This is a genomic window from Kribbella sp. NPDC000426, assembly GCF_040300265.1.
Classification (GTDB): domain Bacteria; phylum Actinomycetota; class Actinomycetes; order Propionibacteriales; family Kribbellaceae; genus Kribbella.
The window spans coordinates 228,725-272,566 of sequence record NZ_JBEPDK010000004.1 but is presented as its reverse complement, the minus strand read 5'-3'; the positions used below and the strand labels follow the sequence as shown (position 1 = coordinate 272,566).

Here is a 43,842-nt window from a genome sequence, read left to right as displayed (position 1 = left end):
GGGCCTCTGCCGTAAAAACCGTGGCTATTCTTTTATTTCTCAAAACTCTTCCTATAACCTGTCCCGGGCCACAAAAAAATGAGGAGGCCGGCCCCTCCGCCGTTCCCCACGTACTAACGCAGCCGGGGAATGATCTCGGTCGCGATCTGTGCCAGGACGTCCTCGGAGCCGCCGTACACGCCTTCGGCGCGGGGCCAGTGGGTGATGAGGTCGGTGAAGCCGAGGGCGGCTGCGTGGGCAGTGATCTCTTCGAAGGCGGCCGGGCTCGAGAGTGTGTACTGCGCGTTGTCCATCGACAGGTAGCGGTCGAGGTGCCGGCCTTCGAGGTGGTCGTCGAGGCGCCGGCTGAGGTCGGCGAGGGAGGCGAACCAGGTGTCGAGGTTCGTCTTGTCGCCGCCGGTCGTCATCCAGCCGTCGCCGTGTTTCGCGGCGAAGCGGACCGAGCGGGGGCCGTTGCCGGCCAGGATCAGCGGGACCCGCGGTTGCTGGACGCAGCCGGGCAGCGTGCGGCCGTTGCGGGTCTCGTAGTACTCGCCCTTGAAGTCGACGCCGTCGGTCGTCAGCAGGGTGTCGAGGAGCTGGACGAACTCCTCGTACCGGTCCTGCCGTTGCCGCGGGGTGAGGTCCGCGCCGCCCTGGATGGTCGCGTCCAGGCTGCCGCCGGCGCCGATCCCGCACAGGAAGCGGCCGTCGGAGACGTCGTCGACCGCCAGGATGTCGCGGGTCAACGCCAACGGGTGCCGGAAGTTCGGCGACGTGACGAACGTGCCGAGCTTGATCCTCGAGGTGACCGTCGCCGCCGCCGTGAGCGTCGGCGTCGTCCCGAACCACGGTGAGTCCTGCAGACCGCTCCAGGTCAGGTGGTCGTAGGTCCACGCATGATCGAAGCCGAACTCTTCCGCCTGCCGCCACCGCCGTGCGGCGTCCTGCCACCGGTACTCCGGCAGGATCGCAATCCCGAAACGCATAGCGGCGAGCCTACGGCGTCGGGAACGTGGCCAGTGAACTGGTGCCGATGCTGCCCAGCCAGACCTTCCCGTCGCGCTCGCGGACGCCGGTCGGCATGTGGAAGCCGGGGTGCTTCGCGCGCAGGTCGTGGACCAGTCCCCCGTTCTCGTCGTACGCCTGAACCTCGATGACGTCCGCGGCCTTGGGCTTCAGTGCGTCCGGCAGCGCCCAGACGATCTTGCGGAAGACCGGCGGCTTCGGCAGCAGGAAATCGAGTACGGCGTTGCGCGGCGAGCCGACCGCGACCCAGATCAGCCCGTCCGATCCGCGCGCGATGTTGTCGGGCAGCCCCGGGATCGCCGCGATCTGCACGGGCTCGGCGCACTCGGTCGTCAGATCGAGCTTGTACAGCCCGTAGGTCGCCGTCTCGGCCCAGAAGAGCGTCTGGCGGTCGCTGCTGAGTGCGACACCGTTCGGGAAGGCGCGGCCGGTGGCCAGCCGGGTGACCTCACCGTCCGGCGTACGGCGGTAGACGCTGCCGGTCGCCGAGTGCTCGAGCAGGTCGGCCATCCACTCGTCGATGCCGAACCGGGTCGACGAGTCGGTGAAGTAGATCGTGCCGTCCTCGGTGACGTCGGCGTTGTTGCAGAACCGCATCGGGCGGCCGTCGATCTCGGCCAGCAGCGTCGCGATCCGGTTGTCCTTGTCCATCGTCAGCAGGCCGCGGTTCGCGTCGCAGATCAGGACCTTGCCGTCGGGCAGCCACTCCAGGCCGAGCGGCCGGCCGCCGGTGTCGGCGAGCGTGCTGATCGTCCGGCCGTCCGCGCTGACCCGGAGGATGCGGCCGTCGTACAGACCGGTGAGGACGCTGCCGTCGTCGTCGATCAGCGTGTCCTCGGGGCCGGCGCCCGGCAGGGCGACGATGTCCACATCGACGTTCTTCGGGTGCCGGACCGGCGGAGCGGGCGGCGGGGTCCAGCGCAGCGGCGCGATCGACGTCATGCCGCACCCTAGCGCGCTGCACCGGAGCGAACACAAAACGCCAACACAAATGCTTCAGCCCGGACCAGGTCGCTGGTCCGGGCTGAACGCAGTACTGCTTAGAAGATGACCTCGCCGCGGGCACGACGGGCGCGCAGCTTCTCCAGCGCCTCGTCGAGGATCTCCTGGGCCTCCTGCTCGGAGCGGCGCTCCTTCACGTAGGCCAGGTGCGTCTTGTACGGCTCGATCTTCGGCGGCGGGGGCGGGTTGTTCACATCGGTGCTGGTCGGAAGACCGCACCGCGGACAGTCCCACTCCTCCGGGATCGACGCCTCGACCGCGAACCAGGTCGCGGTCTCATGCCCGTTCGCACAGAAGAACACGATGCGCTGCCGGGGCGCGGTGTCGCCGCGCTCCGCCTCGCCCATCGGCCCGGCACCGACCCGGCTGCCACGAATCGCACTGCCACCACCAGCCACGGGAACCGACCCCTCAGCCGAGCTTGTAGAGCAGGCCGACCGCGACGATGCTGGCGAACCAGATCAGACCGACACCGATCGTGATCCGGTCCAGGTTCCGCTCCGCGACCGACGAGCCGCCCAGGCTGGACGACACACCGCCACCGAACAGGTCCGAGAGGCCGCCACCGCGGCCTTTGTGCAGCAGTACGAGCAGCGTGAGGAACAGGCTGCAGACGATCACGACGATCGAGAAAGCGAGAATCACGAGGAGTAGCCTAACTGAAGGTCCAGGTAACGGCAGATGCCGGCGAACTCGTCCACCTGAAGGCTCGCACCTCCGACCAGGCAGCCGTCGACATCCGGTTGGGCCATGATGCCACCTGCACTGGCCATCTTCACCGATCCACCGTAAAGAATCCGTACCGAGTCGGCGACCGAGGGTGAGATCGACTCCTCGATCCGGCCCCGGATCGCCGAGATGACCTCCTGGGCGTCCTCCGGGGTCGCGACCTCGCCGGTGCCGATCGCCCAGACCGGCTCGTAGGCGATGACGAGCTTGCGGACGTCGTCCTGCTTGAGCCCGGCGAGCGCGGCGTCGATCTGGCCCACGCAGTGGTCGACGTGACCGTCGGCCTTGCGGACCTCCAGGCCCTCGCCGACGCACACGATCGGGATCAACCCCGCCTCGAGCGCCTTCGCGGTCTTGGCGTTGACCAGTTCGTCGGTCTCGTGGTGGTACTGCCGGCGCTCGGAGTGGCCGGTCAGCACGTAGGTGCAGCCGAGCTTGGTGAGCATCGCCGCCGAGATCTCGCCGGTGTACGCGCCGGAGTCGTGGGTGGACACGTCCTGGGCGCCGTACTTGATCTTCATCCGGTCGCCGTCGACCAGCGTCTGCACGCTGCGGATGTCGGTGAACGGCGGCAGCACGGCCACCTCGACCCGCTCGAAGTCGTGCTTCTTGTCCTGCAGCGTCCACGACAGCTTCTGCAGCAGGTGCACGGCCTCAACGTGGTTGAGGTTCATCTTCCAGTTGCCCGCCATCAACGGCGTACGGGCGTCTGTGGATCCAGGGGCAGCCATGGTGCTCAGTCCTCTTCCAGTACGGCGAGACCCGGGAGCTCCTTGCCCTCCAGGTATTCGAGCGACGCCCCACCGCCGGTGGAGATGTGCCCGAACGCGTCGTCGGCGAAGCCTAGCTGCCGGACGGCGGCCGCGGAGTCACCGCCGCCGACGACACTCAGGCCGTCCACCTCGGTCAACGCCTGCGCGACGGCCTTCGTTCCGCCGGCGAACGCCGCCATCTCGAAGACGCCCATCGGGCCGTTCCAGAACACGGTCTTCGCGCCGGCGACCTCGGCCGCGAACGCCTTGCCGGAGTCCGGGCCGATGTCCAGACCGAGCTGGTCGGCCGGGATCGCGTCGGCCGCGACCACGGTGGCCGGCGAGTCGGCCTTGAACTCGGGCGCGACCACGATGTCGGTCGGCAGCACGATCTTGTCGCCGGCGTCCTTGAGGTAACCGCGGACGACGTCCAGCTGGTCCTCCTCGAGCAGGCTCTTGCCGACCTCGTGGCCCTGCGCCTTCAGGAACGTGAAGACCATGCCGCCGCCGATCAGCAGCTTGTCGGCCTTGGCCAGCAGGTTGTCGATCACCGCGAGCTTGTCCGACACCTTCGCGCCGCCGAGCACGACGACGTACGGGCGGGCCGGGTCCTCGGTGAGCTTCTTCAGCACCTCGACCTCGGCAAGCACCAGGCCGCCGGCCGCGTGCGGGAGCTTGCGGGCCACGTCGTACACGCTGGCCTGCTTGCGGTGCACGACACCGAAGCCGTCGCTGACGAAGACGTCGGCCAGCGCCGCCAGCTCGTCGGCCAGCGCGCCGCGCTCGGCCTCGTCCTTGCTCTCCTCGCGCGGGTCGTACCGCACGTTCTCGAGCAGCAGGACCTCGCCCTCGTCCAGCTCCTGGACCGCCTCCTGGGCGCTCTCGCCGGTGACGTCGGTCGCGAAGTGCACGGTGATGCCCTCGGGCTGCAGCAGCTCACCGAGCCGCTTGGCCACCGGCGCCAGCGTGTACGCCGGGTTCGGCTCGCCCTTGGGACGGCCGAGGTGCGCGGTGACGATCACCTTCGCGCCGGCCTTGGCGAGCTTGATCAGCGTCGGCAGCGAGGCGCGGATGCGGCCGTCGTCGCCGATCACCTCGGCCTTGATCGGCACGTTCAGGTCGGACCGGACCAGCACCCGCTGGCCCGCCAGGTCGCCGAGATCTTCGATGGTCTTCACAGTTCAGCTTTCCTCAACTCAAGCGTGAAGCCTGTGCCCGGCGCGGCGAGCGCCAGGCACAGGCCGGGACTAAGGAACCGTCAGAGCGAGGCGCCGACGTGCTTGACCAGGTCGACGAGGCGGTTGGAGTAGCCCCACTCGTTGTCGTACCAGCCGACGACCTTGACCTGGTTGCCGATCACCTTGGTCAGGCCGGCGTCGAAGATGCAGGAGGCCGGGTCGGTGACGATGTCGGTCGAGACGATCTCGTCCTCGGTGTAGGTCAGGTAGCCCTTCAGCGAGCCCTCGGCCGCGGCGGCCTTGTAGGCCTCCTTGACCTCGTCGACGGTGACCTCACGGCCGACGGTGACGGTCAGGTCGGTGGCCGAGCCGGTCGGCACCGGAACCCGCAGCGCGTAGCCGTCCAGCTTGCCCTTGAGCTCCGGCAGCACCAGGCCGATCGCCTTCGCGGCGCCGGTCGAGGTCGGCACGATGTTCAGCGCGGCGGCGCGGGCGCGGCGCAGGTCCTTGTGCGGGCCGTCCTGCAGGTTCTGGTCCTGGGTGTACGCGTGGATCGTGGTCATCAGACCCTTCTCGATCGTGAACGCGTCGTTGAGGACCTTGGCCAGTGGGGCGATGCAGTTCGTGGTGCAGGACGCGTTCGAGATCACGGTGTGCTTCTCGGCGTCGTACAGCTCGTGGTTCACGCCCATCACCACGGTCAGGTCCTCGTTCTTCGCCGGGGCGGAGATGATGACCTTCTTGGCGCCGTTGTCGGCGTGGGTCTTGGCCTTGGTGGCGTCGGTGAAGAAGCCGGTCGACTCGATCACCACGTCGGCGCCGACGTCGGACCACTTCAGGTTGGCCGGGTCGCGCTCGGCGAACGCCTTGAAGCTCTTGCCGCTGACGGTGATGTCGTCGTCGGTCGCGGAGACCTCACCCGGGAAGCGGCCCAGGATCGAGTCGTACTTCAGCAGGTGGGCGAGGGTCTGGTTGTCGGTCAAGTCGTTGACGGCGACGACCTCGATGTCGGCACCGGACGCCTGCACGGCGCGGAAGAAGTTACGGCCGATCCGGCCGAAGCCGTTGATACCTACGCGTACGGTCACTGGACTACGTCTCCTCGAAACTAGCTCTTCAAGACTGTCGCTACAGCCCGAAGACTAGCCCAACAGCCCACCTGGCCAACTGGTAGCGTCCACATCAGACCACCATGACCCGCGGGTAGCCTTCCGAGCAGACCACCCGGACGTGCAACTGCCCCGGAAACCTTCCGGGGCAGTTGGTTGAATACCAGTTGTCCAGCTGGTGACCTCAGTAGCCGAGGGCAGGACCTGTCGCCCGCGCCGGTGCTGCACCGCCGACCGACTCTTTCGCACCGTCAGCACTCGCCGACGGCGCCGCACTCCCGGCCGGAGCGTGCCCGGTGTTCAGCAGCTTGGCCGCCAACGCCGCATCACCAGGTGCACCGATCGCCAGTGCCGCCTTCACACCGTGGAGGCGGCCGGGCGCAGCCGCCTGGAACCCGTCGTCCGGCCAGTTCGGCGCGGCCTGCTCCGGGTCGGCGACCATCTTGTTGTTCTGTTGCTCTTGCTGCTTGCGGTACTCCTCCAGAGCCCGCTGCCGTTCCATCTCCCGGATGGCGTTCTCGGTCCGGACGCGCTCCAGCTCGTCGCGCGCCCTTGCCTCGTCCTCTGCCGTACCCATCGGTCTCCGATCGTCGTGGTGCGACGATGCAACCAGAGGTGCAGACGCTGGATGGGTCGTTTCAGATAACGATCCGGTCAGGCCGGGTCGAGCATCTCCGGGGTCAGGTTGGCCTCGGTGTTGGGTACGCCGAGGTCGGCGGCGCGCTTGTCGGCCATCGCCAGCAGGCGGCGGATCCGGCCGGCCACCGCATCCTTGGTGAGAGCCGGCTCGTGCAGCTGGCCGAGCTCTTCGAGGCTGGCCTGCTTGTGCTCGAGGCGAAGCTTTCCCGCGACCTGCAGGTGATCGGGTACGTCGTCGCCGAGGATCTCCAGCGCCCGCTCGACGCGCGCACCGGCCGCCACCGCGGCGCGGGCGGAGCGTCGCAGGTTCGCGTCGTCGAAGTTCGCCAGCCGGTTCGCGGTCGCGCGGACCTCGCGCCGCATCCGCCGCTCCTCCCACGCCAGCACCGACTCGTGTGCACCCAGCCGGGTGAGCAGCGCGCCGATGGCGTCACCGTCGCGGATCACGACGCGGTCGACGTTGCGCACCTCGCGGGCCTTCGAACCGATGCCGAGCCGCCGCGCCGCACCGACCAGCGCCAGCGCGGCTTCCGGACCGGGGCACGTCACCTCGAGCGACGACGAGCGGCCGGGCTCGGTCAGCGAGCCGTGCGCGAGGAACGCACCCCGCCAAGCCGCCACTGCATCGCACGACGCACCGGACACGACCGCCGGCGGAAGACCCCGCACCGGCCGGCCGCGGTTGTCCACCAGCCCGGTCTGCCGCGCCAGCGCGTCACCGTCGCGGACCACGCGGACGACGTACTTCGTCTGCTTGCGAATGCCGGACGGGGAGATGACCACCACGTCCGACGGGTGCCCGAAGATCTCCGCGATGTCCTTGCGCAGCCGCCGCGCCGCGGCGCCGCTGTCCAGCTCGGCCTCCACCACGATCCGTCCGGACACCAGGTGCAGCCCGCCCGCGAACCGCAGGATCGACGAGACCTCGGCCTTGCGGCAACACGGTTTCGTCACCTGAATACTGGTCAGCTCGGACTTCACCTGTGCTGTCATCGCCATGAAGGCAATCCTCCCACCCATGTCAAAGACCCTTGGACCACCAACGGCCCCGGACGCCCGCGGTTACGGGGTCTGCAACCTTCCGGCCCGGTGACCGCGTTACCCCGGCGACATTGTGAGAGGAGGCGCATGAAGGCATCGGATGAAGCCGAGTTCACCGAGTTCGCCGCCGCCATGATCCGGCGGCTGCGGCGGACGGCGTACCTGATGTGCGGCGACTGGCACCGCGCCGAGGACGCCGCGCAGGACGCGTTGGTCAAGGTCTACCGCCGCTGGAACCGGATCGACCGCACGCACGGGCTGAACAGCTACGCCCACCAGTGCCTGGTCACCTCGGTCTTCGACCAGTCCCGCCGGCCGTGGCGGCGGGAGCGGCTCGTCGACGCCGACGACCGGGCCGGCGTTCTCGACGACCCGGCCGGCTCGGTCGACGACCGGATGTTCGTCGTCGAGGCCTTGGCCGCGCTGCCGCCGAGCCAGCGTGCCTGCGTCGTACTGCGGCACTACGGCGATCTCAGCATCGAACAGACCGCCGCCGTCCTCGGTATCGGGGTCGGCGGCGTGAAGAGCCAGACCTCCCGGGCCCTGACCCGCCTCCGCGAGCTTCTCGACCAGACCGAAAGGAGCGCCCCGTGAACAACGACATCGAACACCTGCTGGCAACGGCCGCCGACGACACCGACCGGCCGCTGACCACCGACGTCGACCACCTGCTGGTCCGGGCCCGGCGATCGGTCCGCCGGACCCGCATCGCGACCGCATCGACCGCGGTCCTGACCACGGCGGCGATCATCGGCGGCCTCGCCACCTGGTCCGCGACCCGCGACGAGGGCGCCGGCCCGGCCGGTACGCCGGGCCAGACCATCACGATCGACGTGAAGACCGGCCGCATCATCGACAACGAGACCGGCAAGACGGTCGTGCCGGCGCCGCCGCTGAGTCCGCTGCCGGATGCCGAGGTGCTGAACCGCTGCTCGCGGTACGACGGCGCCTACCAGCGCCGCGCCCACCTCGAGCACAAGACCGCCGACAAGGCGGGTCCGATCAACGACCGGTGGAAGGTCATGGTGAAGAGCGGCGACCAGTCCGCGCTGAACGCGCTGCTCCTGTCACCGGACCAGTCGATCGTTGCGACGTGCACCATGAGCGGTCCGACCAAGCCGGAAAGCCTCGGACGCACCAGCACCGCGAACTTCACGGCAAAGAGCCAGTACCGCAACGCGCTCACCCTGCAGGACGGGTTCCGGGTTCCGGTGCCTGGCGTGACCCAGGTGCTGATGGACCTCGCCGGGGAGAGCAGTCCGCGCGCGGCCCTGGTCGGAACCGACGGTTTCGTCACCCTCGGCCGTGGCAAGGACGACAAGCTCATCACGCTGGAGCGCATCCGGGGCTACGACGCGAGTGGCAAGAAGGTGTACGACCACGCACCCCAGCCGTTCGTCGCCCCGCCGCGGACCGTCGACCCGTCGGTGACGGTGAAGACCGCGACGCCGATCACGCCGGTCGTCGTGCTCACCAAGGAGCCCGGGAGCGGGAAGCCGCTCGCCGCTGCGCCACCCGTCAGTCCGCTGACCGACGAACAGGTCACCACTCGGTGCGAAGGCGTCGACGAGATCTACTTCAAGGATCTGGACAAGGGCGGTGTGAACGCCGATGACGCGGTGATCAAGGCCGCCGGACCGATCTCGCGGGCGTGGCAGGTGGCGCTCAAGACCGGCACCGGGGACAAGCTGACGGCGGTGCTGATCTCGCCGGACAAGCGGGTGTACGCGTGGTGTCACATGCTGACGCCGACGGCGAAGGGCGCCTACGACTACACCCGGGGCGCGGTCCAGGCCGACGGGAAGTTCGCGAAGTCGCCCGACTTCGCGATGGTTCCCGACGGGGTCGCGCAGATCGTCGTCGACCTGCCGACCGCCCCGACCCGGGCGCTGATCTCGAACGGCTTCTTCATCTGGGGCCGGACCGGCGGAAACTCGGACATCAAGAGCGTCCGGGTCCACGGGTACGACGCCCACGGCAAGCAGATCTACAACCAGCCGATGGACCTGGACGTCGACTTCGACTGACTAGCTGAAGATCTCGCGGTAGACCTTCGCCAGCTTGTCGGGGGCGTGGTGGAGGTCCCGCTCGTCGTCGGCGATATCGGCGATCACCAGCTCGGCCCCGAGGGACTCCGCAGTACGGCGGAGCGACTCGGGGTCGGGCACGTGGCCAGTGTCGGCGAGGACGACGTCGATGCGCAGGTCCGGCGCGTGCGCGGCCAGCACCTCGAGGTGGGTCTCGGGCGAGAAGCCGTCGGTCTCGCCCTTCTGCTCCCCCAGGTTGAGCGTGAGGAGCCGGCGGGCGCTGGTCAGCTCGAGTCCGCGGCACAGCTCCGGGACCAGCAGATTCGGGATGACGGACGTGAACCACGACCCCGGGCCGACGACCACCCAGTCGGCCTCCGCTATGGCGACCAGCGCCTCCGGGCACGCGGGCGGGTCGGCCGGGTCGAGCGCGACGTCGACCACGTGCCCCTCGGTCGTGGCCACCTCGGCCTGACCGCGGATCTCGGTGATCGCCTCGGGATGCGCCGGATCGAGCCCGAGCACCCGCGCGGTGATGTCCAGCGGTACAGCGGACATCGGCAGCACCCGCCCTTGCGCACCGAGCAGGCGCGCGACCCAGTCGAGTCCGTCGACCGCCTCGCCGAGCAGCTCCCACAACGCGACGATCAGCAGGTTGCCGACCGCGTGGTCGTGCAGCTCACCGTTGCTGCGGAAGCGATGCTGCAGTACGTCGGCCCACGTGCGGCCCCACTCGTCGTCACGGCACAGCGCGGCCAGCGCCATCCGGAGATCACCCGGCGGCAGGACACCGAGCTCCTGGCGCAGCCGCCCGGACGAGCCGCCGTTGTCGGCGACCGTGACGACGGCTGTCAGCTGGTCGGTGACGTGGCGAAGTGCCGAGAGAGAGGCGGCCAAGCCGTGTCCCCCACCCAGTGCGACGACCTTAGTAGCTCGCGTCACTCCCGCCCCAGATCACGATGGACTACCAAGGTCGGTGACCCCTTCTCGCGCAGCCTGCGGGCGATCTCCTCGGCCATCGCGACGCTGCGGTGTTTACCCCCGGTGCAGCCGATCGCGACGGTGACGAAGCGCTTGCCCTCGTTCAGGTAGCCGCTCCGCAAGGTGTCCAGCACGTCCACGTAGTTCTGCAGGAACTGCTGGGCCAGCGGATGGCCGAGGACGAAGTCTGACACAGGCTTGTCCTGCCCGGTCATCGGGCGCAGGTCGGGCTGCCAGTACGGGTTCGGGATGAAGCGCATGTCCGCGACCACGTCGGCGTCGACCGGGATGCCGTACTTGAACCCGAACGACACCACGGTCGCGCGCAGCTCGGCGTTCTCCTCGTCGCCGAACGCGTTCACGATCTTCGCGGCGAGCTGGTGGATGTTCAGGCTCGAGGTGTCGATGACCAGATCCGCGCCGGCCCGGATGTCGCCGAGCAGCTCACGCTCGCGCTGGATGCCGTCGAGCAGCCGGCCCTCACCCTGCAGCGGGTGCGGCCGGCGGACACTCTCCTGCCGGCGCACGATCACGTCGTCGGACGCCTCCAGGAACAGCGTCAGCGGGCGGTATCCCTTCAGCCGCAGGTCGTGGATCGCCGAGCTCAGCTCCTCGAAGAACAGGCCGGTCCGGACGTCGACCACGACCGCGAGCCGCGGCGCCGCGCCGGTGCCGATGACCTGCTCGACGAGCGTGGTGAGGAACATCGGCGGCAGGTTGTCCACGACGAACCAGCCGAGGTCTTCCAGTACGTCGGCGACGGAGCTCCGTCCCGCGCCGGACATGCCGGACACGATGATGAGGTTGCCGCCCGTGTCGTCCATCAGTTCTCAGTTCTCCCTGGGTCCCCGTCAGGCGCCCCGGCCGGCGCCGGCACGTCGTCGCCCAGTATCTCGCCCGTGGCCGTGTTGACCGACGGTGCCCGGCCGGTTTCCGCCTTCGTTGCGGCAGCGTTAACCGCCAGTACGACGGACTCCGCCAGCCGCGGCCCGAATCCGGGGAGATTCGCCACCTCGTCGACGGTGGCCTGACGCAACTTCTTCAGCGAGCCGAAATGGCGCAGCAGCGTCTTGCGCCGCACCTCGCCCAGCCCCGGGACCTCGTCGAGCGTGCTCTCGACCATCGACTTCGACCGGCGGTTGCGGTGGTGTGTGATCGCGAACCGGTGCGCCTCGTCGCGGAGGCGCTGCAGCAGGTACAAGCCTTCCGACGTCCGGGAGAAGATGACCGGGTCCTCCTCGTCCGGCAGCCAGACCTCCTCGAGCCGCTTCGCCAGGCCGCAGACCGGGATGTCGCCGAGGCCGAGCTCGTCCATCGCCTGCCGGGCGGCCGCCACCTGCGGCGGACCGCCGTCGACGACGACGAGGCTCGGCGCGTAGGAGAACTTCTTCGCCCGGCCGGTCTCCGGGTCGATCAGCGCCGCCGACGGATCCTCGTCCTCCGACATCGCGGCCCGGTCGTCGAGAAGGCGCTTGAAGCGGCGGGTCAGGACCTCGGCGATCGAGGCGACGTCGTTCTGGCCGTCGACGCCCTTGATCACGAACCGTCGGTACTCGCTCTTGCGGGGCAGGCCGTCCTCGAAGACGACCATCGACGCGACCACCTCGGTGCCCTGCAGGTTCGAGATGTCGTAGCACTCCAGCCGCAGCGGGGCCTCGGGCAGGTCGAGCCCGGCCTGGATCTCCTCGAGCGCCTGGTTGCGAGTGGTCAGGTCGCTGGCCCGCTTGGTCTTGTGCATGGTCAGCGTCTGCAGCGCGTTCCGCTCGACGGTCTCCATCAGCGCCTTCTTGTCGCCGCGCTGCGGGACCCGGATCGAGACCCGGGAGCCGCGCATCCCCTCGAGCCACTCGGTCAGCGCTTCGGCGTCCTCGGGCATCGTCGGGACCAGGATCTCCCGCGGGATCGCGTCGGTGGAGTCATCGGCGTACAGCTGCTGGATGAACCGCGAGACCAGGTCGCCGGTCGTCGCCGTACCGTCCGCCTTGTCGGCGATCCAGCCACGCTCACCGCGGATCCGGCCGCCGCGGACGTAGAAGATCTGGACGGCGACCTCGAGCGGGTCCTCGCTCAATGCGATCACGTCGGTGTCCGTGCCGTCGCCGAGAACAACCGCGTTCTTCGCCAGTGCCTTCTCCAGCGCGGCCAGGTCGTCGCGGATCTTCGCGGCCCGCTCGTACTCCAGCTCGGCCGCCGCGGCCTTCATCTCCTTCTCCAGCCGGCGCACGTACGTCGCGGTCTGGCCGGAGAGGAACGCGGCGAAGTCGTCGACGATCTGGCGGTGCTCCTCCTGCGTCACCTGACCGGTGCAGGGCGCGGCGCATTTGCCGATGTATCCGAGCAGGCAGGGCCGGCCGATCTGGCGGTGCCGGTTGAAGACTCCCTTGCTGCACGAGCGCATCGGGAACACCCGCAGCAGCAGGTCGACAGTCTCGCGGATCGCCCAGGCGTGGCTGTACGGACCGAAGTACTTCACGCCCTTCTTCTTCTGGCCGCGGCCGACCATCACCCGCGGGTAGTCCTCGTTGAGGGTGATGGCGAGCCACGGGTACGACTTGTCGTCGCGGTACTTCACGTTGAAGCGCGGGTCGTACTCCTTGATCCAGGAGTACTCCAGCTGCAGCGACTCGACCTCGCTGGCGACCACGGTCCACTCGACCTTCGAGGCCGTCGTCACCATCGCCTGCGTCCGCGGGTGCAGGTTCACCAGGTCCTGGAAGTACGACGACAACCGGGCCCGCAGGTTCTTCGCCTTGCCGACGTAGATGACCCGCCCGGCGGAGTCGCTGAAACGGTAGACGCCGGGAGAGTCGGGGATCGATCCCGGAGCGGGACGGTACGAGGACGGATCAGCCACCCAACCACCCTAGTTCGGGTCGCCGACAAATCCGGAATTCGGGCAAAGTTTCTACTTCTACTTCAATGACAGACTTGAAGGTATGACGATCGACGAACTGGATCCGGTGATTCGCGCGTACGACGGTGTCCGGGTGCTCGAGGCCCAGGACGACCTGTTCTACCTCTACGACCCCGCTGCCGACCTCCCGCCGGAGCGGCAGCAGCCGTTCGCCACCATTGTCACCGGCGACCACTACGAGAAGGTGTCCCGGCTCGACGAGCCCGGCGCGTGGCGGCTGAACCTCGGCCTCACGAAGTCGACGTACACCTCGCTGTTCGGACCGGTGCCGACGGATCGGGACGCCGACTGGGTGCTCGACTCGGGGCACGACTACACGGCACGGAACACTTTGATGCCGCATCCGTTCTACGCCGCGCAGTACTGGGTCGCGATCGTGAACCCGGTCGAGGCGGCGGCACTGGTGCCGTTGCTGCAGGAGGCGTACGAGTTCGCGGCGCGTAAGTACGCCAACCACCAGTCCCGCCAAACGCAGTGAACCTTGCAGTCGTGTTGCGGCTTGCCCCATAAGGCCGGTTTGACCCCCGGTTGGGATGAGCGACGTCTCTAGCGTGTGACCCAGGGTAGATGTGCAGGACCTTTGCGTGAGGCAACAAGGCCTTGCGCTGACTCGAGGGAGTTCCGCCCATGTCCCCATCCCTGAGCAGGCCGCGCGCCGTCTTCGGCGCTCTCGCGGCTTCAGCGCTCGCGGTCACCGGCATCGTCGCGTCGGCAGCCGGCAGCAGCGCGGCCCAGCCGGCCGGTGCACCGGCTACTGCGTCCATCCGTGGCGCCGGCAGTTCGAACGCGATCCCCGGCAGCTACATCGTCGTACTGAACGGCCAGCGTTCGCAGGCCCAGACCCGGGTCACGACGCAGAGCCTGGCGGCCGGCTACGACGTCAAGGTCAAGGACCAGTACGACGCCTCGATCAAGGGCTTCTCCGCGAGTATGAGTGAGGACCAGGCGAAGAAGGTCGCCGGCGACTCGCGGGTCGCGTTCGTACAGCAGAACCAGAAAATCACTGTCAACCAGGACAACCCGCCGTGGGGCCTGGACCGGGCCGACCAGCGCGACCTGCCGCTGGACAAGAAGTACGAGGCGTCGACCACCGCCGACAACGTGAACGTCTACGTGATCGACACCGGCATCTACGCCAAGCACAAGGACTTCGGTGACCGCGCGTCGGTCGGCACCGACACCGTCGGCGACGGCCAGAACGGCGTCGACTGCATGGGTCACGGCAGCCACGTGGCCGGCACCATCGCGGGTACGACGTACGGCCTGGCCAAGGGCGCGAAGGTGATCGCGGTCCGCGTTCTCGACTGCAAGGGATCCGGCTCGACCGAGTCCGTGGTGGCCGGGATCGACTGGGTGACCAAGAACGCGAAGAAGCCCGCGGTGGCGAACATGAGCCTGGGCGGCGGCGCGGACGACGCGCTGGACGCGGCGGTGAAGGCCTCGGTCGGCGCCGGCATCACCTATGCAGTTGCTGCTGGCAACGACAGCGCAGACGCCTGCCTGAGCTCGCCGGCCCGGGAGCCTTCGGCGATCACGGTCGGCGCCACCGACGACCAGGACCAGCGGGCGTCGTTCTCGAACTTCGGCAAGTGCGTCGACCTGTTCGCACCGGGTGTCGACATCACCTCGGTCGGCATCACCGACCCGGACGCGACCGCGAAGATGAGCGGTACGTCGATGGCCACGCCGCACGTCGCCGGCGGGATCGCGCTCTACCTGGCCGACCACCCGGACGCCACCCCGGCCGACGTCGCGAAGGCCCTGGTCGGCAACTCCACCCCGGACAAGGTCGGCGACCCGGGCGACGCCTCCCCCAACAAACTCCTGTACGTCGGAAAGGCCGACCCGGCCCAGTCCTGACCCCCGACTCCTAACCCAACCTGCCCGCACCCCCGGACCCCATTTCATGGGTCCACTCATGAAATGGGGGGTTCCCCACCCTGACTCGGGGTGGGGAACCCCCCATTTGCCTGGTCCACCCACCAGTTTGGCTGGTCTACCCAGCAAATGGGGTCAGGCGGACTGGACGATGTTGGAGCCCTCGACCGCAACGTTGACCGCGGGGAGGGGGGATTGGGCGGGGCCGCTGGCCACGCTGCCGTCGGTGATCTTGAAGTGGCTGTTGTGGAACGGGCAGACGATCTGTCCGTCCTCGACCGAGCCGACGATGTTGCCCTGGTGCGTGCAGACCGCGGAGAAGCCCTTGTACTGACCCGCGGTCGGCTGGGTCACCACGACCTTGGCGTCGGTGAACACCTTCCCGCCACCGACCGGTACATCGGACACCGGGCCGAGCACCGTCCCGCCGCTCGCCGGAGCGCTCGAGGACGCACTCGACGACGGCGCGCTCGACGACGGGGCACTCGGAGTGCTCGGCGCGGAGCTGGAGCCGCTGGCCGAGGGAGTCGAGGCGCCCCCACCGGACGCGTCGTCGCTGCCGCCGCAGGCCGCCAGGAGCGGGGCGCCGGCACCCACCAGCGCGGCCACGGCCGCGCAGCGGAGCACCGTCCTCCGGTCACGCACACCGTCCGCCGCCGCGCCGGGCACGGCCTCGGTCTGCTGCGGGGTGGTCGGTGTCATCGTGTCATCGCTCATGAATCTGGTCCTCCAGGAGCCTGCTGGTCGAAGTAGTTGAACGCTATATACCGGGTCAAACGACCGGATGAGCCGAACGGTTCAACGCGTCCAGGATTGAACCGCAGTTTGAAGGTTTGCTGTGAATCGGCTGCGAATCCGGTGGGCGGCACGACCCGCCGGGGCACGCGTCGACCGGGTGCCTGACAGACTTTGGGCGTGGGGAAGGCCAAGGGATGACAGGAACGACGAACGACTCGACCGTTCTGAGGGCGATCGCGGACCTCGCACCGATGTGGATGCCGGGCTGCGTCGTCGACACCGCCGAACGCACGGTCGAGGTCGGCTGGGGCCGCGGCGCGCTGCAGATGTCGGCGGTCGTCGGGCTCGGCGAGATCATCGATCGGTGCAACCAGGTGCCGCAGCAGCGCTGGGCCGAGCAGATCGAGGCCTGGCTCCGTGCCGTCGTCGCCGAGGGTGAGCTGGCGACCGAGGAGCATCGGTTCGGCGATGTCGCCGAGCGACAGCGGGCGCTGCTGGTCCAGCGTGGGTGGTCCGCCCGGACGGCCGGGCCGGTGGCTGACGCGCTGATCCCGTTCGGGGACCATTTCGAGGTCGTGGTGTTCATCCGCACCGGTGCTGAGCTGCGGCGGCTGACCGTCGTACGCCGGTCGATGCTGGGGCTTGGCGATCCGGCCGTGCCGTCGCCGGTGCAGCTGACGCTGGAGCAGATCTCCGACCTGCGGCCGATCGAGCACGACGGGTTCTCGGTGCTCAGCCGGGACGACGACCCGCTTGTGTCGATGGCTGTCGTGGACCGGGAGAACCTGCTCCCCCAAGCGTCACTCGGCCTGGGCGTGCTGCTCGGCGTACCGCGGTTGAGCACGGTCGCGTTCTGTCCCGCCGACGCTGGTCAGGAGGCTGCGGACGAACTGGCGAAGTTCGTCGCGGACACCTACCACGACGCACCCGACCAGTGCAGCCCGTACGTCTTCTGGCTCCAGGGCGACCGCATGGTCCAGGTCCCGGTCACCCTCGCCGAGCCACCAGCAGTCATGCTGCCGGCAGCCCTACTCCCGTCCCCCCGCCGCACCTGGCTCCGCCACCTACTCCAACAGGTCTTCCGCCGCTAACCCGCACGACCCTGCCCCCTGCCGCACGGCCCTGCCCGCCGCCCTGCCCCGCGGCTCAGGCTCCCGCCTCGGACCCCCGCTGCAGGCGCGCCTCAGCGGCACGCCTGCCGGGGACCGAGTCAGCCGGCGACGCGCTTCCTGGTTGCCGTCTTCTTCGCGGGGGCGGCCTTCTTGGTGGTTGTCTTCTTTGCGGCGACCTTCTTCGCAACCGCCTTCTTGGCCGGAGCCTTCTTCGCCGCCGCCGCAGTCTTCGCCGGTGCGGCCTTCGCGGCCTGCTTCTTCGCGCTCGGCTTCGCTGCCCGGCCTTCGAGGATCTCGGCCAGGAACTGTCCGGTGTACGACGCCGGGTTGGCCGCGACCTCCTCCGGCGTACCTTCCGCGATCAGCGTGCCGCCGCGGCGGCCGCCGTCCGGGCCGAGGTCGATCAGCCAGTCGGCCGTCTTGATCACGTCGAGGTTGTGCTCGATGACCAGCACCGAGTTGCCCTTGTCGACCAGGCCGCTCAGCACGCCGAGCAGCTTGCGGATGTCCTCGAAGTGCAGACCGGTCGTCGGCTCGTCGAGCACATACACGGTCCGCCCCGTCGAGCGCCGCTGCAGCTCCGACGCCAGCTTCACCCGCTGCGCCTCACCGCCGGACAGCGTCGGCGCCGGCTGACCGAGCCGCACATACCCGAGGCCGACCTCGACCAGCGTCTTCAGGTGCCGCGAGATCGCCGGGATCGCCGCGAAGAACTCCGACGCCTCCTCGATCGGCATGTCCAGCACGTCCGCGACCGTCTTGGACTTGTAGTGCACCTCGAGCGTCTCGCGGTTGTACCGCGCGCCGTGGCACACCTCGCACGGGACATAGACATCCGGGAGGAAGTTCATCTCGATCTTCAGCGTGCCGTCACCCGAGCAGGCCTCGCATCGGCCGCCCTTGACATTGAACGAGAAGCGACCCTGCTGGTACCCGCGGACCTTCGCCTCGGGCGTCTCCGCGAACAACTTGCGGATGTGGTCCCAGACCCCGGTGTACGTCGCCGGGTTGGACCGCGGCGTCCGTCCGATCGGCGACTGGTCGACGTGGATGACCTTGTCGACCAGCTCCATCCCGGAGATCTTCGTGTGCCGGCCGGGAACCGCCCGCGCACCGTAGATCTGCCGCGCGAGCGACGTGTAAAGGATGTCGTTGACCAGCGTCGACTTGCCCGACCCGGACACACCCGTGACCGCGACGAACACCCCGAGCGGGACCGTGACGTCGATGTCCTTCAGGTTGTTCTGCCGGGCGCCGTACACCGTCAGCTCGCGGCCCTCGGTCAGCGGCCGCCGGACGGCGGGGATCGGGATCTCCCGGCGACCGGACACGTACTGACCGGTGATCGAGTCGGGGTGGTTGCGCAGGTCCTCGACCGTGCCGGACACGACGACCTGGCCGCCGTGCTCACCGGCGCCCGGGCCGATGTCGACGACCCAGTCGGCGTGGTCGATGGTGTCCTCGTCGTGCTCGACGACGATCAGCGTGTTGCCGAGCTCCTTGAGGCGGACCAGCGTCTCGATCAGCCGCCGGTTGTCCCGCTGGTGCAGACCGATCGACGGCTCGTCGAGCACATACAGCACACCGACCAGGCCCGAACCGATCTGGGTCGCCAGCCGGATCCGCTGCGCCTCGCCGCCGGACAGCGAACCTGCCGGCCGGCTCAGCGCGAGGTAGTCCAGGCCGACGTCGAGCAGGAACCGCAGCCGCTCGCCGATCTCCTTGACCACCCGCTCCGCGATCTGCTTCTCCCGCGGGCTCAGCTCCATCTGCACGAGGAAGTCGTGGACCTCGTCGATCGACATCGCGCTGATCTCCGCGATGTTCTTCCCGCCGAGCGTGACCGCCAGCGAGATCGGCTTCAGCCGCGCGCCGTTGCAGGCCAGGCACGGGACCTCGCGCATGTACTCCTCGAAGCGCTCGCGGCCGGTGTCGCTGGACGCCTCCGCGTGCCGGCGCTCGACGTACGGGATCACGCCTTCGAAGCTCGTGTAGTACGACCGCTCGCGGCCGTAGCGGTTCTGGTACGAGACGTGGACCTGCTTGTCGTGGCCGGTGAGCAGCGCCTTCTTCGCCTTCGCCGGCAGCTCGCCGAACGGCGTGCTGGTCTTGAACTTCAGGTCCTTGGCGAGCGCGTCGAGCAGCCGCTCGAAGTACTGCGAGACGTTCTGCCCGGCCCACGGCTGGATCGCGCCCTCGTCCAGGGACTTGGACGGATCCGGCACCAGCAGCTCCGGGTCGACCTCCATCCGGGTGCCGAGCCCGGTGCAGACCGGGCAGGCGCCGTACGGCGAGTTGAACGAGAACGAGCGCGGCTCGAGCTCGTCGATCGCGAGGGGGTGATCATTCGGGCAGGCGAGCTTCTCGGAGAAGCGACGCTCGCGGTGCGGGTCGTCGTCCGGGAGGTCGACGAAGTCGAGCACGACCAGACCGCTGGCCAGCCCGAGCGCGGTCTCGACCGAGTCGGTGAGCCGCTGCTTGGCCGAACCCTTCACCGCGAGCCGGTCGACGATCACGTCGATGCTGTGCTTCTTCTGCTTGTCGAGCTTCGGCGGGTCGGTGAGCTGGATCGTCTCGCCGTCCACGCGCGCCCGGGAGAAGCCCTGACCGGTCAGCTGCCGGAAGAGGTCGACATACTCCCCCTTACGGCCGCGGACGACCGGGGCGAGCACCTGGAACCGGGTGCCCTCGTCGAGCTCGAGCACCCGGTCCACGATCTGCTGCGGCGTCTGCCGCGCGATCGGCTCGCCGCACTCCGGGCAGTGCGGCCGCCCGGCCCGGGCGAACAGCAGCCGGAGGTAGTCGTAGACCTCGGTGATCGTGCCGACGGTCGACCGCGGGTTGCGCGAGGTGGACTTCTGGTCGATCGAGACGGCCGGCGACAGCCCCTCGATGAAGTCGACGTCCGGTTTGTCCATCTGCCCGAGGAACTGCCGCGCGTACGCCGAGAGGGACTCGACGTAGCGCCGCTGGCCCTCGGCGAAGATCGTGTCGAAGGCCAGGCTGGACTTGCCGGACCCGGACAGTCCGGTGAAGACGATCATGGCGTCCCGGGGCAGGTCGACCGAGACGTCCTTCAGGTTGTGCTCACGCGCTCCGCGCACGATCAGACGGTCAGACACAAGCTCACTCTCAGCCGTTCTCGAGGGTATCCGGGGCATGCCCCGTCATGCTAACGAGGCCCACCGACAAAAACTTCCGCCGCCGGATCCAGTGCTCTGTCCGCGGGGCGCTTCGAAAGTATATTCGATCGCCGGGAGCGGCCCTGACAGCCCGCGCTGTCAGGGTCGCAGAACTTCCGGTCAGCCGACGAAGGCGACCGTGTTGCCGTCCGGATCGCGCACGATGAAGTCGGTGCCGCCCCAGGCCTGCTTGGTCAGCTTCTGGGCAGGCTCCACTCCCGCCGCGAGGTACTCCGCGTACAACTCCTTCACGTTGCGGACTTCGATGAAGGCCATCACGACCGCTTCCTCGCGCGCGGCGCCGGCAGTGAGGACCGGCTCGTGCACGAGCCGCAGGTGCAAGGTGGCGCCGTCACGCGACACCGAGCCGTAGAACGCCGGGTGCCCGTGCAGGAAGTCGACCCCGAACCCGAGGCGATCGCGATAGAACCCGGCGGCCGCCTGAACGTCGCGAACGAACAGGACCGGCCGCGCAGCCTCGAGCCGGACGGGCTCCGGAGCCTCGGCCGGTTGCGGCGAGGCGTCCTCGACGGCCGCCCTCAGCGCGGACCAACTGTCGAAGCCGGCCTCGAGCGCGATGACCTCCTGCGCTTCCGTCAGCTTGAAGTTCAGCGCGAGCACGTCGTGATCCGCCACATCGCGGTACCGCGGCAGTTGGCGGATGCGCCCACCGACCGAGTGGTTGCCGTCGTGGTGCCAGCGCAGAAGTTGCTTGGCTTGCTTCTTGTACGTCTCGAGTACAGGCATGGCGTCCTTCCCAGGAATGAACCGGAGTAGGTGGGCCTTGCCCTTTCGGCGGTCTGCGCCGTTGCGCCCCAGCCTAGGAACTAGGCTCGCGCTTTCGCACGAATCTAGCACGGGCCGGGTGCCTCGCGGCGCTCCGGCAGTGCGAGGATCGGCTGTATCACCGACATCCAGGGAACTGATCTCCAGAGGAGAGGGCGCATGCCGGAGTACCACGGGAACGTCAAGGTCGGCGGACCGGCCCAGACCCACGAGCTGGCGCAGTTGATGATCACCAAGGTCGCCGTCGGACCGATGGACAACAACGCCTACCTGCTGCGTTGCCGCCAGACCGACGAGCAGGTCCTGATCGACGCCGCGAACGACGCGGACACGCTGCTCCAGCTGATCGGCGACGGCGGCCTCGCGCGCGTCGTCACCACGCACCGCCACCAGGACCACTGGGTCGCGCTGGCCGAGGTCGTCGCGCGCACCGGCGCCACCACCGTCGCCGGGCGGTACGACGCCGAGGGCATCCCGGTCCCGACCGACCAGCTCGTCGACGACGGCGACCACATCGCCGTCGGCCGGTGCAGCCTGCGCGTGATCCACCTCGTCGGCCACACCCCCGGCTCGATCGCCTTGGTGTACGACGACCCGGACGGCGCGCCGCACCTGTTCACCGGCGACTCGCTGTTCCCCGGTGGCGTCGGCAACACCCAGGACGACGCGGAGCGGTTCACGTCGCTCATCAACGACGTCGAGACCAAGCTCTTCAACGAACTCCCCGACGAGACCTGGGTCTACCCCGGCCACGGCTCCGACACCACCCTCGGCACCGAGCGCCCGCACCTCGCCGAGTGGCGTGAGCGCGGCTGGTAGTCCGGAATCACCCGAGGCGAGCCCGCGCCGCCTCGATCTGCTCCACGATCTTCACAGCCCCGACCGAGGCTGCCAGCTCGGCAGCCTCGGTCGCCAGCTTCGCCGCATCGCCCGGACGGTCCTGGGCCAATGCGAGGTAGATCAGACCGACGAGATTCGCCGCGACTCCCGCGGTGAATCCGAGGGCGCGGCGCAGATCCGTCGACTCCTCCAGGAGCACACGAGCCTGGTCGTAGTCGCCGGCGACGTGCGCAGCGATGCCGAGATGACGAAGCGCATACGACAGCGTCAGCTGCTCGCCGGTCGCGCGGGACAGGTCGGCCGCGGCCGTCAGGGACGGCAGTGCGGCGTGGTTGTCGTCACGGACGACCTGATGGAAGCATCCGATCCAGAACAGCGCCTCGGCCTCACCACGCCGGTCGCCCGCGGCGCGAAAGATGTCGGCCGAGCGCTCGAAGGCTGGAAGCTCTTCCGGCTGCTCGACGCGCGAGTCCAGGTAACGACAGTGCAGGATCCGGCCACGCTGCAGAAGCAGGTGCGCCTCGACCAGGTCGAGAGCACGGTCCGCGGCGGGCAGCCCGTCGTGCTCGCCGTTGAAGACGGCCCGCTCGTACAGTTCGTCGACCTCTCGCATCAGCTCGTCCACCCGGGTGATCCTAGGCTGGGCCCATGAGCGGATTCGCCGAATACCAGCCCGGTGTCGGCCGGCAGGCGGTCGAGGTCGGAGTACGGCCCGCCGTGCCTGCAGATCTCCAGGCCTGTGCCGAGCTGATCGTCACGCGGACCGGCGGGTCTGCGGCCGAGCGCCGCAACCGGCTGCACGCCGACCTCGAGGACCCCGAGCGGTACATCGCGGTGGCGGTCGTCGGCGACGAGGTCGTCGGGTACGGCGGGGTGATCCACCACGAGCTGTCCCCCGCCGACCCGCCCACAACGGCTCCGACCGGGTACTACCTGATCGGGCTCATTGTGTCGCCGGACCGGCGGCGGTCCGGGATCGGCGAGTTGCTGACGCGGGACCGGATCCGGTGGGTCACGGAGCGGGCCGGTGAGGTCTACACCTTCGTCAACCTGTCGAACGGCGCGATCCGCGACCTCCATGAGAACTTCGGGTTCACCGAGGTCACCCGCGACTTCGTCTTCCCGGGCGCTCCGCTCGAGCCCGGCACCTGCGTACTCCTCCGGGCCGGACTGTAGGCGACGATGGCGACCTGGCAGGACGTCTGCGAGCTGGCCGGCCGGCTGCCCGACGCTCGCCTCGGCGAGGCGCACGAGGGCTCCCCGGCCTGGTACGCGGGCCGCCATCAGTTCACACGTCTCCGCTGGGACGACGACGGGCGCGAGCTGCTGCAGGTCTGGACGGGCGACATGAACGCCGGCCCCGAACTCGCCGCGCGCCCCGACGTGTTCCCGTACGTGCAGGCCTTCCAGTACAGGATCACCTGCTGGTGCTACCTCGACCGGCTCGACCTGCGCGAGACGGCCGAGCTGATGCTCGACTCGTACGGCATCCGCGGCGGCGCGCGCCGACGAGCGGCCGTCGCCCCGGACGACTTCCTTCCGCGCTAGCGATCAGTCAGCTCGGCGGGATAGGCGATCACGTCGACCAGGGCGTCGTTCCTGATCGCGGTGATCTCCGTACGGCGGGCGATCGCGTCCTCGAACAGTTGACGTTGCAGGGACTGCGCATCCCTGAGTGGTACGCCGTCGACCGCCAGCACCAGATCTCCTTGGCGGAGGCCCGCGGCGGCGGCCGGGCTCGCTGGGATTACCTCGACGACCCGGAGGGCTGTCCGCTGGTCGAATCGTTCTGCGAGTGACGGGCGAAGCGGTGCGGGTGTGGTCACCAGGCCGAGGTACGCACGGCGTACGCGGCCGTCGTGGAGTAGCGAGTAGATGATCCGGCGAGTTGTCGGGTTGATCGGGACGGCGAGGCCGAGGCCGATGCCGGCTACCGCGGTGTTGATGCCGATCACGCGGCCGTTGCCGTCGGCCAGCGCTCCCCCGGAGTTGCCCGGGTTGAGCGCCGCGTCGGTCTGGATGACGTCCTCGATGATCCGCTGCGCCGAACCGCTCCGCACCGGCAGCGAGCGGCCCAGGGCACTCACCACGCCGGCGGTCACGCTCCCGGCCAGGCCGAGCGGGTTGCCCACGGCAACCACCAGGTTCCCGACCTTCAGGTGGTCCGCGTCGCCGTACTCCGGCGGATCCGGGATCTCGCGGTCGGCCCGCAGTACGGCGAGATCGGACAGCCGGTCGACGCCGACGACGCGGGCCTGTGCCGTCGTACCGTCGGCGAACTCCGCGGAAGCCTCGGAGCCGTCGCCGACCACGTGCGCGTTCGTGAGCAGGTGACCGTCGCCGGTCAGCACCACGCCGGAGCCGGACGAGTCGCCGCGCCGGCTGTGGATCCGCAGGCTCGCGACCCGCGGGATCAGGTGTTCGGCCACGCCCGAGACCACTCGGGAGTAGGCATCCAGTACGTCGTCCCCAGCAATCTCGTCCGCCATCGTCATGCCTCCTGAATTACAGGATTACACCGCAAGCAAACTCAAGCCCAGTCCGTGAACCGGACCACAATCCTGACCGATCGGTTGAAAACTGGCCGATCGGTCAGCGAAGATGCTGATATGGCAGTCACCACCCCCGCCCGGGAGCGGACCAGACGCGAGATCGTCCGGCAGGCGATGGGCCTGTTCCAGGCCGCCGGCTACAACGCGACGTCACTGCAGGACATCGCGACCGCGGCCGGCTGCTCGAAGGCGACGGTGCTGTACCACTTCAGCGGCAAGCCCGCTGTCCTCGCGGCCGTCCTCGAGCCCGCCGCGGCCGATGTCGCCGAGCTCGTCAAGGCTGCCGCCGAGCTCTCCCGCGCCGAGGCGCAGGAGCTCGCGATCCAGCGCTTCATCGATCTCGCCGTCGTGCACCGCGGCGTGGTCGACGTACTGCAGGACATCCTTCCGGTGATCGAGCAGATGCCCGAGGTCGGGCAGCTCGTCGCCGACGGTATGCGCCTGACGGAGTACATGGCCGGCTCGGACGACCCGCTCGAGCACGATCTGGCGAAGTTCGCGATCAACGGTCTGCTCGGCGAGTGCCGGCACTCCGGGGAGCGTACCGACGACGACCTCCGAAGACTCTGCGACATCGCCCTGCGGAGACTGCTCCGCCGCACCTGAGAACCGACCCCGCCCTCCGCCGGCCCGGCGGACGATCACCTCTGCCCGTACGCCGTACCGACCCGAACGGATGCACTTCCCGATGGCCAATCTGCTGTACCGGCTCGGCCGGTTCTCCTACCAGCGCAGGCGGCTCGTGGCCGCCGTCTGGGCGCTGTTCCTCGTCCTGCTGGGTGTCGGCGCGTTGACGCTGGGCGGCAAGACCGCGAACACGTTCTCGATCCCGGGCACCGAGTCGCAGCGGGCGCTCGACGCCCTCAAGCAGGAGCTGCCGGCCGCGAGCGGCGCGTCGTCCACGGTCGTCGTGAAGGCGCCCGAGGGCAAGACGCTCGCGGACCCGACCGTGAAGGCCGCGGTCGGCGCGACAGTCGCCAAGGTCGCCAAGGTGCCCGAGGTGATCGCTGCGATCGACCCGTTCACCAGCAAGGCGATCAGCCCGGACGGTACGACGGGACTCATCAGCGTCCAGTTCGACAAGCCGGCCGACGAGCTGTCCCACGAGAGCGTCGATGGGTACGACGGTCTGAGCGGACTGAGCTCGGGCGATCTCAAGGTCGTCCCGGGCGGGCAGATCAAGGCCGGGGTCCCCGAGATCGGCGCGACCGAGGTGATCGGGGTCGCGGTGGCGGCCGTGGTCCTGGTCGTCACGTTCGGGTCCCTCGTCGCCGCCGGGATGACGCTGGTGACGGCGCTGCTCGGCGTACTGGCCGGGATGGCCGGTCTGTTCATCGTGACCGCGTTCACCGATGTCTCGTCGACGGCGCCGATTCTCGCGTTGATGCTCGGGCTCGCGGTCGGGATCGACTACTCGTTGTTCATCAGCTCGCGACACCGGTCGCAGCTGGGTGAAGGGATGGATCCGGAGGAGTCCGTCGCGCGGGCGACCGCGACGGCCGGGTCGGCGGTGCTGTTCGCCGGAGCGACCGTGGTGATCGCGCTGGCCGGGCTGTCGGTGGTCGGGGTGCCGTTCCTTACCGCGATGGGGCTGGCTGCCGCGGCGACGGTGCTGACCGCCGTACTGGTCGCGTTGACGCTGCTGCCGGCGCTGCTCGGCTTCGTCGGGAACCGGGTGCTGCCGCGGAAGTTGCGGAAGGCACCGACCGCGGCCGTGCACAAGGAGGGGTTCGGTTTCCGCTGGGGCCGGCTGGTGACCCGGCTGCGGGTGCCGATCGTTGCTGTCGGCATCATCGGGCTCGGGTTCCTGGCGATCCCGGTGAAGGACATGCAGCTCGCGCTGCCGGATGGTGCGTCGGCGGCCGCCGGCACCAACCAGCGGGTCGCGTACGACATGACCGCGGCCGCGTTCGGGCCGGGCGCGAACGGGCCGCTCGTGGTCGTTGTGCAGAGCAATGACCCGGCGACCTCGAACGCGCTGGCACAGCAGGTGCTGGGCAAGGCGCAGGGCCTTCCCGACGTCGTCGCCGCGCAGCCCGCGGCGGCAAGCCAGGACGGTACGACGCGGTTGCTGCAGGTGATCCCGAAGAGCGGACCGGCCAGCGAGGAGACCTCCGAGCTGGTCAAGAACCTACGCTCCGCGGTGAAGCCGCTCGCCACGGGTGACGCGAGCATCTCGGTGACCGGGAACACGGCGGTCGGGATCGACGTGTCGAACAAGCTGTCCGACGCGCTGCCGACGTACCTGTTCGTGGTGATCGGGTTGTCGTTCCTGCTGTTGCTGCTGGCGTTCCGGTCGGTGCTGGTGCCGTTGAAGGCGACACTCGGGTTCGTGCTGACGATCGGGGCGACATTCGGCATCACGGTCGCGGTGTTCCAGCAGGGCCACCTGGCGAAGCTGGTCGGGATCGACTCCCCCGGTCCGCTGGTGAGCTTCCTGCCGATCATCATGATGGGCATCCTGTTCGGGCTCGCGATGGACTACGAGGTGTTCATCGTGTCCCGCGTCCGGGAGGAGTTCGTCCACGGCCGGCGCGCGAACGACGCGACCGTCCAGGGCCTCGGCCACGGCGCCCGCGTCGTCACCGCCGCCGCGCTGATCATGGCGTCGGTCTTCGCCGGCTTCATCCTGGTCGAGGACCCGATCATCAAGGCAATCGGCTTCGGCCTCACAATCGGCGTCCTGATCGACGCCTTCGTGGTCCGCATGACCCTGGTCCCTGCCATCCTCAGCCTCCTAGGCGACCGAGCCTGGTGGTTCCCCCGCTGGCTAGACCGCATCACCCCGCGCGTAGACATCGAAGGCGAAACCCTCCGGGTCGAACCCACGGAGCCCAAGGAACTCGCGAGCGTACGCTGACACGCCGCCTGGGGCATCGGCAGGTGCTGATGCCCCATTACGCAACAAGCTCGATGCATCGCCCACGCGGTACGGCGTGTAACTCTCGGCCGAAATGCTTACTCGGCCGGCTAGGACAGAGCTCGGGATCACATAGATGCTGCCGTCGCCGAGAACGATGAAGAACAAGTCGATCGTGTCGGGATCGTACGGCATCTTTCCGGCGGACTTGTCCAGAACGTACGGCCGGCGACCGATGCCGACGTCCCAATAGCCGCGTGCGTTGCGGGCCGCGCAGGACTTCACCTGAACGCGCTGGATACCGCTCGAGGTCGTCACCAGGAGGTCATACTCTTGGGGCTCGATCGGCAGCGCGACTGCGCATCCACGCAAGGTGAACCAGGCCATCGCCAACGCCGCGGCCGAGTAGCGAAGCATCTCCGGCCGGACCGGCTCGTCGAATACCTCGTCCGGGTCTGGCTTGGCGTGCGGCGACCTCAGATGGCTGCAGTCCAGACTCAGTCTGACGGCATGGCCCTTGATCCGGACTCGCTCTGCTCCGTTGTCGACGATTCCCAGCGCGCTAATGACATCCGCCCAACAGCTCGCCGCCGCCACGGCTTCACGCAGCTGTTCATCGGTCCAGCGTCGCTGCCCGGTGAAGTGTGAGGTGTCCAGCTTCAACCGCGCTGCATGCCGCCGCGGCGTCGCCGCAGACGTGTCCTTCAAACCGAGGGTGCGGGCAACCGCACGCCACGAGGCGCTGCTCCTCACCGCCTGCCGCAGCTCGTCGTCGCTCCACCGTAGTCGATCTCGCGTTTCGTCCACGGGGGCAAACGTAGTGAGGGGCACCGACAGAATCGGTGCCCCTCATGGCGGTCGGGCTGCCGAGATTTGAACTCGGGATCTCGTGTCCCCCAGACACGCGCCCTAACCAAGCTAGGCCACAGCCCGCCGGCTCGTTCCGAAGACCGAACCGGGGTAAACCATACCCCATTCGGAGGGCTGCTCTGACCAGGCCTCGTTCAGCGTTTCTTGTTCTTTTGGCGGGCTCGGATTTGGACGTGGACGGGGCTGCCGACGAAGCCGAAGTCTTCGCGGAGGCGGCGTTCGATGAAGCGCTGGTACGACGCCTCGATCTGACCCGAGGTGAAGATCGCGAAGGTCGGCGGCATCGTCGTGGCCTGGGTGCCGAACAGGATCTTCGGCTGCTTGCCGGAGCGGACCGGGTGCGGGTGCGCGGCAACCAGCCGACCGAGGAACGCGTTCAGCTGGCCGGTCGGGACCCGGGTCTGCCAGCCCTCGAGCGCCGCCTCGATCGCGGGCACCAGCTTCTCCATGTGCCAGCCGGTGAGTGCGCTGATGTTCACCCGCGGCGCCCAGCGGAACTGCACCAGGTCGCGGTCGATCTCGCGCTCCAGGTAGTAGCGCCGCTCGTCGTCCATCAGGTCCCACTTGTTGTAAGCGATCACCAGCGCCTTGCCGGCTTCCTCGACCGCGTTCATGATCCGCAGGTCCTGCTCGGTGATCGACTGCGAGGCGTCGATGACGACCACGACCACCTCGGCCCGCTCGATCGCCGCGTTGGTCCGCAGCGACGCGTAGTACTCGTGGCCCTGGGAGTTCTTCACCTTGCGCCGGATGCCGGCGGTGTCGATGAACCGCCACTCCTTGCCGCCGAGCGTGATCAGCTCGTCGACCGGGTCCACCGTCGTACCCGCGACGTCGCTGACGACGACCCGGTCCTCTTTGGCGACCTTGTTCAGCAGCGAGGATTTGCCGACGTTCGGCTTGCCGACGATCGCGACCCGGCGCGGTCCGCCGAGCTCGCCGTCGCGCTCGGGCGGCGCCTCGGGCAGGGCCGCGAGGACGGCGTCCAGCATGTCGCCGGTGCCGCGGCCGTGCATCGCGGAGACCGGGAACGGCTCGCCGATCCCGAGGCTCCACAGGTTCATCGCCTCGGACTCGACGCGCTGGTCGTCGACCTTGTTCGCGGCGAGTACGACGGGCTTGCCGGACTTCCGCAGCACCCGGACCACGGCCTCGTCGGCGTCGGTGATCCCGACCACGGCGTCGACCACGAACAGGACCGCGTCGGCGGCGTTGATCGCGACCTCCGCCTGGGCGGCGACCAGCGCGGCCATGCCGACCGCGTCCGGGTCCCAGCCGCCGGTGTCGACGACCGTGAACTCACGGCCGGCCCAGTTGGCGTCGTACGACACGCGGTCCCGGGTCACGCCCGGGGTGTCCTCGACGACCGCCTCGCGGCGGCCGATGATGCGGTTGACCAGCGTGGACTTGCCCACGTTCGGCCGCCCGACGATCGCGAGCACGGGCAGCGGCCCGGTGTCTTCGCGCTCGTGCGTCGGTACTTCGGTGGGCAGGTCAGTCATCAGGGTCCTTCGGGTCTCGCCAGCCCGGAAGCGGGTGGCCGGTTTCTTCGACGGCCGCCTTCACATGGGCGCGCAGCACGTCGCCGATGTGGTCGGCAACCGCCTGTACGTCGGAATGTCTCCTAGGAAAGGGTACGCGCTCAATCGTGAAGGGCTCGCCGTACACGACGTCGACCCGGCTCCCGGACGGCGGATGACCCTCCACGCTCCCCAGCGGCAGCCGCGTCCCCATCAGCGCCACGGGCAGGATCGGGGCGCCGGTCACCATGGCCAGGTACGCGACGCCGATCCGGATCCGGCTGAAATCGCCCGGTCCGCGGGTGCCTTCCGGGTAGATGTTCAGCACCCGGCCGTCCCGCAGCACCTGGATCGAGCGCCGGACCGCGAGTACGTCGTACGCCGACCGGTCGACCGGGATCTGGCCGATCCGGCGCAGGAACGCGCCCTGGAGACCGCCGAAGACCTCGATCTTGCCGAGCTGGTGGAGCATCCGCGGGGCGACAGCGCCGAGCAGCGGCGCGTCCAGCAGGCTCAGATGGTTCGGCGTCATCAGCAGCGGGCCGGTCAGCGGGAACCGGTCCTCGTGGTGGATGGTCAGGTTGTACTTGCGCAGGAAGTACGGCTTCGCGAGCATCCGCATCGGCAGCGCCAACCGGTACGGCAACGGCGGCAGATCGTCGGTGCGGGGCAGATCCTTGTGCCCGGTGACCTCCGCCGTCATCGGTCCTGGCCTTGAGGGACAGTCTCCTTTGCCAGTCGGCTGATCACGTCGATGACCTCGTCGAGGGTCATGTACGTCGAGTCGATCGTGACAGCGCCGTCGGACGCGACCTGGAACTCCGACACGGTCGAGTCGTCGGCGTCGCGCCGGATGATCTGGTCCCGCAACTGCTCGGCGGTCAACGAGCCGACCTCGGCGCCGCGGCGGGCCATCCGGGCCTCCTGGTCGGCGGTCAGCAGCACCTTCAGCTCGGCGTCCGTCGCGACCACGGTGGCGATGTCGCGGCCCTCGACCACGATCCCGCCGCTCGGCTGCGCGTCGTCGATGATCGCCCGCTGCCGGCGGATCAGCTCCTTGCGCACGTCCAGGTTGGTGGCGATCTTCGAGACCACCTCGCTGATCCGCGGCTCCCGGATCGCGGCGGTGACATCGGTCCCGTCGGCGATCACGAACTGGTGGCCGGGGTCGGTGCTGATCTCCAGGCGCAGCTCCCGGGCCCGCTGCGCGACCGCGGCGGTGTCGTCCAGATCCAGCCCGTGCTCGACCGCGGACCAGGTCACCGCCCGGTACGTCGCCCCGGTGTCGAGGAACCGCAGTCCGAGCCGGGTGGCCACTCCGCGGGCGGTGCTCGATTTACCGGAGCCGCTCGGGCCGTCCACAGCGATGATCATGCCCCGAAGATTACCCGCGCACGGGGACAGAATTAGCGGTGGACCACCCAGCCGCGGTCGGTCAGTACGTCGACCAGCTGGTCCACGGAGGCCGGTTTGACGGCGAGTTCGACCTCACCGACCGGGCGGCCGGGGCTGTGGTCGATGCGCAGGTCCTCGACGTTGGCGCCGGACTCGGCGGCGTCGGCGAACAGCCTGGCCAGCTGACCGGGGCGGTCGGGGATCGTCACCAGGACCGTGACCAGGTCGATGTGCGGCGTACCGTGCTTGCCGGGCACGCGGACCGCGCCGGAGACACCCTGGCCGAGGATCGCGGTCAGCTCCTCGCCGGCCTCTTCCTTGCCCAAGGCAACGAGGAGGCGGTCGAGCTCGCCGCGGATCTGCTCCAGCAGGCCGGTCAGCGCACCCGAGTTCGCGGACACGATCTGGGTCCAGAGCGTGGGGTCGCCGGCCGCGATCCGGGTGACGTCACGAACGCCCTGACCGGACAGCTCGAGGTGTGACGACGGCGCATCGGCCAGCGTCCCGGCAGCCAGCGCAGACATCAGGTGCGGCAGGTGCGACACCCGGGCGACGCCCAGGTCGTGGTCCTCGACCGACATCTCGACGGTACGAGCGCCGGCCGCCTCGGCAAGCCGGCGTACCAGGTCGACGGCGTCGGGATTGCTCGTGTCGTGCGGCGTGATCGCCCAGGTGGCGCCGTCGAACAGGTCCGCACGTCCGGCGAGCGGACCGTTCCGCTCGGAGCCGGCCATCGGGTGACTGCCGACGTACCGGCTGAGGTCGCCGGTGAGCCGGCGGGCGTCGGCGAGCGGCTTGGACTTCACGCTGGCCGCATCCGTCACGACCGCATCGGTCTGCTCAAGCTGCTCGGCCACCACCGCGCCGACGTGGTCCGGCGGTACGGCGACCACGACCAGCTGCGGCTCGATCTGGACCAGGCGCGAGCCCGCACCGATCCGCTCGGCCATCAGGGCGTTGTCCGGGTTCCCGTCGACGAGCTCCACAACCACACCGAGCCGGGCGAGCGCCAGGCCGATCGACGTACCGATCAGGCCGGTGCCGACGATGCGGACCGGGCCGCGGAGCTCGCTCACCGGGCGCTCACTGGGCGCCGGTCAGATCTGGGCGGAGCGCGGTCGCGCCGTGCAGGTAGACGTGCTGGATCTTGTCCCGGGAGCGCGACGACTCGGTGTGCACCATCAACCGGACCACCCGCGGCAGCGCGTGCGGCACCGGGATCTCCTGCATGCACATCAGCGGTACGTCGGTCAGCCCGATCTGCCGCCCGGCGACGGCCGGGAACTCCGAGCGCAGGTCCGACGTGACGGTGAACAGGATGCTGATCAGATCCTCGTTCTCCAGATCGTTCGCCTCCAGGACCGCCTTCACCAGCTCCGCGGACCGCTCGAGCAGGTGCTCGCGCTCGTCCACGTCCAGCTGGGTGGCACCCCGGATCGCCCGTACCGCCACTTGCTCGCCTCCTCGATGATTCGTTGTCCCAACCCTAGGCCAGGGTAGTCAAGGAGTGGACAGCCGTCTCGGATGCTGCTCGGTCGTCAGCTCTCCAGCAACCGCCGGGCGAGCGGGAGCAACCCGGCCGCCCGGACCTGCGCGAGCGGATCCGACAGCTGGCGACGGCGCCGGAACACTCCTGGCGGGTCGCCGTACGCCTGGGAGAACCGGCGCGAGAAGTGGTACGGGTTGCTGTAACCGCAGCCGGAAGCGATCTCCCCGATCGTCGCGTTCGTGCGCTGGAGTGCCGTGGCGGCGCGCGCCAGCCGGACCAGATCCAGCGCGTACGCCGGTCCGCACCCGTACCGCTCCCGGAAGAGCCTGTGCAGGTGTCCGGCGGACAGGTTTGCCGCGGCGGCCAATTCCTGTACCGGGACGATGCGCGGGCCGGTGGCCCACACGGTCGCGACATGGTCGACGACGCGCTGGACGGCCGCCGGCATCTCCGCACGTGGCGGGCCGGTCGGATCGCCGACGAAGACCTCCAGCATCGTCGCCACGAGCCGATCGCTCAGGCCTCGCACCGGCGCGGCCGCAGTCGCGAGCTCCAGCGTGTAGGCGCACAACTCCGCGAGCAGACCGGGTTCGGACATGGCCCGCACAGGCGGCCAGTCCGCGGGATCGCCGAGCTCGCCGAAGTCCTCGATCTGGAAATGCACGTACGCATGCCGCGACCCGCGATCACAGTCCCAGATATAGGCGTCCCGGTTGCCGCGCTTCGCGAGCGCCACCGTTCCGGGCCGCAGCTCGTGCTCGACCGTCGTCTGCAGCACCCCGACGTCGTCGTACACCTCGGTCCGCCAGAGCGCGGAGCCGTGGAGGATCCAGAGGAGTTCGAAGTTCGGCAGCCAGCGCGGTCCGTACGTCGCTCCGGGGGCGTAGTCCGCGAGCTGCACCAGCGAGTTCACGCTGATCACCGGCGGTCGCGATGTCACGAACAGATAGTAAAGCGCTTGTTCGTGACATTGGCCGGTCCTGCGTGCTCTGCGACGGTTGCTGGATGCACTTCACCGAGATCACCGATGAGCTGGTCGAGGCCTTCGACCGGGACGGCTTCGTCGTCCTCGATCAGGCCATCTCGCGCGACGAGGTGACCGAGCTGCACACCGCGGCCGAGCAGCTGTGCCGCACCGTCGGCCGCGCTCCGGCGACCGAGCCCGCTGAGGATGTACTGCGCAGGCACCTGTGCATTCACCATCCGCACAAGGCATCCGACGCTGCCCGGGCGGCACTGCATGCGCCGCGCGTGGTCGAGACCCTGACCGCTGTGATCGGGCCCAACGTCAAGGCGATGCAGTCGATGTTGTTCATCAAGCCCGAAGGCAAGCCCGGGCAGGCCTGGCATCAGGACGAGTTCTTCATCCCGACCAGGGACCGCTCGCTGACCGCCGCGTGGATCGCGCTCGACGACGCCACCGTGGAGAACGGCTGCCTGTGGGTGCTGCCGGGCTCGCACCGCCGTGGTGTCCTCTATCCCGATCGCGAGCAGGACGACCTCCGCTTCGACTGTACGGTCGAAGCGTTCGACTTCCCGTACTCCGACGACGACGCCGTCCCGGTCGAAGTACCGGCCGGATCGGCAGTGATCTTCAACGGGTACCTACTGCACCGATCACTGCCGAACACCGGCCGGCACGGGCTCCGCCGGGCGCTCGCGAACCACTACATGAGCGCCGAGTCGCTGCTCCCCTGGCAGACCGTGCCGGCCGGCGTACACGTCGGCAAGCACGACTACCGCGACATCGTGATGGTCGCCGGGACCGATCCGTACGCCTACAAGGGCATCGACGACGTCGCCCGGCCGCACTCCCGCCCGGACAAGGACGGCGGCTGCGACCGCTAACCCAGCTGCGCCTCGGCGGCGTCGACCGTCTGCTCGAGCAGGAGCGCGATCGTCATCGGCCCGACGCCGCCCGGGACCGGCGTGATCAGGCGAGCCACCTCAGCCGCTTCCCCGAAGTGCACGTCGCCGACGTTGCCCTCGTTGTACCCGGCATCGACCACGACCGCGCCCGGCTTCAGCCAGTCACCGCGGACGAAGTTGGCCTTGCCGACCGCGGCGATCACCACGTCCGCGGTCCGGACCAGCTCGGGCAGGTCCCGGGTCCGCGAGTGCGCGTAGGTCACCGTCGCGTTCGATGCCAGCAGCAACATCCCGGCCGGCTTGCCGAGGATCGGGCTGCGGCCGATCACGACCGCGTGCGCGCCCTCGAGCGGTACGTCGTACGCCGCGAGCAGCCGCATGATCCCGCCGGGTGTGGCCGACCGGAACCCGGGATCACCGAAGGCCATCGCCGCGAACGACAGCATGGTCACACCGTCGACGTCCTTGCCGGGGTCGATCGCCTCGAACGCGGCCCGCTCGTCGATCTGCGCCGGCACCGGGTGCTGCAGCAGGATCCCGTGCACCTCCGGGTCCTCGGACAGCTTCCGGATCTCCGCGACCAGCTCGTCGGTGGTCGTGTCGGCCGACAGGACGACGCTCCGGGACGCGATCCCGGCCTTCTTCGACCGGTTCTGCTTCATCCGCACGTACGTCGCGGACGCCGGGTCGTCGCCCACGAGCACGGTCGCCAGGCACGGCTGCACGCCGTACCGTTCCTGCACCGCGGCAGCACGTTCCGCCGCCTTGGCCACCATCTCGGCGGCGAGGTCGGTCCCGATCATCAACTCGGCAGTCATCTGCGCACTCCTCGTCCTCAAAGGGTGCCCAGGCGCGCGGCGAAAGCCGGATGGCAGACCGTTCCCCGGTGGTCGTCCACCTCAGCGCCAGTCGCGGTCCGCCCTCAGGATACCGGCCCGCCCGCCTCGCGAACGAACCTGTCGGCCACCCCGTCGGCGATCCGGAGCGGCACCTTGCTGTGCGGCAGGCGGACATCGCGGATCTCGTTCGCCTGCGTGATCAGGTGCTCGATCTCGTCCCGGGCCGTCGCGACGTCCGACTCGTTGCCCTCCGCCTGCGCCTCGAACACGCGCAACGCCTGCCGCAGGGCTCCGCCCCAGTAGAACGAGGCGTCCAGCCAGGAGTCGGTCTCGGCCTCGAACTCCGGGTCGATCACGCCGCTGCGGATCTGCGCAGACGCGTTCTCGATCGCTTCGAGGTACGGCTCCAGGTCGGCGATCGCGCCGGCCAGGTCGCCGCCGTCCCAGGTCGCCTTGAAGGCCGCGAGCTTCGAGGCCAGCACCGGCGCATTGGTCAGATGCAGCTTCCCGTCGTACGTCGTGAGGTCCGCGAACACCTCCAGCGCCGCAATCGTGGCCACGTCTCCCCCGGCACGCTCGGCGATCGCGCGACGCCAGGACGCGTCGGCGTCGTAAGTCGCGGGCTTCCAGCCGAACTCGGCGAACGAGTACAGGGCGAGCTTGCTGGCCGCGGCCTGGTTCATCGGGTTCGAGATCACGCCGACGACGTGCTCGGCGAGGCCGGGCTCGCGGCCCGTGTACGGCGCGAGCAGGATCCGGCCATGGGCATAGTCGTTGACCGGGTAGTTGTCCCAGATCAGGATGTCGTGCCCGAACACCGCCTTCGCCGCAGCTGCTTGTGCGGTCGTGATCCGCTCCGGGACGACCGCCGTACCGGTCCAGTGCACGATCACGGCCGGGTCGAGCCGCTCACGCAGCGCCTGCTTGTACGGCGTCTCCTCGACGTCGTAGTACTCGGTCGGGACCATCTGCAGCGGGGCAACATCCTGCTTGGTCGCGATCCATTCGCGCTGGACGCGGTTGCACAGGTCCGCCTGCGCCGCACCGGCCGCGCCGCCGCCCGTGCCGTACTTCGCGGCGTCCTCGTCGGAGTGCCACTTCTCGTACTCGATGTCGTCGAGCGGGACGTTGAACACCCGGACGCCGAGCGCGTACAGCGCCTCGAACTTCGCGATCAGCGCCTGGAAGTCCTCGTCGGAGGTGTACGCGATCGACAGACCGGGCGAGAGCGCGAAGGTGAGGTCGACCTTGTTGCGCCGGGCCCGCTCGATCAGCTCGCCGAGCTCGGCCAGCTTGTCGGCCGGGTACGGGTCGCGCCACTGCTCGCGGTGGTAGACGTCGTCCTTGGGCGCGTACTGATACGTGTTCATCTTGTGCGCGCCGAGGTAGTCCAGGTGGTCGAGGCGGTCCGCGTGCGACCACGGAGTGCCGTAGAAGCCTTCGATCGAGCCGCGGTACGGCAACGTCGGCCAGTCGCGGATCTCGACGCCGTCGAGATGGTTGCCCTGGACAAGCTGGTCGAGAGTCAGCGCCGCGTAGTACGTGCCGCGGGTGTCGACGCCGTCGAGGACGACGCGGTGGTCGCCGACGGCAACGACGTACCCCTCGGCCGGCAGACCGGCGGCGGGCTCGACATCGAGAGCGGTGCCGCCGATGTGGACCGTCACCACGGCCTCGCCGTCGACGATCGTGGTCACGCCGGCCCGGGTCAGGGTTTCGCGGACGATCCGTTCGGCGTCAGGGTCCGTGGTCGGGCCGTGGACCACGCCGACCGTGTCACCGAGGTCGAACCCGTCCGGGCGAGTGCTGGTCTGCTGAGGCTCAGGGGTCACAGCCCCTATCCACTCAGCGCGCAGGCCTGCTCGTCAAGACGCGCGGGTGAGCTTCAGGACCGGGATCGTGCGGATGCCGGCCGTGCGGATCTCGTACTCTCCGAAGCCCGGGTAGCGCCGCGCTTGCTCGGCGTAGATCCGGTTGCGCTCGTCGCCGGTCAGCTCGCCCACAGTCACCTTGTACGTCTCGGTGCCGACCTCGACAACGCTCTCGCCGGCGGCGACCAGGTTGCGGTACCAGTCCGGGTTCGTGGGAGCGCCGCCCTTGCTGGCGAACACGTAGATGACGGCCGGGTCGTTCTCGTCGGCCAGGTACATCGTCGGGGCGATGTACTCCTCGCCGCTCCGGCGGCCGCGGTGGTGCAACAGCACCATCGGCGCGCCTTCGAAGTTGCCGCCGACCCTGCCGTCATTGTCCCGGAACTCGGTGATGATGTCCGCGTTGCTCATATCGGGTACCTCCGCAGTTGGCTCAAAGAAGTCCTGCGTGGTCCAACGCGAGATAGGCCGCATCGATTCCGGTCATCGCACCCGGAGTACGCAGTTCGGCACGGAACGCGTCGACGCTCAGCTCGACCGGGACGCAGTCCTCGGCCTCGTCGAGCTGTTGTTTGCCGTCCGGGCGGCAGCCGCGCGCGATCGCGACGTACTTGCGGAACGTCGAGGACGCGCCGGACCACTGCCAGCCGACGACGTCGAGCGTCTCGCAGGTGTAGCCGGTCTCCTCCTCGAGCTCCCGGGCGCCGGCGACGGCCACCTCCTCGCCGGGCTCCACCAAGCCGCCCGGCAGGTTCGTGACGACGGCGTCCGGGCCGGCCCGGAACATCCGGATCGTGACGATCCGGCCGTCGGGCGTCAGCGGCAGCACGGTGATCCCGGACGTGATACCTGCCTCGGGACCCATCACGTCCCACTCGACCTCGCGGCCGTCGGGCATCCGGTAGCGCCGCAGCCGGACGGTCAAGAAGCGCTTGAAGCCCGGCTCCTCCCCCAGCAGCTGCCACGGAACCGGGTCGCCGGGCCGAGACGACTCAGCCGCCACGTTGTCGGTGACGGCTGAGGTCTCGCGCTGATCCGTCACAGGGGACGGTTGTCGTCGGGATCTTCCGGCGGCGCGATCGGTGCATCATCCGCCGGCGGGGCGACCGGGGCGTCCTCGGCCGACGCACCGGGCTCTGCGGCGTCGTCCGTCTTGCCCCCGTCGCCATCGCCCGCAGGCTCGGTGGCCTCCTCGGCGGGGCTGGACTCGGACAGGATGCCGGCCAGCGTCTCCTCGGAGATCCGCTTGAACTTGCGCACCTGGCTCCGGGTCCGGTCCAGGACCGCGACCTCGAGCTGGTCCGGGGTCAGCTGCCGGACCTCGGTGCCGTCGTGGCCGAGGGCATCGACCGCGAGCCGGAGCGCACCCGCGAGCGAGATGCCCTCGGAGTAGTGCTCGCCGATGTAGTCCGCGACCTGGTCGGCCGGGCCGCCCATCACGGCGTACCCCTGCACGTCGGCGATCGAGCCGTCGTAGGTGAGCCGGTAGACCTGGTCCTCGGCCGGGGTGTTGCCGATCTCGGCGACCAGGATCTCGACCTCGAGCGGCTTCTCGCCGCCGGAGGAGAAGATCGCGCCGAGCGTCTGCGCGTACGCGTTGGCCAGCGCCCGGCCGGTCACGTCACGCCGGTCGTAGGAGTACCCGCGCATGTCGGCCAGCCGCACGCCGGCGATCCGCAGGTTCTCGAACTCGTTGTACCGGCCGACGGCGGCGAACGCCATCCGGTCGTAGATCTCGGCCACCTTGTGCAGCGCGGGCGAGCGGTTCTCGGCCACGAACAGGATGCCGTCGGCATATTGCAGCGCGATCGCGCTGCGGCCCTTGGCGATGCCTTTCCGGGCGAAGTCCGCCCGGTCCCGCATCAGCTGCTCGGGCGAGACGTAGAAGGGAACGCTCATGAGTCCTCTGTCAGTTCGATCGGGGAGACGGGCAACAGCATCAGGTCAGGGACGTCGCGGCCGGGCCGTCGGGACGCTGGTGCCGTTGGCTCCAGGCCGCGTCGACGAGCGCCGCCACCTCGTCCTCGGGCAGCCGCCGGTAACCGTCCGCGGTGACCACGCCGACCACCGGGAAGATCCGCCGGAGCATGTCCGGTCCGCCGGTCGCCGAGTCGTCGTCGGCCGCGTCGATCAGCGACTGGATCATCACCGTCACGCAGTCGGTCTCGGACAGGTCCTCGCGGTACAGCTTCTTCAGCGCGCCGCGGGCGAACAGCGAGCCCGAGCCGACACTGTAGAAGTGGGTCTCCTCGTACCGCCCGCCGGTCGGGTCGTAGGAGAAGATCCGGCCGCCCTTGATGTCGTGGTCGTACCCCGCGAACAGCGGCACCACGGTCAGGCCCTGCATCGCCATCGGCAGGTTGCCGCGGATCAGCGCGCTGAGCCGGTTCGCCTTGCCGTCGAGGCTGAGCGTCGCGCCCTCGAGCTTCTCGTAGTGCTCGAGCTCGACCTGGAACAACCGGACCATCTCGATCCCGAAACCGGCCGAGCCGGCGAACGCGACCGCCGAGTACTCGTCGGCCGGGAACACCTTCTCGATGTCACGCTGGGCGATGATGTTGCCCATCGTGGCCCGCCGGTCGCCGGCCATGATCACGCCACCGGGGAAGGTGGCCGCCACGATCGTCGTACCGTGCGGGACTTCGCTGGACAGGTCACCCGAACCCAGGGCCCGTCGTCCCGGCAACAGGTCGGGCGCGTGCCCGGCCAGGAAGTCCATGAACGACGAGCCACCTGGGGTCAGGAAGGCTTCCGGCAACCGGCCGGAGGCATCAGAAGTCATCGAGCGGTTCACTCCCCACCCTTTTGCACGAATCCGCGGACGAACTCCTCGGCGTTCTCCTCGAGCACCTCGTCGATCTCGTCCAGGATCGAGTCGACGTCCTCGTCGAGTCGCTCTTTGCGCTCCTGGACGTCCTCCGACGCCTCGACCTGGTCGACCTCTTCCTCGGTCGACGAACGCTTGGGCTGCTTGTGCTGCTGCCCGCCGTCTTTCGCCATGGCACACACCTCCTAGAACCGCTGGAGAGACCGCCCAACCGATCTCTCTATAGCGACCCTACCCGGCAGCGCCCCCAGTAATGGTGCGAACCAGGTCACTGGCGGTGTCGCATTGGTCAAGAAGTGCTCCGACGTGCGCTTTCGTCCCCCGCAGCGGGTCCAGGGTCGGGATTCGCTGCAGTGACTCCTTACCGGGCAGATCGAAGATCACCGAGTCCCAGGAGGCGGCCGCGACCTGCGGCGCGTACTGCTGCATGCAGCGGCCGCGGAAGTAGGCCCGGGTGTCGGTCGGCGGGTGCGCGACCGCCATCCGGATCTCCTCGTCGGTGACGATCCGCTGCATCCGGTTGGATTTCACCAACCTGTAATACAGGCCCTTGTCCGGGCGCAGATCGGCGTACTGCAGGTCGATCAGGTGCAGCTTCGGGTCGTCCCACTCCAGGCCGTCACGGTCGCGGTACTGCTGGAGCAGTTTGTACTTCGCGACCCAGTCGAGCTGGTCGGACAGCTTCATCGGGTCGATCGCGAGCTGGTCGAGGATCTGCTCCCACCGGTGCAGCACGTCCTTGGTCTGCCGGTCCGCGTCGTCGCCGTACTTGTCCTCGACGTACTTGCGGGCCTGCTCCAGATACTCCGCCTGGAGCTGGACGGCGGTGATCTTGCGGCCGTCCTTCAGCGTGAGCAGATGCGTGCAGGACGGGTCGTGGCTGACCTCGTGCAGCGCGGACACCGGGCGGTCGACGCCCAGGTCGTCGGTGAGCCAGCCGTCCTCGATCATCGCCAGCACGAGCGACGTCGTCCCGACCTTCAGGTACGTCGAGATCTCGGACAGGTTCGCGTCGCCGATGATCACGTGCAACCGGCGGTAACGGTCCGGATTCGCGTGCGGCTCGTCGCGGGTGTTGATGATCGGGCGCTTCAGCGTCGTCTCCAGGCCGACCTCGACCTCGAAGTAGTCGGCCCGCTGACTGATCTGGAACCCGTGCGCCGCGCCGTCCTGGCCGATGCCGACGCGACCGGCGCCGGTGACCACCTGACGGCTCACGAAGAACGGCGTCAGGTGCCGCACGATCGACGCGAACGGCGTGGACCGGCGCATCAGGTAGTTCTCGTGCGAGCCGTACGACGCGCCCTTGTTGTCGGTGTTGTTCTTGTACAGGTTCAGCTGGGGGGCGCCGGGGATCAGCCGGGCCTGGCGCGCGCCCTCCATGATCACCAGCTCGCCGGCCTTGTCCCAGACCACCGCGTCGCGCGGGTTCGTGGTCTCGGGAGCGGAGTACTCCGGGTGGGCGTGGTCGACGTACAACCTCGCGCCGTTGGTGAGGATCACGTTGGCCAGGCCGGTCTCCTCGTCGGTGAGCTGGCTGGAGTCCGCCACCTCCCGGCTCAGGTCGAATCCTCGCGCGTCGCGCAGCGGGTGCTCCTCGTCGAAGTCCCACCGCGTCTTGCGCGCGAGCGGCTGCGTCTGTGCGTAGCCGTTCACCACCTGGCTCGAGGTCAGCATCGGGTTGGCCCCGGGCTGGCCCGGCACCGAGATCCCGAACTCGGTCTCGGTACCCATGATCCGCCGAACACTCATGCGAACGAGCCTACGCGGTAAGGGCGACTAAAGGTGTTGCTGTGTCCACAGGGTTACGTGTGAGACTGCGCGCGTGGACGAAATGGTGGCGATCCTGGACGAAGACAACCATGTCACCGGGTCCGTCCCGCGATCGGTGATGCGGCGCGACAACCTGCGCCACTCCGCCACCGGAGTAGTCGTCCGGAATCCGGCCGGTGACATCTACGTGCACCGCCGTACGCCGATCAAGGATGTCTACCCGAGCCACTACGACTTCTCCGCCGGCGGGGTCGTCGCGGCCGGTGAGGACCCCTTCCACGCCGTCGTACGGGAGCTGGAGGAGGAGCTCGGGATCGCAGGTGTCGAGCTGACCCGGTTGCCGGAGGGCGACTACGCCGACGACAACACGCGGTACCACGCGTACCTGTACACCTGCGTCTGGGACGGACCGGTGCGGCACCAGCCGGAGGAGGTCGAGTGGGGTGCGTGGATGTCCCCTGCCGAGCTCGTCGCCAAGATGGACGACCCGTCGTGGCCGTTCATGCCGGATGCGGTCGGTCTGCTCGGTGAGTTCGTCCGGAGTCTGGCGACCATCGGCCAGGGCTGGGACAGCGACGCGTGGATCGAGGGTCCGTGGATCCATCGCTCGCCCCGACGGCCCGCAGTACGGCCACGGCTGCTGGCTGAAGCCACGCTCCTCCCCTGGCTCGCCCCACAGCTGCCCCTGCCGGTCCCGGTGCCTGAGCTGACCGACAACGGCGTACGGCACCTGATGCTGCCCGGCTCACCCTTCACCGACGGCGGTACGGCGATCGGCCGGGCGCTCGGCGAGTTCCTGAAGGCCCTGCACGCCGTGGACCCGGTCGAAGCGGTCGCCCGTGGCGCTCTGGACGCCGCCACAGCGGACGCGGAGAAGGCGACCTTCCTGGAGGACTGCAGGGCCCAGATCGTGCCGCTGCTGCCCGCAGAAGCCCAACCCCGGGCACTGGAGCTCCTGGACCGCGTGGCCCACGTCCGCACGTCCTTGATCCACTGCGACTTCGGCCCCGAGCACATCCTGGTGAGCGACGGCGAGATCACCGGCATCATCGACTGGACCGACGCCGTCATCGGCGACCCCGCCCTTGACCTCTGCTGGCCCCTCAACGGTGCTCCGGCGGCGGTCCGGGGCGGTGTGCTGGAGATCTACCAACCCACCCCCGACCAGGTCGAACGTGCCGCGGACTGGGCTCGTCTCTCCCCCTGGTACGGCGTCCACCGCGGCCTGCTCCTCGACCTGCCCGACGACGTCGCGAACGGCCTGCGAGACATCCTGCACCGGCTCTGATGCAACCGTCCGCGCGGTGGCCGGTCACTAGAGGGTGTGAAGATCACCCTGACTGACGATACGGAGCCGGCCATGGCTACGGGATCCGACCAGGAGCTCTGGGAGCGGTTGCGCATCGGGGACCATTTCGCGCTCGGCGAGCTGTTCGACCGGTACGCGGACGACGTCCGTGCGTTCGCGTTCCGGCGTACCGCCTCGTGGAGTACTGCCGACGACGTGGTCCAGTCGACGTTCCTGAGTACCTGGCGACGGTTCCAGCGCAACCCACCCGGTCCGCTGACCGCTCCGAGCGCCCGCGGCTGGCTGCTCGTCGTGGCCGGCAACGAATGCCAGACCCTGTTCCGGACGGCGAACCGGCTGCGCAACCTGGTCGACCGCCTGCCCACCCCCGCGCCGGACCACGATCACGCGCCCGACGTCGCCCGTCGGCTCGACGACGAACGCCGGATGTCGGCGATCCGTCGTGCCGTGGCCAAACTCCCCCGGCACGAACGCGACACGCTCGAGCTCGTCGTCTGGTCCGGTCTGACGATGACCGAGGCCGCGGACGCCCTCGGCGTACCGGTCGGGACCGTCAAGGCCCGGCTCCACCGCACCCGCCGCCGTTTCCCCGACCTGCTCACCCGGGTCGCCCTCAACGAGGAGCTCTCATGAACACCGATCTCGAACCGCCACGCGTCCCCCCGTTGAGCCCCGCCGAGCGGTCCCGCCTCCGCAACCATGTGATGGACAAGGCGCGGCCCGTCGAGCACCGCCCGAGCCGCCGCATGATC

46 protein-coding genes, 1 tRNA gene and 1 riboswitch (1 of these 48 running past the window's edge) are annotated in these 43,842 nt (G+C 69.0%); of the genes, 14 read left to right on the top strand and 33 right to left on the bottom strand.

The window, feature by feature from the left end; all coding sequences use genetic code 11:
* Nucleotides 1-113: 113 nt before the first annotated feature.
* From ABT313_RS20510 to whiA, 9 genes are all read right to left on the bottom strand, one after another.
* Nucleotides 114-968 carry an LLM class flavin-dependent oxidoreductase gene (locus tag ABT313_RS20510; RefSeq protein WP_350855883.1) on the bottom strand — a complete coding sequence of 285 codons (855 nt, stop codon included), beginning with the start codon at nucleotides 966-968 and terminating at the stop codon, nucleotides 114-116.
* 10 nt (nucleotides 969-978) lie between these two features.
* On the bottom strand, nucleotides 979-1,950 hold the full coding sequence (locus ABT313_RS20505; RefSeq protein ID WP_350855880.1) for an SMP-30/gluconolactonase/LRE family protein: 972 nt from the start codon (nucleotides 1,948-1,950) through the stop codon (nucleotides 979-981).
* Nucleotides 1,951-2,048: 98 nt separating this feature from the next.
* Entirely contained in the window at nucleotides 2,049-2,408 is a 360-nt protein-coding gene (locus ABT313_RS20500) for an RNA polymerase-binding protein RbpA (protein ID WP_130385522.1), read from the bottom strand.
* A gap of 13 nt (nucleotides 2,409-2,421) precedes the next feature.
* Nucleotides 2,422-2,655, bottom strand: a complete 234-nt coding sequence (gene secG / locus ABT313_RS20495) for a preprotein translocase subunit SecG (protein ID WP_130448352.1) — start codon at nucleotides 2,653-2,655, stop codon at nucleotides 2,422-2,424.
* On the bottom strand, nucleotides 2,652-3,470 hold the full coding sequence (gene tpiA / locus ABT313_RS20490; RefSeq protein WP_350855875.1) for a triose-phosphate isomerase: 819 nt from the start codon (nucleotides 3,468-3,470) through the stop codon (nucleotides 2,652-2,654). The genes secG and tpiA overlap by 4 nt, the downstream gene beginning before the upstream one ends.
* Nucleotides 3,471-3,475: 5 nt before the next feature.
* On the bottom strand, nucleotides 3,476-4,669 hold the full coding sequence (locus ABT313_RS20485) for a phosphoglycerate kinase (RefSeq protein WP_350855872.1): 1,194 nt from the start codon (nucleotides 4,667-4,669) through the stop codon (nucleotides 3,476-3,478).
* 80 nt (nucleotides 4,670-4,749) lie between these two features.
* Complete coding sequence (gene gap, locus ABT313_RS20480; protein WP_137256842.1) at nucleotides 4,750-5,757, bottom strand: type I glyceraldehyde-3-phosphate dehydrogenase; 1,008 nt, start codon at nucleotides 5,755-5,757, stop codon at nucleotides 4,750-4,752.
* A gap of 205 nt (nucleotides 5,758-5,962) precedes the next feature.
* The gene (locus ABT313_RS20475) at nucleotides 5,963-6,355 is read right to left on the bottom strand and encodes a hypothetical protein (protein ID WP_350855868.1); all 393 of its coding nucleotides are present in this window, start codon (nucleotides 6,353-6,355) and stop codon (nucleotides 5,963-5,965) included.
* 77 nt (nucleotides 6,356-6,432) lie between these two features.
* A complete protein-coding gene (gene whiA / locus ABT313_RS20470; protein ID WP_137256843.1) occupies nucleotides 6,433-7,416 on the bottom strand; it encodes a DNA-binding protein WhiA in 984 nt (327 codons plus the stop codon).
* A gap of 129 nt (nucleotides 7,417-7,545) precedes the next feature.
* On the opposite strand from whiA, the gene ABT313_RS20465 reads away from it, so the two are divergent.
* Both ABT313_RS20465 and ABT313_RS20460 read left to right on the top strand, forming a co-directional pair.
* Entirely contained in the window at nucleotides 7,546-8,052 is a 507-nt protein-coding gene (locus tag ABT313_RS20465; RefSeq protein WP_350855864.1) for a SigE family RNA polymerase sigma factor, read from the top strand.
* Entirely contained in the window at nucleotides 8,049-9,485 is a 1,437-nt protein-coding gene (locus ABT313_RS20460) for a hypothetical protein (protein ID WP_350855862.1), read from the top strand. The genes ABT313_RS20465 and ABT313_RS20460 overlap by 4 nt, the downstream gene beginning before the upstream one ends.
* Here ABT313_RS20460 and ABT313_RS20455 read toward each other — a convergent pair whose 3' ends face one another.
* Genes ABT313_RS20455 through uvrC form a run of 3 tightly spaced genes read right to left on the bottom strand, consistent with a single transcriptional unit; the run spans nucleotide 9,486 to nucleotide 13,320 of the window.
* Nucleotides 9,486-10,427: a gluconeogenesis factor YvcK family protein gene (locus ABT313_RS20455; RefSeq protein ID WP_350855860.1), complete on the bottom strand. Its 942-nt coding sequence runs from the start codon at nucleotides 10,425-10,427 to the stop codon at nucleotides 9,486-9,488.
* A complete protein-coding gene (rapZ, locus tag ABT313_RS20450) occupies nucleotides 10,424-11,290 on the bottom strand; it encodes an RNase adapter RapZ (RefSeq protein WP_130448361.1) in 867 nt (288 codons plus the stop codon). The genes ABT313_RS20455 and rapZ overlap by 4 nt, the downstream gene beginning before the upstream one ends.
* The gene (uvrC, locus tag ABT313_RS20445) at nucleotides 11,290-13,320 is read right to left on the bottom strand and encodes an excinuclease ABC subunit UvrC (protein WP_350855856.1); all 2,031 of its coding nucleotides are present in this window, start codon (nucleotides 13,318-13,320) and stop codon (nucleotides 11,290-11,292) included. Before uvrC ends, rapZ begins: the two co-directional genes overlap by 1 nt.
* Before the next feature lie 82 nt (nucleotides 13,321-13,402).
* Here uvrC and ABT313_RS20440 point away from each other — a divergent pair, with 82 nt between their 5' ends.
* Together ABT313_RS20440 and ABT313_RS20435 are read left to right on the top strand one after the other, a co-directional pair.
* The gene (locus tag ABT313_RS20440; RefSeq protein WP_350855854.1) at nucleotides 13,403-13,858 is read left to right on the top strand and encodes a DUF6194 family protein; all 456 of its coding nucleotides are present in this window, start codon (nucleotides 13,403-13,405) and stop codon (nucleotides 13,856-13,858) included.
* A gap of 149 nt (nucleotides 13,859-14,007) precedes the next feature.
* The gene (locus ABT313_RS20435) at nucleotides 14,008-15,240 is read left to right on the top strand and encodes a S8 family peptidase (protein WP_350855852.1); all 1,233 of its coding nucleotides are present in this window, start codon (nucleotides 14,008-14,010) and stop codon (nucleotides 15,238-15,240) included.
* Between the two features lie 153 nt (nucleotides 15,241-15,393).
* Here the strand turns inward: ABT313_RS20435 and ABT313_RS20430 are convergent, their stop codons facing one another.
* Complete coding sequence (locus ABT313_RS20430; protein WP_350855849.1) at nucleotides 15,394-15,975, bottom strand: Rieske (2Fe-2S) protein; 582 nt, start codon at nucleotides 15,973-15,975, stop codon at nucleotides 15,394-15,396.
* Between the two features lie 215 nt (nucleotides 15,976-16,190).
* Here ABT313_RS20430 and ABT313_RS20425 point away from each other — a divergent pair, with 215 nt between their 5' ends.
* Nucleotides 16,191-17,087, top strand: a complete 897-nt coding sequence (locus ABT313_RS20425) for a hypothetical protein (protein ID WP_350855846.1) — start codon at nucleotides 16,191-16,193, stop codon at nucleotides 17,085-17,087.
* A 119-nt stretch (nucleotides 17,088-17,206) separates the two neighbouring features.
* Here the strand turns inward: ABT313_RS20425 and uvrA are convergent, their stop codons facing one another.
* Nucleotides 17,207-20,230, bottom strand: a complete 3,024-nt coding sequence (uvrA, locus tag ABT313_RS20420; protein WP_350855843.1) for an excinuclease ABC subunit UvrA — start codon at nucleotides 20,228-20,230, stop codon at nucleotides 17,207-17,209.
* 180 nt (nucleotides 20,231-20,410) lie between these two features.
* Complete coding sequence (locus ABT313_RS20415) at nucleotides 20,411-21,037, bottom strand: bleomycin resistance protein (protein ID WP_350855840.1); 627 nt, start codon at nucleotides 21,035-21,037, stop codon at nucleotides 20,411-20,413.
* 198 nt (nucleotides 21,038-21,235) lie between these two features.
* Between ABT313_RS20415 and ABT313_RS20410 the strand changes: the two genes are divergently transcribed.
* Nucleotides 21,236-21,895: an MBL fold metallo-hydrolase gene (locus ABT313_RS20410; RefSeq protein WP_350855837.1), complete on the top strand. Its 660-nt coding sequence runs from the start codon at nucleotides 21,236-21,238 to the stop codon at nucleotides 21,893-21,895.
* A gap of 7 nt (nucleotides 21,896-21,902) precedes the next feature.
* Here the strand turns inward: ABT313_RS20410 and ABT313_RS20405 are convergent, their stop codons facing one another.
* On the bottom strand, nucleotides 21,903-22,541 hold the full coding sequence (locus ABT313_RS20405; protein ID WP_350855834.1) for a tetratricopeptide repeat protein: 639 nt from the start codon (nucleotides 22,539-22,541) through the stop codon (nucleotides 21,903-21,905).
* 23 nt (nucleotides 22,542-22,564) lie between these two features.
* On the opposite strand from ABT313_RS20405, the gene ABT313_RS20400 reads away from it, so the two are divergent.
* The gene (locus ABT313_RS20400) at nucleotides 22,565-23,092 is read left to right on the top strand and encodes a GNAT family N-acetyltransferase (RefSeq protein ID WP_350855832.1); all 528 of its coding nucleotides are present in this window, start codon (nucleotides 22,565-22,567) and stop codon (nucleotides 23,090-23,092) included.
* A 6-nt stretch (nucleotides 23,093-23,098) separates the two neighbouring features.
* Nucleotides 23,099-23,464, top strand: a complete 366-nt coding sequence (locus tag ABT313_RS20395; RefSeq protein WP_350855829.1) for a hypothetical protein — start codon at nucleotides 23,099-23,101, stop codon at nucleotides 23,462-23,464.
* Here the strand turns inward: ABT313_RS20395 and ABT313_RS20390 are convergent.
* Entirely contained in the window at nucleotides 23,461-24,411 is a 951-nt protein-coding gene (locus tag ABT313_RS20390) for a S1C family serine protease (RefSeq protein ID WP_350855826.1), read from the bottom strand. The genes ABT313_RS20395 and ABT313_RS20390 overlap by 4 nt on opposite strands.
* A gap of 114 nt (nucleotides 24,412-24,525) precedes the next feature.
* Between ABT313_RS20390 and ABT313_RS20385 the strand changes: the two genes are divergently transcribed.
* Nucleotides 24,526-25,074 (top strand): TetR/AcrR family transcriptional regulator, encoded by a 549-nt coding sequence (locus tag ABT313_RS20385; RefSeq protein ID WP_350855823.1) that lies wholly within the window; start codon nucleotides 24,526-24,528, stop codon nucleotides 25,072-25,074.
* Between the two features lie 82 nt (nucleotides 25,075-25,156).
* The gene (locus ABT313_RS20380) at nucleotides 25,157-27,328 is read left to right on the top strand and encodes an MMPL family transporter (protein WP_350855820.1); all 2,172 of its coding nucleotides are present in this window, start codon (nucleotides 25,157-25,159) and stop codon (nucleotides 27,326-27,328) included.
* Here the strand turns inward: ABT313_RS20380 and ABT313_RS20375 are convergent.
* The 8 genes from ABT313_RS20375 to ABT313_RS20340 form a co-directional block, all read right to left on the bottom strand.
* A complete protein-coding gene (locus ABT313_RS20375) occupies nucleotides 27,239-28,135 on the bottom strand; it encodes a group I intron-associated PD-(D/E)XK endonuclease (protein WP_350855817.1) in 897 nt (298 codons plus the stop codon). The two genes, ABT313_RS20380 and ABT313_RS20375, sit on opposite strands and share 90 nt — an antisense overlap.
* 51 nt (nucleotides 28,136-28,186) lie before the next feature.
* Nucleotides 28,187-28,261, bottom strand: a tRNA-Pro gene (locus ABT313_RS20370).
* 71 nt (nucleotides 28,262-28,332) lie between these two features.
* Nucleotides 28,333-29,700: a ribosome biogenesis GTPase Der gene (gene der, locus ABT313_RS20365; RefSeq protein WP_350855814.1), complete on the bottom strand. Its 1,368-nt coding sequence runs from the start codon at nucleotides 29,698-29,700 to the stop codon at nucleotides 28,333-28,335.
* The gene (locus tag ABT313_RS20360) at nucleotides 29,693-30,421 is read right to left on the bottom strand and encodes a lysophospholipid acyltransferase family protein (protein WP_350855811.1); all 729 of its coding nucleotides are present in this window, start codon (nucleotides 30,419-30,421) and stop codon (nucleotides 29,693-29,695) included. Before ABT313_RS20360 ends, der begins: the two co-directional genes overlap by 8 nt.
* Complete coding sequence (gene cmk, locus ABT313_RS20355) at nucleotides 30,418-31,092, bottom strand: (d)CMP kinase (RefSeq protein ID WP_350855808.1); 675 nt, start codon at nucleotides 31,090-31,092, stop codon at nucleotides 30,418-30,420. The genes ABT313_RS20360 and cmk overlap by 4 nt, the downstream gene beginning before the upstream one ends.
* A gap of 32 nt (nucleotides 31,093-31,124) precedes the next feature.
* Entirely contained in the window at nucleotides 31,125-32,189 is a 1,065-nt protein-coding gene (locus ABT313_RS20350; RefSeq protein WP_350855805.1) for a prephenate dehydrogenase, read from the bottom strand.
* A 7-nt stretch (nucleotides 32,190-32,196) separates the two neighbouring features.
* The gene (gene aroH / locus ABT313_RS20345) at nucleotides 32,197-32,565 is read right to left on the bottom strand and encodes a chorismate mutase (protein ID WP_350855802.1); all 369 of its coding nucleotides are present in this window, start codon (nucleotides 32,563-32,565) and stop codon (nucleotides 32,197-32,199) included.
* An 86-nt stretch (nucleotides 32,566-32,651) separates the two neighbouring features.
* Complete coding sequence (locus tag ABT313_RS20340; RefSeq protein WP_350855799.1) at nucleotides 32,652-33,542, bottom strand: helix-turn-helix domain-containing protein; 891 nt, start codon at nucleotides 33,540-33,542, stop codon at nucleotides 32,652-32,654.
* A gap of 65 nt (nucleotides 33,543-33,607) precedes the next feature.
* Between ABT313_RS20340 and ABT313_RS20335 the strand changes: the two genes are divergently transcribed.
* On the top strand, nucleotides 33,608-34,450 hold the full coding sequence (locus ABT313_RS20335) for a phytanoyl-CoA dioxygenase family protein (RefSeq protein ID WP_350855797.1): 843 nt from the start codon (nucleotides 33,608-33,610) through the stop codon (nucleotides 34,448-34,450).
* On the opposite strand, the gene ABT313_RS20330 is transcribed toward ABT313_RS20335, so the two are convergent.
* The 8 genes from ABT313_RS20330 to dop form a co-directional block, all read right to left on the bottom strand.
* Nucleotides 34,447-35,289, bottom strand: a complete 843-nt coding sequence (locus tag ABT313_RS20330; protein WP_350855794.1) for a bifunctional 5,10-methylenetetrahydrofolate dehydrogenase/5,10-methenyltetrahydrofolate cyclohydrolase — start codon at nucleotides 35,287-35,289, stop codon at nucleotides 34,447-34,449. The two genes, ABT313_RS20335 and ABT313_RS20330, sit on opposite strands and share 4 nt — an antisense overlap.
* A 19-nt stretch (nucleotides 35,290-35,308) precedes the next feature.
* Nucleotides 35,309-35,394, bottom strand: a riboswitch (ZMP/ZTP riboswitch).
* Complete coding sequence (locus tag ABT313_RS20325) at nucleotides 35,394-37,142, bottom strand: glycoside hydrolase family 84 protein (protein WP_350855791.1); 1,749 nt, start codon at nucleotides 37,140-37,142, stop codon at nucleotides 35,394-35,396. Its footprint overlaps the riboswitch before it by 1 nt.
* 33 nt (nucleotides 37,143-37,175) lie before the next feature.
* Nucleotides 37,176-37,592, bottom strand: a complete 417-nt coding sequence (locus ABT313_RS20320) for a nitroreductase family deazaflavin-dependent oxidoreductase (RefSeq protein ID WP_350855788.1) — start codon at nucleotides 37,590-37,592, stop codon at nucleotides 37,176-37,178.
* Nucleotides 37,593-37,614: 22 nt separating this feature from the next.
* Nucleotides 37,615-38,223, bottom strand: a complete 609-nt coding sequence (locus tag ABT313_RS20315; protein ID WP_350855785.1) for an NUDIX hydrolase — start codon at nucleotides 38,221-38,223, stop codon at nucleotides 37,615-37,617.
* Complete coding sequence (gene prcA / locus ABT313_RS20310; protein WP_350855782.1) at nucleotides 38,220-39,080, bottom strand: proteasome subunit alpha; 861 nt, start codon at nucleotides 39,078-39,080, stop codon at nucleotides 38,220-38,222. The genes ABT313_RS20315 and prcA overlap by 4 nt, the downstream gene beginning before the upstream one ends.
* Nucleotides 39,081-39,120: 40 nt before the next feature.
* Nucleotides 39,121-39,963 (bottom strand): proteasome subunit beta, encoded by an 843-nt coding sequence (gene prcB / locus ABT313_RS20305; RefSeq protein ID WP_350855780.1) that lies wholly within the window; start codon nucleotides 39,961-39,963, stop codon nucleotides 39,121-39,123.
* A gap of 8 nt (nucleotides 39,964-39,971) precedes the next feature.
* Nucleotides 39,972-40,181 (bottom strand): ubiquitin-like protein Pup, encoded by a 210-nt coding sequence (locus tag ABT313_RS20300; RefSeq protein WP_350855777.1) that lies wholly within the window; start codon nucleotides 40,179-40,181, stop codon nucleotides 39,972-39,974.
* A gap of 58 nt (nucleotides 40,182-40,239) precedes the next feature.
* Entirely contained in the window at nucleotides 40,240-41,760 is a 1,521-nt protein-coding gene (dop, locus tag ABT313_RS20295; protein ID WP_350855773.1) for a depupylase/deamidase Dop, read from the bottom strand.
* Nucleotides 41,761-41,842: 82 nt separating this feature from the next.
* On the opposite strand from dop, the gene ABT313_RS20290 reads away from it, so the two are divergent.
* The 3 genes from ABT313_RS20290 to ABT313_RS20280 form a co-directional block, all read left to right on the top strand.
* Nucleotides 41,843-43,069 carry a phosphotransferase gene (locus tag ABT313_RS20290; protein ID WP_350857793.1) on the top strand — a complete coding sequence of 409 codons (1,227 nt, stop codon included), beginning with the start codon at nucleotides 41,843-41,845 and terminating at the stop codon, nucleotides 43,067-43,069.
* Nucleotides 43,070-43,141: 72 nt separating this feature from the next.
* The gene (locus ABT313_RS20285) at nucleotides 43,142-43,723 is read left to right on the top strand and encodes an RNA polymerase sigma factor (protein WP_350855770.1); all 582 of its coding nucleotides are present in this window, start codon (nucleotides 43,142-43,144) and stop codon (nucleotides 43,721-43,723) included.
* Nucleotides 43,720-43,842 carry the 5' portion of a hypothetical protein gene (locus ABT313_RS20280; protein ID WP_350855767.1) on the top strand. Its footprint extends 654 nt past the window's final position, so 123 of the gene's 777 nt are visible here — the first part of the coding sequence; its start codon is at nucleotides 43,720-43,722; its stop codon lies beyond the right edge, outside the window. The genes ABT313_RS20285 and ABT313_RS20280 overlap by 4 nt, the downstream gene beginning before the upstream one ends.

Excerpts from the sequence above, each read along its gene's own strand:
- ABT313_RS20435 (WP_350855852.1), top strand. The coding sequence starts at position 14,008 with ATGTCCCCATCCCTGAGCAGGCCGCGCGCCGTCTTCGGCGCTCTCGCG.
- whiA (WP_137256843.1), bottom strand. The coding sequence starts at position 7,416 with ATGGCGATGACAGCACAGGTGAAGTCCGAGCTGACCAGTATTCAGGTG.
- rapZ (WP_130448361.1), bottom strand. The coding sequence starts at position 11,290 with ATGGACGACACGGGCGGCAACCTCATCATCGTGTCCGGCATGTCCGGC.
- ABT313_RS20510 (WP_350855883.1), bottom strand. The coding sequence starts at position 968 with ATGCGTTTCGGGATTGCGATCCTGCCGGAGTACCGGTGGCAGGACGCC.
- ABT313_RS20440 (WP_350855854.1), top strand. The coding sequence starts at position 13,403 with ATGACGATCGACGAACTGGATCCGGTGATTCGCGCGTACGACGGTGTC.
- ABT313_RS20285 (WP_350855770.1), top strand. The coding sequence starts at position 43,142 with ATGGCTACGGGATCCGACCAGGAGCTCTGGGAGCGGTTGCGCATCGGG.
- ABT313_RS20465 (WP_350855864.1), top strand. The coding sequence starts at position 7,546 with ATGAAGGCATCGGATGAAGCCGAGTTCACCGAGTTCGCCGCCGCCATG.
- ABT313_RS20505 (WP_350855880.1), bottom strand. The coding sequence starts at position 1,950 with ATGACGTCGATCGCGCCGCTGCGCTGGACCCCGCCGCCCGCTCCGCCG.
- ABT313_RS20385 (WP_350855823.1), top strand. The coding sequence starts at position 24,526 with ATGGCAGTCACCACCCCCGCCCGGGAGCGGACCAGACGCGAGATCGTC.
- ABT313_RS20400 (WP_350855832.1), top strand. The coding sequence starts at position 22,565 with ATGAGCGGATTCGCCGAATACCAGCCCGGTGTCGGCCGGCAGGCGGTC.
- tpiA (WP_350855875.1), bottom strand. The coding sequence starts at position 3,470 with ATGGCTGCCCCTGGATCCACAGACGCCCGTACGCCGTTGATGGCGGGC.
- ABT313_RS20395 (WP_350855829.1), top strand. The coding sequence starts at position 23,099 with ATGGCGACCTGGCAGGACGTCTGCGAGCTGGCCGGCCGGCTGCCCGAC.
- cmk (WP_350855808.1), bottom strand. The coding sequence starts at position 31,092 with ATGATCATCGCTGTGGACGGCCCGAGCGGCTCCGGTAAATCGAGCACC.
- ABT313_RS20330 (WP_350855794.1), bottom strand. The coding sequence starts at position 35,289 with ATGACTGCCGAGTTGATGATCGGGACCGACCTCGCCGCCGAGATGGTG.
- prcB (WP_350855780.1), bottom strand. The coding sequence starts at position 39,963 with ATGACTTCTGATGCCTCCGGCCGGTTGCCGGAAGCCTTCCTGACCCCA.
- ABT313_RS20320 (WP_350855788.1), bottom strand. The coding sequence starts at position 37,592 with ATGAGCAACGCGGACATCATCACCGAGTTCCGGGACAATGACGGCAGG.
- dop (WP_350855773.1), bottom strand. The coding sequence starts at position 41,760 with ATGAGTGTTCGGCGGATCATGGGTACCGAGACCGAGTTCGGGATCTCG.
- ABT313_RS20380 (WP_350855820.1), top strand. The coding sequence starts at position 25,157 with ATGGCCAATCTGCTGTACCGGCTCGGCCGGTTCTCCTACCAGCGCAGG.
- ABT313_RS20410 (WP_350855837.1), top strand. The coding sequence starts at position 21,236 with ATGCCGGAGTACCACGGGAACGTCAAGGTCGGCGGACCGGCCCAGACC.
- ABT313_RS20430 (WP_350855849.1), bottom strand. The coding sequence starts at position 15,975 with ATGAGCGATGACACGATGACACCGACCACCCCGCAGCAGACCGAGGCC.
- ABT313_RS20415 (WP_350855840.1), bottom strand. The coding sequence starts at position 21,037 with ATGCCTGTACTCGAGACGTACAAGAAGCAAGCCAAGCAACTTCTGCGC.
- ABT313_RS20360 (WP_350855811.1), bottom strand. The coding sequence starts at position 30,421 with ATGACGGCGGAGGTCACCGGGCACAAGGATCTGCCCCGCACCGACGAT.
- ABT313_RS20300 (WP_350855777.1), bottom strand. The coding sequence starts at position 40,181 with ATGGCGAAAGACGGCGGGCAGCAGCACAAGCAGCCCAAGCGTTCGTCG.
- der (WP_350855814.1), bottom strand. The coding sequence starts at position 29,700 with ATGACTGACCTGCCCACCGAAGTACCGACGCACGAGCGCGAAGACACC.
- ABT313_RS20290 (WP_350857793.1), top strand. The coding sequence starts at position 41,843 with ATGGTGGCGATCCTGGACGAAGACAACCATGTCACCGGGTCCGTCCCG.
- ABT313_RS20335 (WP_350855797.1), top strand. The coding sequence starts at position 33,608 with ATGCACTTCACCGAGATCACCGATGAGCTGGTCGAGGCCTTCGACCGG.
- prcA (WP_350855782.1), bottom strand. The coding sequence starts at position 39,080 with ATGAGCGTTCCCTTCTACGTCTCGCCCGAGCAGCTGATGCGGGACCGG.
- ABT313_RS20475 (WP_350855868.1), bottom strand. The coding sequence starts at position 6,355 with ATGGGTACGGCAGAGGACGAGGCAAGGGCGCGCGACGAGCTGGAGCGC.
- ABT313_RS20425 (WP_350855846.1), top strand. The coding sequence starts at position 16,191 with ATGACAGGAACGACGAACGACTCGACCGTTCTGAGGGCGATCGCGGAC.
- ABT313_RS20390 (WP_350855826.1), bottom strand. The coding sequence starts at position 24,411 with ATGACGATGGCGGACGAGATTGCTGGGGACGACGTACTGGATGCCTAC.